General features: G+C 43.2%; 51 protein-coding genes, 2 tRNA genes and 1 other RNA gene. 15 read left to right on the top strand and 39 right to left on the bottom strand.

Going from position 1 to position 55570, the window contains the following annotated elements:
* Positions 1 to 202: 202 nt before the first annotated feature.
* Positions 203 to 475 (top strand): hypothetical protein, encoded by a 273-nt coding sequence (locus K1M91_RS17535; RefSeq protein WP_232803554.1) that lies wholly within the window; start codon positions 203 to 205, stop codon positions 473 to 475.
* A 390-nt stretch (positions 476 to 865) separates the two neighbouring features.
* Here the strand turns inward: K1M91_RS17535 and K1M91_RS17530 are convergent, their stop codons facing one another.
* Positions 866 to 1165, bottom strand: a complete 300-nt coding sequence (locus K1M91_RS17530; protein WP_232803553.1) for a hypothetical protein — start codon at positions 1163 to 1165, stop codon at positions 866 to 868.
* 42 nt (positions 1166 to 1207) lie between these two features.
* Between K1M91_RS17530 and K1M91_RS17525 the strand changes: the two genes are divergently transcribed.
* Together K1M91_RS17525 and K1M91_RS17520 are read left to right on the top strand one after the other, a co-directional pair.
* On the top strand, positions 1208 to 1453 hold the full coding sequence (locus tag K1M91_RS17525; RefSeq protein ID WP_232803552.1) for a YfhL family 4Fe-4S dicluster ferredoxin: 246 nt from the start codon (positions 1208 to 1210) through the stop codon (positions 1451 to 1453).
* Between the two features lie 106 nt (positions 1454 to 1559).
* Positions 1560 to 3053 (top strand): MATE family efflux transporter, encoded by a 1494-nt coding sequence (locus tag K1M91_RS17520; RefSeq protein ID WP_232803551.1) that lies wholly within the window; start codon positions 1560 to 1562, stop codon positions 3051 to 3053.
* A 281-nt stretch (positions 3054 to 3334) separates the two neighbouring features.
* Here K1M91_RS17520 and K1M91_RS17515 read toward each other — a convergent pair whose 3' ends face one another.
* The 5 genes from K1M91_RS17515 to K1M91_RS17495 all read right to left on the bottom strand — a co-directional run bounded on the left by K1M91_RS17515 (position 3335) and on the right by K1M91_RS17495 (position 7509).
* Positions 3335 to 3952 carry an NAD(P)H-dependent oxidoreductase gene (locus K1M91_RS17515; RefSeq protein WP_232803550.1) on the bottom strand — a complete coding sequence of 206 codons (618 nt, stop codon included), beginning with the start codon at positions 3950 to 3952 and terminating at the stop codon, positions 3335 to 3337.
* 688 nt (positions 3953 to 4640) lie between these two features.
* Entirely contained in the window at positions 4641 to 5819 is a 1179-nt protein-coding gene (locus K1M91_RS17510) for a PLP-dependent aminotransferase family protein (RefSeq protein WP_232803549.1), read from the bottom strand.
* 176 nt (positions 5820 to 5995) lie between these two features.
* Positions 5996 to 6430 (bottom strand): hypothetical protein, encoded by a 435-nt coding sequence (locus K1M91_RS17505; protein WP_232803548.1) that lies wholly within the window; start codon positions 6428 to 6430, stop codon positions 5996 to 5998.
* 300 nt (positions 6431 to 6730) lie between these two features.
* On the bottom strand, positions 6731 to 6928 hold the full coding sequence (locus tag K1M91_RS17500; protein ID WP_232803547.1) for a hypothetical protein: 198 nt from the start codon (positions 6926 to 6928) through the stop codon (positions 6731 to 6733).
* A gap of 17 nt (positions 6929 to 6945) precedes the next feature.
* Positions 6946 to 7509: an SCP2 sterol-binding domain-containing protein gene (locus K1M91_RS17495; RefSeq protein WP_232803546.1), complete on the bottom strand. Its 564-nt coding sequence runs from the start codon at positions 7507 to 7509 to the stop codon at positions 6946 to 6948.
* A gap of 121 nt (positions 7510 to 7630) precedes the next feature.
* Here K1M91_RS17495 and K1M91_RS17490 point away from each other — a divergent pair, with 121 nt between their 5' ends.
* Together K1M91_RS17490 and K1M91_RS17485 are read left to right on the top strand one after the other, a co-directional pair.
* Entirely contained in the window at positions 7631 to 8626 is a 996-nt protein-coding gene (locus K1M91_RS17490; RefSeq protein ID WP_232803545.1) for a peptidase U32 family protein, read from the top strand.
* Positions 8627 to 8637: 11 nt separating this feature from the next.
* On the top strand, positions 8638 to 9522 hold the full coding sequence (locus K1M91_RS17485; RefSeq protein WP_232803544.1) for a U32 family peptidase: 885 nt from the start codon (positions 8638 to 8640) through the stop codon (positions 9520 to 9522).
* 72 nt (positions 9523 to 9594) lie between these two features.
* Here K1M91_RS17485 and nlpI read toward each other — a convergent pair whose 3' ends face one another.
* The 15 genes from nlpI to rlmE all read right to left on the bottom strand — a co-directional run bounded on the left by nlpI (position 9595) and on the right by rlmE (position 25411).
* Entirely contained in the window at positions 9595 to 10473 is an 879-nt protein-coding gene (gene nlpI, locus K1M91_RS17480; RefSeq protein ID WP_232803543.1) for a lipoprotein NlpI, read from the bottom strand.
* A 171-nt stretch (positions 10474 to 10644) separates the two neighbouring features.
* Positions 10645 to 12762: a polyribonucleotide nucleotidyltransferase gene (pnp, locus tag K1M91_RS17475; protein ID WP_232803557.1), complete on the bottom strand. Its 2118-nt coding sequence runs from the start codon at positions 12760 to 12762 to the stop codon at positions 10645 to 10647.
* A gap of 209 nt (positions 12763 to 12971) precedes the next feature.
* A complete protein-coding gene (gene rpsO / locus K1M91_RS17470) occupies positions 12972 to 13241 on the bottom strand; it encodes a 30S ribosomal protein S15 (protein ID WP_232803542.1) in 270 nt (89 codons plus the stop codon).
* 136 nt (positions 13242 to 13377) lie between these two features.
* Positions 13378 to 14316 carry a tRNA pseudouridine(55) synthase TruB gene (gene truB / locus K1M91_RS17465; protein ID WP_232803541.1) on the bottom strand — a complete coding sequence of 313 codons (939 nt, stop codon included), beginning with the start codon at positions 14314 to 14316 and terminating at the stop codon, positions 13378 to 13380.
* A complete protein-coding gene (gene rbfA, locus K1M91_RS17460) occupies positions 14316 to 14711 on the bottom strand; it encodes a 30S ribosome-binding factor RbfA (protein ID WP_232803540.1) in 396 nt (131 codons plus the stop codon). The genes truB and rbfA overlap by 1 nt, the downstream gene beginning before the upstream one ends.
* A gap of 93 nt (positions 14712 to 14804) precedes the next feature.
* Positions 14805 to 17474: a translation initiation factor IF-2 gene (gene infB, locus K1M91_RS17455; protein WP_232803539.1), complete on the bottom strand. Its 2670-nt coding sequence runs from the start codon at positions 17472 to 17474 to the stop codon at positions 14805 to 14807.
* A 26-nt stretch (positions 17475 to 17500) separates the two neighbouring features.
* Positions 17501 to 18997, bottom strand: coding sequence for a transcription termination factor NusA (gene nusA / locus K1M91_RS17450; RefSeq protein ID WP_232803538.1), 1497 nt, complete (start codon positions 18995 to 18997; stop codon positions 17501 to 17503).
* Positions 18998 to 19011: 14 nt separating this feature from the next.
* The gene (gene rimP / locus K1M91_RS17445) at positions 19012 to 19470 is read right to left on the bottom strand and encodes a ribosome maturation factor RimP (protein ID WP_232803537.1); all 459 of its coding nucleotides are present in this window, start codon (positions 19468 to 19470) and stop codon (positions 19012 to 19014) included.
* A 189-nt stretch (positions 19471 to 19659) separates the two neighbouring features.
* A tRNA-Met gene (locus tag K1M91_RS17440) sits at positions 19660 to 19736 on the bottom strand.
* Positions 19737 to 19814: 78 nt separating this feature from the next.
* A tRNA-Leu gene (locus K1M91_RS17435) sits at positions 19815 to 19901 on the bottom strand.
* A gap of 7 nt (positions 19902 to 19908) precedes the next feature.
* Positions 19909 to 20256, bottom strand: coding sequence for a preprotein translocase subunit SecG (gene secG, locus K1M91_RS17430; protein WP_232803536.1), 348 nt, complete (start codon positions 20254 to 20256; stop codon positions 19909 to 19911).
* A 188-nt stretch (positions 20257 to 20444) separates the two neighbouring features.
* Positions 20445 to 21791 (bottom strand): phosphoglucosamine mutase, encoded by a 1347-nt coding sequence (gene glmM / locus K1M91_RS17425; RefSeq protein WP_232803556.1) that lies wholly within the window; start codon positions 21789 to 21791, stop codon positions 20445 to 20447.
* Positions 21792 to 21829: 38 nt separating this feature from the next.
* A complete protein-coding gene (folP, locus tag K1M91_RS17420; RefSeq protein ID WP_232803535.1) occupies positions 21830 to 22657 on the bottom strand; it encodes a dihydropteroate synthase in 828 nt (275 codons plus the stop codon).
* A gap of 93 nt (positions 22658 to 22750) precedes the next feature.
* On the bottom strand, positions 22751 to 24739 hold the full coding sequence (gene ftsH, locus K1M91_RS17415; RefSeq protein ID WP_282561180.1) for an ATP-dependent zinc metalloprotease FtsH: 1989 nt from the start codon (positions 24737 to 24739) through the stop codon (positions 22751 to 22753).
* Between the two features lie 42 nt (positions 24740 to 24781).
* A complete protein-coding gene (rlmE, locus tag K1M91_RS17410) occupies positions 24782 to 25411 on the bottom strand; it encodes a 23S rRNA (uridine(2552)-2'-O)-methyltransferase RlmE (RefSeq protein ID WP_232803533.1) in 630 nt (209 codons plus the stop codon).
* 89 nt (positions 25412 to 25500) lie between these two features.
* Here rlmE and yhbY point away from each other — a divergent pair, with 89 nt between their 5' ends.
* Positions 25501 to 25797 (top strand): ribosome assembly RNA-binding protein YhbY, encoded by a 297-nt coding sequence (gene yhbY / locus K1M91_RS17405; RefSeq protein ID WP_232803532.1) that lies wholly within the window; start codon positions 25501 to 25503, stop codon positions 25795 to 25797.
* 58 nt (positions 25798 to 25855) lie between these two features.
* Here yhbY and greA read toward each other — a convergent pair whose 3' ends face one another.
* From greA to carA, 3 genes are all read right to left on the bottom strand, one after another.
* Positions 25856 to 26332: a transcription elongation factor GreA gene (greA, locus tag K1M91_RS17400; RefSeq protein ID WP_232803531.1), complete on the bottom strand. Its 477-nt coding sequence runs from the start codon at positions 26330 to 26332 to the stop codon at positions 25856 to 25858.
* Between the two features lie 159 nt (positions 26333 to 26491).
* Positions 26492 to 29716 carry a carbamoyl-phosphate synthase large subunit gene (gene carB / locus K1M91_RS17395; RefSeq protein WP_232803530.1) on the bottom strand — a complete coding sequence of 1075 codons (3225 nt, stop codon included), beginning with the start codon at positions 29714 to 29716 and terminating at the stop codon, positions 26492 to 26494.
* A gap of 20 nt (positions 29717 to 29736) precedes the next feature.
* The gene (gene carA / locus K1M91_RS17390; protein ID WP_232803555.1) at positions 29737 to 30882 is read right to left on the bottom strand and encodes a glutamine-hydrolyzing carbamoyl-phosphate synthase small subunit; all 1146 of its coding nucleotides are present in this window, start codon (positions 30880 to 30882) and stop codon (positions 29737 to 29739) included.
* 907 nt (positions 30883 to 31789) lie between these two features.
* Here carA and K1M91_RS21450 point away from each other — a divergent pair.
* Positions 31790 to 33232, top strand: a complete 1443-nt coding sequence (locus tag K1M91_RS21450) for a lytic polysaccharide monooxygenase (RefSeq protein ID WP_282561179.1) — start codon at positions 31790 to 31792, stop codon at positions 33230 to 33232.
* 121 nt (positions 33233 to 33353) lie between these two features.
* Here the strand turns inward: K1M91_RS21450 and K1M91_RS17375 are convergent, their stop codons facing one another.
* From K1M91_RS17375 to grpE, 6 genes are all read right to left on the bottom strand, one after another.
* Positions 33354 to 33977: an FKBP-type peptidyl-prolyl cis-trans isomerase gene (locus K1M91_RS17375; RefSeq protein WP_232803529.1), complete on the bottom strand. Its 624-nt coding sequence runs from the start codon at positions 33975 to 33977 to the stop codon at positions 33354 to 33356.
* Between the two features lie 201 nt (positions 33978 to 34178).
* Positions 34179 to 34919, bottom strand: coding sequence for a copper homeostasis protein CutC (locus tag K1M91_RS17370; protein WP_232803528.1), 741 nt, complete (start codon positions 34917 to 34919; stop codon positions 34179 to 34181).
* 161 nt (positions 34920 to 35080) lie between these two features.
* The gene (locus K1M91_RS17365; protein ID WP_232803527.1) at positions 35081 to 35989 is read right to left on the bottom strand and encodes an ROK family protein; all 909 of its coding nucleotides are present in this window, start codon (positions 35987 to 35989) and stop codon (positions 35081 to 35083) included.
* 313 nt (positions 35990 to 36302) lie between these two features.
* Positions 36303 to 37433: a molecular chaperone DnaJ gene (gene dnaJ / locus K1M91_RS17360; RefSeq protein WP_232803526.1), complete on the bottom strand. Its 1131-nt coding sequence runs from the start codon at positions 37431 to 37433 to the stop codon at positions 36303 to 36305.
* A gap of 91 nt (positions 37434 to 37524) precedes the next feature.
* Positions 37525 to 39453, bottom strand: coding sequence for a molecular chaperone DnaK (gene dnaK / locus K1M91_RS17355; protein WP_232803525.1), 1929 nt, complete (start codon positions 39451 to 39453; stop codon positions 37525 to 37527).
* A gap of 326 nt (positions 39454 to 39779) precedes the next feature.
* On the bottom strand, positions 39780 to 40418 hold the full coding sequence (grpE, locus tag K1M91_RS17350) for a nucleotide exchange factor GrpE (protein ID WP_232803524.1): 639 nt from the start codon (positions 40416 to 40418) through the stop codon (positions 39780 to 39782).
* 168 nt (positions 40419 to 40586) lie between these two features.
* On the opposite strand from grpE, the gene nadK reads away from it, so the two are divergent.
* The 3 genes from nadK to bamE all read left to right on the top strand — a co-directional run bounded on the left by nadK (position 40587) and on the right by bamE (position 43793).
* A complete protein-coding gene (gene nadK, locus K1M91_RS17345) occupies positions 40587 to 41468 on the top strand; it encodes an NAD(+) kinase (protein ID WP_232803523.1) in 882 nt (293 codons plus the stop codon).
* A 151-nt stretch (positions 41469 to 41619) separates the two neighbouring features.
* Positions 41620 to 43284 carry a DNA repair protein RecN gene (gene recN / locus K1M91_RS17340; protein WP_232803522.1) on the top strand — a complete coding sequence of 555 codons (1665 nt, stop codon included), beginning with the start codon at positions 41620 to 41622 and terminating at the stop codon, positions 43282 to 43284.
* A gap of 146 nt (positions 43285 to 43430) precedes the next feature.
* On the top strand, positions 43431 to 43793 hold the full coding sequence (gene bamE, locus K1M91_RS17335; RefSeq protein ID WP_232803521.1) for an outer membrane protein assembly factor BamE: 363 nt from the start codon (positions 43431 to 43433) through the stop codon (positions 43791 to 43793).
* A gap of 87 nt (positions 43794 to 43880) precedes the next feature.
* On the opposite strand, the gene K1M91_RS17330 is transcribed toward bamE, so the two are convergent.
* A complete protein-coding gene (locus K1M91_RS17330) occupies positions 43881 to 44231 on the bottom strand; it encodes an RnfH family protein (RefSeq protein WP_232803520.1) in 351 nt (116 codons plus the stop codon).
* Positions 44224 to 44658, bottom strand: coding sequence for an SRPBCC family protein (locus K1M91_RS17325; protein ID WP_232803519.1), 435 nt, complete (start codon positions 44656 to 44658; stop codon positions 44224 to 44226). The genes K1M91_RS17330 and K1M91_RS17325 overlap by 8 nt, the downstream gene beginning before the upstream one ends.
* A gap of 229 nt (positions 44659 to 44887) precedes the next feature.
* Here K1M91_RS17325 and smpB point away from each other — a divergent pair, with 229 nt between their 5' ends.
* From smpB to K1M91_RS17305, 4 genes are all read left to right on the top strand, one after another.
* Positions 44888 to 45373 carry an SsrA-binding protein SmpB gene (gene smpB / locus K1M91_RS17320; RefSeq protein ID WP_232803518.1) on the top strand — a complete coding sequence of 162 codons (486 nt, stop codon included), beginning with the start codon at positions 44888 to 44890 and terminating at the stop codon, positions 45371 to 45373.
* Positions 45374 to 45419: 46 nt separating this feature from the next.
* Positions 45420 to 45773, top strand: a transfer-messenger RNA (tmRNA) gene (gene ssrA / locus K1M91_RS17315).
* Between the two features lie 768 nt (positions 45774 to 46541).
* Positions 46542 to 46916: a hypothetical protein gene (locus tag K1M91_RS17310; RefSeq protein WP_232803517.1), complete on the top strand. Its 375-nt coding sequence runs from the start codon at positions 46542 to 46544 to the stop codon at positions 46914 to 46916.
* The gene (locus K1M91_RS17305; RefSeq protein ID WP_232803516.1) at positions 46913 to 47383 is read left to right on the top strand and encodes a helix-turn-helix transcriptional regulator; all 471 of its coding nucleotides are present in this window, start codon (positions 46913 to 46915) and stop codon (positions 47381 to 47383) included. The genes K1M91_RS17310 and K1M91_RS17305 overlap by 4 nt, the downstream gene beginning before the upstream one ends.
* Before the next feature lie 54 nt (positions 47384 to 47437).
* Here the strand turns inward: K1M91_RS17305 and K1M91_RS17300 are convergent, their stop codons facing one another.
* The 5 genes from K1M91_RS17300 to K1M91_RS17280 form a co-directional block, all read right to left on the bottom strand.
* The gene (locus K1M91_RS17300) at positions 47438 to 48817 is read right to left on the bottom strand and encodes a Fic family protein (protein WP_232803515.1); all 1380 of its coding nucleotides are present in this window, start codon (positions 48815 to 48817) and stop codon (positions 47438 to 47440) included.
* A gap of 1024 nt (positions 48818 to 49841) precedes the next feature.
* Positions 49842 to 50195 carry a hypothetical protein gene (locus tag K1M91_RS17295; protein WP_232803514.1) on the bottom strand — a complete coding sequence of 118 codons (354 nt, stop codon included), beginning with the start codon at positions 50193 to 50195 and terminating at the stop codon, positions 49842 to 49844.
* A gap of 88 nt (positions 50196 to 50283) precedes the next feature.
* Positions 50284 to 50610: a hypothetical protein gene (locus K1M91_RS17290; protein ID WP_232803513.1), complete on the bottom strand. Its 327-nt coding sequence runs from the start codon at positions 50608 to 50610 to the stop codon at positions 50284 to 50286.
* Between the two features lie 1213 nt (positions 50611 to 51823).
* Positions 51824 to 52168, bottom strand: coding sequence for a hypothetical protein (locus K1M91_RS17285; protein ID WP_232803512.1), 345 nt, complete (start codon positions 52166 to 52168; stop codon positions 51824 to 51826).
* 220 nt (positions 52169 to 52388) lie between these two features.
* Positions 52389 to 52946: a hypothetical protein gene (locus K1M91_RS17280; protein WP_232803511.1), complete on the bottom strand. Its 558-nt coding sequence runs from the start codon at positions 52944 to 52946 to the stop codon at positions 52389 to 52391.
* A 259-nt stretch (positions 52947 to 53205) separates the two neighbouring features.
* On the opposite strand from K1M91_RS17280, the gene K1M91_RS17275 reads away from it, so the two are divergent.
* Positions 53206 to 53559, top strand: coding sequence for a tyrosine-type recombinase/integrase (locus K1M91_RS17275; RefSeq protein WP_232803510.1), 354 nt, complete (start codon positions 53206 to 53208; stop codon positions 53557 to 53559).
* 205 nt (positions 53560 to 53764) lie between these two features.
* On the opposite strand, the gene K1M91_RS17270 is transcribed toward K1M91_RS17275, so the two are convergent.
* Positions 53765 to 54622, bottom strand: a complete 858-nt coding sequence (locus K1M91_RS17270; RefSeq protein WP_232803509.1) for an SIR2 family protein — start codon at positions 54620 to 54622, stop codon at positions 53765 to 53767.
* Position 54623: 1 nt separating this feature from the next.
* Positions 54624 to 55436 carry an AAA family ATPase gene (locus tag K1M91_RS17265; RefSeq protein WP_232803508.1) on the bottom strand — a complete coding sequence of 271 codons (813 nt, stop codon included), beginning with the start codon at positions 55434 to 55436 and terminating at the stop codon, positions 54624 to 54626.
* Positions 55437 to 55570: the final 134 nt, after the last annotated feature.

Raw genomic sequence — 55570 nt, 5'->3', positions numbered from 1 at the left:
AAGCACTGCTACCGTGGAATATCCGCAAGAACAAGTGATCGCCTAACAATCAAGCCTGCGGAGTATTGAGCGCTTACAAAGATCTAACCTTTATCTTGCTTTCCCTATAAGGGAGTGCGAAATAAGTGGAGAAGAATCTCCAAATGAGTTCAATGAATTAATTAAAAATGGACTAGAACTTCTTGATTGGAAAAGAAACTTGGTGCCAAAAATATTAATGCGCTTTGATAATCCGAAAAATTCCTACGGCAGCAACAACTATCAGTTGGTTTCACTAAATTATCTTCTATATGAAGCCGTAGAGCTTGACGGTGTCTCAAATGGCTTTATAGAAGTAATAAACACAAAAAATGAGGTACTAGAAATTATTTCTGATAGAAGAGGGCAATACTTAGCTATATATGATAGAGAAGTAGAAAAACATGTTTCGACTAGTGAGATAACTACATTAATTTGTGATTTTTTTGATTATTAAGGTTCTTTACTAGTGCTACAACATACGCTGTTCCTTAAGCGAGCACCGCACTAAAAATATCAACTAAACCATTAATATTATTACGTTTTTATTGTGGCTCCTGCTGGCAATTCACAGAGCAAGAATACTGGACAGCCATCTAAATAACCAGCGATTTGATGGCGAAAAAACCAGCGAAAAAGGCTAGTTCTGCTGTAAATATTCCCTGCAGGTTCATTAATTTATGGAATTTTTGGCTAAATACTATTAGAAATCAGTCGCGCTGACTGGATGTGTATTTTTTAGGCGTGATCAATCTTGCCTCAATATCGGACAGCCACCTAAGACCATCAAAGCTGGGCCAGCCAATATTATGACTACGACCCCCTTGGTCGCGTTAAACGCTGGCAATTACCGGATGGCCAGCAGGTTGACTATGAATTTCAACAAGGCCAACTGGCTGGCATTAACCTTAACGGTGAAGTGCTCACCCAACACCTGTTTCATCATGGTCAAGAAATCAAACGTAGCCAAGGTGCCCTCACCAGTGAGTATCAATACGATGCCTTTGGGCGGCGCGTTAATACGAAAGCATGGACATCCATCTAAATATTCAGACCATGATAGTGCAGCACCACAACTGGCAAAGGTGTATACTTGCTTTTTATGCTGTATATACCACATGCGTAATAGTTCGAGCCCAATAGGCATACAAACGCGTGAATTGAATAAAAAATAGGATAAGTAACTGATATGGCGTTACTCATTACTGATCAGTGTATTAATTGTGATATGTGCGACCCAGAGTGCCCCAATACTGCAATTACCTTTGGCGCTGAAATATATGAGATAGATCCAAACCTGTGCACCGAGTGTGAGGGCTTTTATGATAAGCCTACTTGTGTGGCGGTTTGTCCGATTGATTGTATTATTCCCGATCCGGCTCATGTTGAGACTAAAAGCGAGCTATTGGATAAGTTTTTACGCTTACACCCTTAGCGCTCGTTTAGCTGTAAAGAATGTCATCGCCTATTTAGGCGGTGACATTCTTTCCCTCCCCTTTTACACTATTGTTTCAATTCGTAATCACTAATGATGGCGTAACATGCCACAAGCAAAATTCTTAACAGGCTCTATCTTTAAACATATTGTGGTAATGTCTTCGACTAATGCCATCGGTTTAACCGCGCTGTTTTTAGTTGACTTAATTGATCTGTTTTTTATCAGTTTACTCGGTGAAGTAGAGCTAGCAGCAGCCGTTGGCTATGCCGGTACACTATCATTTTTTACCACCTCTATCGCGATTGGTATATCCATCTCAATGACGGCCCTTGTTTCCAGAGCCATCGGTCAAAAAGATCGAGCCAAGGCAAAGCGCTTTGCTATTCATGTGGCCGCTCTGGGCTTTATTGTCACTAGCTTGGTGAGCGGGCTGCTTTGGTGGTTTGTACCTGAAATGCTCGCTATGATTGGCGCCAAAGGACAAACCTTGGCTTACGCCACCGATTATTTGCGTATTTTAGTGCCTTCCCTGCCATTTCTATGCCTTGCAATGAATATGGGCGCGGCGCTTCGTGCGGTCGGAGACGCAAAGCAAGCCATGTATTCAACCCTGACTGGTGGCGCGGTTAATGCTGTGTTAGATCCTATTTTTATTTTTGCTTTAGGAATGGGGATTCAAGGGGCGGCTATTGCATCTGTTTTAGCACGCTTTGCTGTATTAGCGGTGGGGTTTTATGGCGCAAACTACAAGCACCAGTTAATTGGCCGCTTCCATTGGCCGCACTTTAAACAAGATATAAAACCCATTGTCGCCATTGCTGGCCCAGGCATATTAACCAATGTTGCCACGCCGTTTGGTAATGCTTATGTGACAGCGGTGATAGCACAGTTTGGCGATGGCTACGTGGCGGGATGGGCGGTTGTAGGGCGAATTCTACCGGTCGCATTTGGCATGATCTTCGCATTATCTGGCGCTATCGGCCCGATTATTGGGCAGAACTTCGGCGCTCACTATTATCCTCGCGTGCGCGCAACATTGAATGAATCACTCAAGTTTGTCACCTTATACATATTAGTGGCGGCCATGTTTCTGTCTTTCAGCCAAGAGTTAATCATTCAAACCTTTGGCGTGGGTCCTGAAGGCGCCAGTATTGTACGCTTGTTTTGCCAAGTGATTGCCGTCAGCTTCATTTTCTCCGGCGGACAATTTGTCGCCAATGCTTCATTCAATAACTTAGGCTTTGCCAGCTATTCAACCATGCTAAACGTCGGTAAATCAACACTGGGAACCTTTCCCTTTGTTTATTTTGGTGCCGCTTGGTTTGGCCCTAGTGGGGTATTGTACGGACAAGCATTAGGCACCATGATTTTTGGTATTATTGCCGTTATTGTGGCTTATCGACTCGTCAATAGAATTGAACAAAAGTGGTTGCATCATCAAAAAATACCCGAGCCAGAGCCACAAGCCGAAGGGCAAATACCACTCACTCCATTCAGTTCAAGTCGAGTATATTTATGTGGCGAAATTTCTGAGGATGAGCTCCCTGCAGCAACTCATGAGCAAACAAAGAAAACAACGAAAGATAGCGTTAATTAACCCGAGTTCTAGATAAACAATACAGTATATTTTTCATGCAAAACACGATAAATAGACCCAAACAAGACCTAAAAAATAAAGCTGCACTTTGCTTCTTGATATAGTTTGGGTATATGTCCCTATACGCTTGGCGTTTTCATCCCTGAAAACGAAATTTTGCAGTAAAATAGGTGCCCGCTCGTAATTGGCTTAAGTAAAACTGAGGTTTATTAGCTATTAAAAAGCCAACACTATGGCTGGTGTTGGCTGCAAAAGGTAAATGTTCTTATCTGGGCATTTACTTAATGAGACATCGCTACCGTTTTCATTGGTATTTGTAGCATGTCGCTCGGACGCATAAAGTGAGAAATAGGGCTATTTCCTTCTACCAAACAGCTCATCAATTTAAAACCGTAATCAACTCGCTCAGCGCTCAAGCCATCAAGGAAGTAATCTTGATGCTTACACTTAACAACTTCATCTGTGGTGGCGACAACGATGTGGTCAAGCACGTAGCATAGGCGGTTAAATACAAAATTACTTAGCCTTAGCTCTTGCGCAGAAAAGGCACCACGACAAGTACTGGCAATTCTAACGACAACACCCGGTAAGGTGCTTAATTCAGAGCGCTCACATAACGCAAAAAAATTCTTTAACGTCACCTCCTCCCACTCTGGGCTAACAATAACCACTGCGTCAGCAGCAGCTAAAAGCTGGTGGGTGTCAAACCAATCATCCATCCAATGATCTAATTCTTTACATAAGTCTTCATCCCACAAGGGGATGCTTAATTTGGCCAAACTCAAAACCTGACAATCTACTACATCGTCCGAGAGTTTAGCCCTAGTGGCAACCGCTTGAGCGACGCCAAAGGCGGATGAATTTTTACGTTGACTACCACTAATAATTACAATATTCACCGAACAGTCCTTAACTCATTGAATGTGCGGCCCAATATCTAACAAAACAACATGAACTAATTAAGATTATTATTGTGGGCTTAGCTCTTACCCTCACTGACATCGAGGTCAGCGGGATTAATTTAGTATAGCTCCCCTTGAAATGCACTCAATTCGATTGAAATAAATCAAATAAAGATAAAAACACCAATGCAATTTTATTATTCAAAAGGAACCGCTGTGAGAAAGAAAAATAACTACACAATATTTTATTACAGAAATGTTACAAGAAAGCATGAAGCAATATAGTCAAAGGGTAACAACAGCTATCTAGCAGCTTTTAACCGACTAAATGGCGAGATAAAAGCCACTTAATGAGAGTGGCAGGATACCCAATCGACTTGAAGGTGCATGCTTTAGCCCCGCCATGTTTCAATACTAGGCACGCTAGTGCAGGCACCTATTAAATCAGTGCAAACACATGAATTTTTTTGAACGATAAGGGGATTTTCTTAATCGAATATCTGCCGCAAGGATGCGGCAGCTAAGCCATCAACAGCTTTTGAGGGATGATTTCACGGCGTTTCGTATAAGAAAAATTCCACTTTGTTCGTGACATTGCTTAGATTTCGTACACTCTTGCGCTCGCCCTGCCTTTTAAATTAGCATCACAACGATCTTGATTTTAAAGCGCACCCAAAAGGCAAGTTTACAGCTGAGATTTAATTACCCTTCCTAAACGCTTAATGCCTTCCTCTATCGTCGCTGGATCAACACTTGAGAAGTTAAGTCGAAGGGTATTGGTCTCAGTTTTACTGACATAAAAAGGTGCGCCGGGAACAAATGCCACTTTTTCTACAATCGCGACATCAAATAAGGCTCTGGCATCCATACCTTCTGGTAACGTTGCCCACAAGAACATCCCTCCTTCTGGTTCGGTGCATGTGACTTCTGCCGGAAAGTACTTCTTAATCGCCCGCTCCATCGCATTTTTTTGCTCACCGTATACCTTGATAATATTGGCAACATGAGCATCAAGATCGTTCTGTGATAAGAATTCAAATAATACACGCTGCGAAAAATAATTAGTGTGTAAATCAGAGGCCTGTTTAGCTATCACTAACTTTTCCATTAAAGCTTTAGGGGCAACAATCCAACCTAAACGAAATGCCGGTACCACCGTCTTAGAAAACGATCCTAATAATACCGTTTGCTCAGGTATCAGTGCTTTAAATGACGTAGCCTGCTTACCCGAGAAGCGCAAATCACCATATGGATTATCTTCGATGATTAAGGTTGAACTTTTTGCTAATGCCGCCGCAACGGCGTGACGATTTTGCTCAGGGTAAGACACGCCCGATGGATTTTGAAAGTTTGGTACAGCGTAAAACAGTTTTCCTTTTACCTTAGTTAACACCTCTTCAAGTGCTACCACATCTAAACCATCACTGCTGACAGGTACGGGATTAAATTTAGATTTATATACTGAAAAAGCTTGGATCGCACCAAGATAACCGGGCTCTTCGATAATAACGTCATCACCTTCGTTCAATAAGGTTTTGCCAAGTAAATCTAACCCTTGTTGAGAGCCACTTGTGATCAAGATATCCGCGGGATCGATGTCTAAGCCTTCATGTTTTTTATAACGTGCAGCAATGTATTCGCGCAGTGGTAAATAGCCTTCGGTATTACTGTATTGCAGAATATCTTTACCTGCACTATCAAACACGTCATTAGTCGCTTTTTTTAACGCTGCCACCGGAAAAAGGTCGCGATTAGGCAGCCCGCCCGCAAAAGAGATAATATTGGGGTCAATCGCTACTTTTAGAATCTCACGAATAAAGGATTGAGGAACGTCTGATATACGGTCAGAGAAAAGCTTATTCATAATACACAAACCCAGATGAGCATTTTAAACCACCACCAAAGTAACTTAAATTAGTTATTTACTCTAATAAAACAACAAAAACAGCCTTTGGTAATACATTTATTCTTATTTAATAACTGGTTTTTTATGCTATTTGTTAATAAATAACAAGGTTTTTTTACTTGTAAATCGCGGTATTAACTCCAGATTTTTCGCTCAGCAATAAAGTAATAACGGATGTTGGTAAAAAATACACAGCAGATAATAAAACCGCCAGTGATAGAAGTAAGGTGGGTATATATATTCGCAAGATAACTGACAATTAAGGGCTCTTTAGTTAGCCAATTAACTAAGATCAGCACACCATAACCAATGAGGAATAACCAACGTGAACAACCCCAAAAAAGTAAGAGACCAATAACGGCCAAAGTAACTAACACAAAGCTCAATATCAGTAAGCCATCAAGCACGAGGGCGCTTAACTCAGAGGAAACAGGCAGATAGGTTGAGATAAGATTTTGGCTAATCAACTCAAGTTTCTGCCAAGGCATCATATTCTCAGTCACAAATGTCATGACGACACAAAAGACAAAAAACAATACCAATAAGCGAAAAATACTGCGAGAAATCATTAGCTACCACCATTGCGCCACGTAGTGCCAGACTACGATTTTCGCAACAGGAATACCAACCTAAAGTCTTAAACTGTGTATTAGGACAAATAACACACAGTTAGTGATAAATTGAGGGAACTTTCTCAAACTTAAGCTTCTAATTTTATTAGCTAACTGTATGCCCTATTCACTTGAAAATGCATGCACCAAAGCCCTGCTGTGTTTTCAATACAAAGCTGGCAGGGCAAACGCATGAATATTTTTTGAGCGTTTAGCGATGTTTTCTTATGACGAATATCTGCCGCAAGGATGCGGCAGTTAAGCCATCAACAGCTTTTGAGGGATAATTTCACGGCGTTTCGTATAAGAAAATTCCACTTTGTTCGCTTGGTTGATTGTATTTTGTACACTCATGCGCTCGCCCTTACAAGGCAGTTTCATGCAGGCTCCTTTTAAATTAGCGTAACCACTTAGGGTGAAACCATTACCGGCAAGCAATGCCTTGCCTAAACGCATGTAAACCTTGGCTGAAATCAGGCATCTCTAGGTTGATTGGGTATAAACCTAGTGGCAGAGCCTTGAGCAATAAATTCAGCTAACTTAGCGATCCCATGTAAGGCTGGTTTGGGCAGTAAGGTCATATCAAAACCATCTAGTAAATTCTTCACCTCAAGGCCTAATTCAGTATCACCTTCAATTTGTAAACGGCGTTGAAAAAACAAGGTATCGGCATCTTCTTTGCGTCCAGCAATTAAAATCAAATCATTCAGCACGCCCATAAAACTAACATCAGCTACTTGCTGAGGTGCAGCAACTTGGATTTTTTGCCCCTTTAACGTCATACACCAGCTCAAGTCTAAATCGGTGACAGTTACTTTTAGCCATTTATCAGCTAAAAACGTCAGCTCTTCATCTTCAATACTCGTCGCCAGCAATCGGTTAAGGGCATTTTCCAAGCACACACGCTGTAACGGAAAAGGCATTGTTTGTGCAGGCACACGCAGTAACTGCGGCCCAAGTTTAACAAGCTGCTGTTGCAGTTGATCGAACATAAAATATCCCCACAGAGAAAATCCATTATTATTAATAAGTTTCACACACTTGATCCTGGCATAAATCAAACAAACACAAAAAACATCCGCAACCCTGCCCTACATCAAAAAGCCTATACCCAGCGATACTTACAATGCGTTCATCATTACACCTTAGGCTTTAATTATGGAACTGCTTTGCCCTGCGGGAAACTTACCCGCACTGAAAACGGCAGTCGATAACGGTGCAGACGCCGTTTACATCGGCTTTAAAGATGATACTAATGCCCGGCATTTTGCTGGTTTGAATTTTACCGATAAGAAACTGCAGCAAGGGGTCGACTATATCAAGGCAAATAACAAGTCCCTTCATGTCGCGATTAATACCTTTGCTCACCCGGGCCAGCAGCAACGCTGGTTTAAAGCGATAGATAAATGCGCTGAAATAGGCGCTGATGCGGTGATCGTCGCTGACATTGCAGCCCTTGATTATGCCAGTAAACGCTACCCAGAATTAGACTTACACCTCTCCGTTCAAGCCTCTGCAACCAATGCCCCTGCGATTACTTTTTATCAAGAAAACTTTAATGTCTCACGCGTGGTTTTACCGCGCGTATTATCAATTCATCAGGTAAAACAACTTGCTCGTGCAACCGATATTGAGCTTGAGGTTTTTGCTTTTGGTAGCTTATGTATCATGGCGGAAGGACGTTGCTACCTGTCCTCTTATGTTACCGGTGAATCACCCAATACCGTAGGCGCTTGTTCGCCAGCTAAGTTTGTGCGCTGGCAGCAAACGCCTTCTGGCCTCGAATCGCGTTTAAGTGATGTGTTAATCGATAAATATCAACAGTATGAAAAAACCGGCTACCCCACTTTATGCAAAGGCCGATTTCATGTCGAGGAGAGTCTTTACCATGCCCTGGAGGAGCCCACTAGCTTAAATACACTGTCATTATTACCCGAACTATTTAACGCCAACATTGCCGCCGTGAAGATTGAAGGGCGCCAGCGCAGCCCTGCCTACGTAGAACAAATCACCCGAGTATGGCGACAAGCTATTGACCAGTACCAGTTAAGCCCTGAGCACTACCAAGTTAAACCGGCTTGGGGTCAAGCTCTAGACAAGGTATCTGAAGGCAGCACAACCACCCTCGGTGCCTATCACAAAGCTTGGCAATAAGGACAAACATCATGAAAGTATCCCTCGGTCCCGTGTTGTATTTTTGGCCTAAACAAACGCTCACTGACTTTTACCAACAAGCTGTAAGTAGCGATGCCGATATTATTTATTTAGGCGAAACCGTATGCAGCAAACGCCGCGAGTTAAAGAGCAAAGATTGGCTAACCTTAGCCAAGCAACTGGCAGACAACAGTAACAAACAAATAATATTATCGACCATGGCATTATTGGAAGCACCATCAGAAGTTAGAGTGCTAAAAGATCTATGTCAGAATGACCAATTTATGGTTGAAGCTAATGACCTCGGCGCAGTGCAAATTTTAGCTGAGCACGGTGTGCCTTTTGTTTGTGGGCCAGCAATTAATTGCTATAACGCTAATGTTATCCAATTTTTACTTAGCAAAGGAATGACGCGCTGGGTAATGCCCGTAGAGCTCTCAGGTGACTGGCTACGCACTTTATTACAAGATTGCCAGCAGTTAGGCATTCGCGACCAGTTTGAAGTAGAAGTGTTTGCCTGGGGCCATATGCCACTGGCTTACTCAGCGCGCTGCTTTACCGCCCGTAGCGAAAACAAAGCCAAAGATGATTGTGAACTATGCTGTATTAACTACCCACAAGGACGCGTAATGCGCAGCCAAGAAAACCAAGCTCTCTTTGTGCTCAATGGTATTCAGACCCAATCGGGGCTGAGATATAACCTGTTAAATGAAGTGCCGCAACTGGCCACCTTGGCCGATATTGTCAGAGTTAGCCCTGAAAATATGGCAAGCGTATCGGTCCCAACTCAGTTTAAGCAGCAGCTTAACAATTACCAAGCTTATGTATTAGACAACAAAGAGTGTAATGGCTACTGGCACCAAATTGCCGGCTTGGCACAACACGCTTACTCATAAGTAGGCATATAAAAAAGGGAGCGTTAACGCTCCCTGATATTGATTTTGTAAATCGCGTTTAGTTGCACACCATTAACGATTCGGATTATGTTTTAGGGCTAATAAATCCAGCTCTAATAACGCATATTTATGCTCGATAAATTCATACACATTGTTAGACAACGACAACTTGTAAAAGCTCGCCGCTAGCACGTCATTTCCTTGCGCCTGATACCATTTACCTAAGTAAAAATACGCTTCACATAAACGCTCTGCCAATGCCTGATTATTTTCAATGCCTTGGGATAGGGAGCCGATATAAGTAGCCTCGTCTATTTTTCCGGTATAAAAATCAGCAATACGCCAACCCCAGTCTGCCGTTTGGTATTTAGCTTGATTCGCCTTTAACCGTGCCATTGCGGCTTCGGGTGAAACATGTTGCTCTGCCAAATATAGCCAAATATTACGATAGGGCTCTGCTGGATCAAACGAAACAAAAGTTGTTAAATCATCAACGGCCAGTTCGTGCGCACCAGCATAAGAAAGCGCAATACCTCGGTTCATATAGGCATACTGATGATCGGGTTGCAACTCAAGCACAGAGTCAAAAGCTTCAAACGACTCATCGAACTCTTGCATTTGCGTTAAATACACGCCGAGATAATTATAAGCTTCAGCAAAGTCTGGCTTCACTTTTATCGCTTGGTTAAAATCGAAACGCGCCAATGAAGTCATGCCCAACTGATCATAAGTTGCGCCGCGTTCATAAAACAGCACTGCTAACTTTTCTGAATCAACATCAGGCGAGTTGATCATTTGACCAAGACGGATCAATTTTAATTCGCTTTGATAAGTCACTTGTAGGGGAATGGCTAAAACCAGTGACTGGGAGCCTCGCTCAGACGCATTGTTACTAACACAACCGGTTAACATCGCGCTAGCTGCTAATAGAGCCAGTAAAACTTTCTTCATGAATTTCCTCCAATCGCACTTGTATCTCAATAAGTATCGCTGCGAGTTAAATGAATGATACAAGCATTTACGTATGCAGAGACTGGCTTATCCGCGGGGTAAAGTAAAGAAATTAAAGTAAAAAAAAGGGAGTCAACAGACTCCCTTCGTATCTCATATAGCGAGTGCTAACTACTCAGCAGCAGGTGCTTCTGCAGCCGGCGCAGCATCTGCTTGCGCTTCTTTAATACTTAGACGTACACGGCCTTGGCGGTCTACTTCTAGTACTTTAACTTTCACTTCATCGCCTTCTTTAAGGTGGTCAGATACGTTCTGAACACGCTCTTGGCAGATTTGTGAAATGTGCACTAAGCCATCTTTACCTGGAAGGATGTTTACGAATGCACCGAAGTCAGCTAGACGCACTACTTTACCTTCGTAGATACGACCCACTTCGATTTCAGCTGTTAGAGCTTCAATACGACGAATCGCGTCTTTTGCTTGCTCACCATCAGTCGCAGCAATTTTAACGGTACCGTTATCATCAATCTCGATAGTTGTGCCCGTTTCTTCAGTAAGCTGACGGATTGTTGCGCCACCTTTACCGATAACGTCACGGATTTTCTCTGGATTGATCTTGATAGTGTGGATACGCGGCGCGAATTCAGAAATTTCAGTGCGCGCACCGGAAATAGCTTGGTCCATCACTTGCAAGATGTGTAGACGTGCACCGCGCGCTTGCGTTAGTGCCACTTCCATAATTTCGCGAGTGATACCTTCGATCTTGATATCCATTTGCAGTGCAGTAATACCTTCACTACTACCCGCTACTTTAAAGTCCATGTCACCTAAGTGATCTTCATCACCTAGAATGTCAGAAAGAACCACGAATTTATCGCCTTCTTTCACTAGACCCATCGCGATACCCGCAACAGATGCTTTAAGTGGTACACCCGCATCCATTAGCGCAAGTGAACTACCACAAACAGACGCCATTGAAGACGAACCATTTGATTCAGTAATTTCAGATACGATACGTACTGTGTATGGGAATTCAGCCAGTGTTGGCATTACCGCTTGTACGCCACGCTTAGCTAAACGACCGTGACCAATTTCACGACGCTTAGGTGAGCCGATCATGCCTGTTTCACCTACACAGTATGGAGGGAAGTTGTAGTGCAGCATGAAGTAATCTTTCTTCTCACCCATTAGTGAGTCGATGTTTTGCGCATCACGCTCTGTACCAAGTGTACAAACAACTAACGCTTGGGTTTCACCACGAGTGAATAGCGAGCTACCGTGAGTACGTGGCAATACGCCTGTTTTCACATCTAATGCACGAACGGTATCTGGTTCGCGGCCATCAATACGTGGCGCGCCTTCGATGATGCGCGTACGCACAACAGTCTTTTCAACTTCATGTACAATTTCAGCGGCTTCTTTCGCATCCACTGTTTCGTCTTCAGCCACTAGCTGGGCCACAGTATCAGCAGTGATGTCAGAAATAACATCATAGCGCTTGGCTTTCTCACTGATTTGGTAAGCTTCGATCAACTTAGCTTCAGCTAATGCTTTAACTTTGTCTTTTAATGCTGTGTTTTCAACAGGCGCAACCCATTCCCAAGCAGGAGTCGCAACTTCTGCGGCAAACTCATTGATGGCAGAGATTACTTTTTGTTGCTCGTCGTGGCCATATACAACCGCGCCTAACATTACATCTTCAGGTAGTAGCTCAGCTTCAGATTCAACCATTAATACTGCGTCTTTAGTACCCGCAACAACTAGGTCTAGTTGACTTGTTTCAAGCTCAGTTTTAGTTGGGTTTAATAGGTATTCACCGTCTTTGTAACCCACGCGTGCAACACCAATCGGGCCACCGAAAGGCATACCAGAAATAGCAAGTGCAGCGGATGCACCGATCATAGCAACAAGATCAGGGTGAACTTCAGGGTTAACTGAAACAACAGTACATACAATTTGTACTTCGTTTTTAAACCCTTCAGGGAACAATGGACGGATTGGACGATCAATTAAACGTGCCGTTAGAGTTTCGCCTTCACTTGGACGGCCTTCACGTTTGAAGAAACCACCAGGGATTTTACCCGCTGCGTACGTTTTTTCTTGGTAGTTTACTGTTAGAGGGAAGAAGTCACGGCTTGGATCGGCCGCTTTTTTGCCAACAACAGATACAAAAACAGCAGTATCGTCCATGCTAACCATTACAGCAGCAGTAGCCTGACGAGCGATAGCGCCCGTTTCAAGAGTGACAGTATGTTCGCCATACTGGAAGGTTTTAACAATCGGATTCAGCATGAATCATCCTTTAATTTTGGGTCGTTAATTTCGCGACTAAGTATACTGTATAAGTTTTTGAAATCATATTATTCAAAGTAGGCTTACGACAATTGCAACGCTTTTTTTTGTTGCAGAGCAAAAAACGCGAAATTCGGGGAAGAGATAACAAAAATAAGATCAAAAAAAGGAGCCATATGGCTCCTTTTTCCAGATATGAGTCGAAATTAACGACGCAGACCTAATTTAGCGATAAGTGCAGTGTAACGCTCTGCATTTTTACGCTTTAGGTAATCTAGAAGCTTACGACGTTGGCTAACCATACGTAGTAGACCACGACGGCTGTGGTGATCGTGGATATGCGTCTTGAAGTGACCTTGTAAGTGGTTGATCTGTGTGGTTAACAGTGCAACTTGTACTTCTGGTGAACCAGTGTCGCCTTCTTTAGTCGCGTATTCTGCAACGATTGCTGCTTTAGCTTCTGCACTTAGTGACATAACTACTCCAATAATATTGAGATTTAAGTTAATTGCAGCCAATCACTAATTCAGCTGCAAAATGAGTCGCGGATTTTACCTGCCACCCTAAGTAAAAACAAGGATAAAGATAAAATAAATCCCCGATGATTAACCCTTAATAATTAACCATACGTTTCGGCCCAACGAGACCATCATCGTTAATTTCACCTACGCCGATAAACAAACGCTCAGAGCCAACAGTCATGCGCACTAACCCAGACGTGGGAGCGCCTGACACCTGCACTGGCTGGCCATGTTTGACGTATTCAGCAACCACTTCCGGCATGTTCACTTCTGGTAAATCTTCAACCGCGGTATCTAATGGCAATAATAATGGATCAAGTACATCACTTGGCAACGTGTCGCTGTCACGAGCTTGTTCCAAAATACATTCCAATTGCTCTAGAGTAAGCATACGCTCGTAAGGGTACTTACTCACTTGGGTACGGCGTAACTGGATCACGTGCGCTCCACAACCCAGTAGCTCACCTAGGTCATCAACAATAGTACGGATGTAAGTACCTTTACTACTATGCACTTCCAGCTCTAGCTCATCACCTTCAAAACGTAATAACTTAAGATCATAAACAGTGATAGGACGTGCTTCGCGAGGTACTTCAATGCCTTCACGGGCATACTTATACAAAGGCTGACCTTGGTACTTCAACGCAGAGTACATGGAAGGAATTTGCATAATGTCGCCCCGGAAGGTATCAAGGGCATCAATCAATTGTGCATGGGTAAACGTAATCGGTTTTTCACTGACCACTTCACCATCTGAATCGCTGGTGGTGGTACGTACACCTAATTTAGCCGTAACAACATAACGCTTATCGGAATCAAGTAGGTATTGTGAAAACTTGGTTGCTTCACCTAAACAAATAGGCAGCATGCCCGTTGCAAGGGGATCCAAAGCACCGGTGTGCCCTGCTTTCGCTGCATAATAAATACGTTTTACTTTTTGCAGCGCATCATTAGATGAAATACCGGTAGGCTTATCTAGTAATAAAACGCCATTTACATTGCGGCCCTTTGCCTTGCCTCGTCTGCCCATTACTCTTCCTCGTCGCGACCTGAATCTTTCTGTTTTTGTTTATCTTTATTAACCGCTTCACTCACTAAACCTGATAAGCGCAGACCTTCTACCAGTGAGTTGTCATAAACAAACTTAATTTCAGGCACAATACGTAAACGTAGTGCTTTGCCAAGCAGCATTCGAACGTAGCCAGAGGCCTCGCTCAAACCTTTCATCGACTCTTCAATACTGTCATTTTCTAGATTGAAAAGAGTAACGTACACAGAGGCGTAAGCAAGATCTCGACTCACTTCAACACTGGATACGGTTACCATACCGATACGCGGATCTTTTACATCGCGTTGTAAAATACCTGCAATTTCTTTTTGAATTTGCTGCGCCACTCGCTGTGAGCGACTGAATTCTTTTGCCATTATATTTCTCTCTCTAGGCCGATAAAACTAAACGCCCTATGATAAGAAGGGGGCTTATAGCCCCCTTAGTGTTACCTGTCAATTCAGGCTATGTTATAGGCTACGTTTAACTTCAACAGTTTCAAATACTTCGATTTGGTCGCCTACGCGAACATCGTTGTAGTTCTTAACGCCGATACCACATTCCATGCCGTTACGTACTTCTTGTACGTCATCTTTAAAGCGACGTAGTGATTCTAGCTCACCTTCGTAGATAACCACGTTTTCACGTAGAACACGAATTGGCGCGCTGCGTTTCACGATACCTTCAGTCACCATACAACCAGCAATTGCGCCAATCTTAGGTGATTTAAATACATCACGTACCTGAGCAAGACCAATAATCTCTTGCTTGAATTCTGGCGATAGTAAGCCAGACATCGCAGCTTTTACTTCATCGATCAAGTCATAGATAACGCTGTAGTAATGCAAGTCAACACTTTCAGCCTGGATTAAGCGACGCGCTGTTGCATCCGCACGTACGTTAAAGCCAAGAATGATACCGTTTGATGCCGCAGCAAGTGATGCATCAGTCTCAGTAATACCACCCACACCACGGCCGATAATATTCACTTTAACTTCTTCAGTTGAAAGTTTACTCAATGAATCTGAAATAGCTTCCAAAGAGCCTTGTACGTCCGCTTTCAATACTACGTTAAGCTCAGAAATCTCACCTGCTTCCATGTTCGTAAACATGTTTTCAAGTTTCGCTTTCTGTTGACGAGCCAATTTCACGTCACGGAATTTACCTTGACGGTAAAGCGCTACTTCACGTGCTTTCTTCTCATCTTTAACTACAGTCGCTTCGTCGCCGGCACTTGGTACACCAGAAAGACCTAAAATTTCCACTGGAATAGAAGGGCCTGCAACTTCAATTTCAACACCGTTTTCATCACGCATTGCACGAACACGGCCGTATTCTAGACCACAAAGTACGATATCACCGCGTTTTAGTTCGCCTTGCTGTACCAGTACAGAAGCCACTGGACCACGACCTTTATCTAGACGTGATTCAATAACCACACCTGACGCAGGACCAACTGGAGAAGCTTGTAAGTCAAGTACTTCAGCTTGTAGCAAAATAGTTTCTAGTAACTGATCGATACCAGTACCGGCTTTCGCTGATACGTGTACAAACATGTTTTCGCCACCCCATTCTTCTGAGATAACTTCATGTTGTGAAAGTTCAGTTTTAACGCGATCTGGGTCTGCCGCTTCTTTATCCATTTTGTTCACAGCAACAATTAAAGGTACGCCAGCTGCTTTAGCATGCTGAATAGCTTCAATCGTTTGTGGCATTACGCCATCGTCTGCTGCAACAACCAAGATAACAATATCCGTTGCTTTCGCACCACGAGAACGCATCGCAGTAAACGCGGCGTGACCAGGTGTGTCTAAGAAAGTGATCATGCCACCTTCGGTATCCACATGGTATGCACCAATATGCTGAGTAATACCGCCCGCCTCGCCTTCGGCAACTGTGGCACGACGAATGTAATCAAGTAGCGATGTTTTACCGTGGTCAACGTGACCCATGATAGTGACAACCGGCGCACGAGGAGCTAACTCAAGGTTGCCTTGTGCTTCTGCCATTACTTGTTCTTCAAGCTCGTTTTCTTTAGTCAGAATAACTTTATGACCCATTTCTTCAGCCACTAGTGCCGCTGTTTCTTGGTCAATCACTTGGTTGATAGTCGCCATGGCGCCCATCTTCATCATCGCTTTGATAACTTCCACGCCTTTTACGGCCATTTTGTTAGCAAGCTCTGCCACGCTAATGGTTTCACCAATTTTTACATCGCGCTCAACTGGCGCGGCTGGTTTTTGGAAACCATGTTGCATTGATGATGGTGCTTGCGGTTGGCGTTTACCACGCTTACCTTTAGCATTACGATGAGGTACTGGCTCATCTTTACGTGGTTTCTTCTTACGACGACGGCCTTGGCCTTCGGCTTGAGAATCCACTTTATCTTCTGCTGCTCGTGCTGCTAGAGAGGTCGTCACATGGTGATCCGCTTGCTCTTCATCACGTTTGCGTTTTGCTTCTTCTTCTTCCCAACGCTTCGCATTTTCTTCAGCGAGTTTCTTCGCTTCTTGGGCTAACGCTTCAGCTTCTTTTTCTGCTTTCAATAAAGCCGCTTGTTCTGCTTTTTTCAACAGCTCCGCTTCTTCTTTCGCTTTTGCTTGTTGCTCTGGGGTCATAGATTCCGCTTTTGATTTTACTTTTGGCGCTTCGGCTTTCTTCACCGGTGCTTTTTCTGCCGGTTTAGCTTTTGCTTCAGCCTCTGCTTTCGCTTTTGCCTTGGCTTTTGCTTCAGCTTCTGCCTTGGCTTTAGCCTCTGCTTCGGCTTTAGCCGCAGCTTCCGCTTGTGCTTTAGCTTCTTCGGCTAAGCGAGCTTCTTCAGCTAAACGCGCCTCTTCATCTGCAGTACTACGCTTAACGTAGGTACGTTTTTTACGTACCTCTACTTGTACCGCTTTTTGCTTACCACCCGTGCTAGGCACGTTTAAAGTCGTTTTAGTTTTACGTTGCAGCGTCATGCGGCTTGGCTCAGCTTTGCCACCATGCTGCTTTGATAAATGATTAAGTAACGTTTGTTTTTCATCTTCTGTTACTTTATCACTGGTTGTTTTTTTGATGCCCGCATCAGCAAACTGTTGAACTAAACGATCAACCGGCGTACTAATTTCTTTGGCAAGGGTTTCAATACTTACTTCTGCCATTGGTATTATTTCCTCCGCTGACCTAATTATGCTTCATCGCTAAACCAACAAATATTGCGGGCTGCCATAATTAGCTCACCTGCTTTTTGCTCATCTAACCCATCTATTTCACTGATATCATCAACGCCTTGTTCAGCTAAGTCTTCAAGTGTCACGACACCCTTACTCGCTAATACATACGCTAAATGTTCATCTAAACCGTCAAGGGCAAGCAGATCAGCTGCTGGCTCGGCACCTTCTAGGTTTTCTTCATCAGCAAGTGCTTTGGTCGTTAATACGCCTTTGGCGCGCTCACGAAGTTGTTCCACGATTTCTTCAGTTAAACCGTCAATCTCCATCAGCTCATTAACGGGTACGTAAGCAATTTCTTCTAACGTACTAAAGCCTTCTTCGGCAAGTAAAGTTGCAAAGTCATCATCAATGTCCAAGCTATTTACAAATAAAGTGATTACTTTATCTGCTTCAGCCTGATGCTTCTCTTGCAAATCTGCTACCGTCATTACGTTTAGTTCCCAACCAGTAAGTTGTGAGGCTAATCGTACATTTTGACCATTACGGCCAATGGCTTGCGCTAAGTTGTCTGCTTCTACAGCAATATCCATGCTGTGAGAGTCTTCATCAACCACGATAGAGGCGACTTCAGCAGGCGCCATCGCGTTAATCACAAACTGGGCAGGGTTATCATCCCAAAGCACGATATCAATTCGCTCGCCGCCTAGCTCACTTGTAACAGCTTGCACGCGTGCGCCACGCATACCAACACAAGCACCGATAGGGTCGATACGTTTGTCATTGGTTTTCACGGCAATTTTAGCGCGTGAACCAGGATCACGAGCAGCACCTTTAATTTCGATCATCTCTTCGCCAATTTCTGGCACTTCCAAACGGAAAAGTTCGATCAACATTTCAGGACGACTACGGCTGACAAATAATTGTGCTCCGCGCGCTTCAGGGCGAACTGAGAACAATAAACCACGCACACGATCGCCAGGGCGGAAGTTTTCACGCGGTAACATTTCGTCACGTAAAATAACCGCTTCGGCATTGTTACCTAAGTCCATCACTAAGGTTTCGCGGCTGATTTTCTTCACCACACCTGTGATTAACTCACCTTCTTGCTCTTGATACTGCTCCACTACCATCGAACGCTCAGCTTCACGTACTTTTTGTACGATCACTTGTTTCGCAGTTTGAGTGGTAATACGGTCAAATTTTACCGATTCAATTTGGTCTTCAACATAATCACCCACTTGTATGTCTGGGTTTTCATATTCTGCCGCTTCAAAGGTTATTTCGCTATATGGATGCTCAACACCTACGTCAGGCGCAACCACTAACCAACGACGGAAAGTTTCAAACTCACCCGTTTTACGGTCAATTTCTACACGAACTTCAATTTCGCCTTCGTACTTCTTCTTGGTTGCAGTTGCCAGCGCACTTTCTAACGCCTGAAAAATCTTCTCACGAGGAACAGCTTTTTCATTGGATACGGCATCTACGACTAGTAAGATTTCTTTATTCATTCCTGATCGCCCCGTTAGTCAAATTTAGGAACTATATTAGCTTTTTGAATGTTACTTATCGCAAAGCTCTCTTCACGCCCTTCTACTTCAAGAGTAATGAGGTCGTTTTCAGCTGCTTTGATAACACCTTTCCATTTTCTACGATTCGTAATCGGCATGCGCAGTTGCAGTTTTACTTCTTCACCAATAAATTGCTGATAGTGTTCCACTTTAAATAGTGGCCTTTCCATACCAGCAGAGGAAACCTCTAAGGTATATTCAGATGAGATAGGATCTTCCACATCTAAAATCGCACTTACTTGGTGACTAACTTGTGCGCAGTTTTCCACGTAAATGCCATCTTCATGGTCAATATAAACTCGTAATACCGAGTTTTTACCTGCATTGTGGAACTCAATGCCGAGCAACTCGAAACCTAGGTCAGTCACGCTTGGCTCTAACATTTCAGTCAATTTTTGTTCAAGACCAGCCAATTACGCCTCCTTCAGAAACAAAAAAAGGGCTTTATAGCCCATGTATTTAGTCGTTTTAAACGACCAGATAATAAAAAACCCCGTAAACGGGGCTTTAAAACTTTCCACTGATTTAAGCTTGGCTTAAAACTATTGCTTTAAGTAACAAACTGCTACTTAAAACAACCTCTCGAAGAGAGATTTGAAAGTTGGTTGCGGGGGCCGGATTTGAACCGACGACCTTCGGGTTATGAGCCCGACGAGCTACCAGACTGCTCCACCCCGCGCCCGAAAACTGGCGAGATTATAGCGCTGTAAATCACACTATGCAATCAATTGTCTGAAAATTGATTGTTTAAAAAACTTGGTGCCGAGGGAGGGACTTGAACCCTCACGTCCTAACGGACACCAGCCCCTCAAGCTGGCGTGTCTACCAATTCCACCACCACGGCATATTTGTTACTGAGGTACGTCGCTGTTAGATTCACTGTTTGCAGCGGGTACATCTGAAGCAGGGTTAACTACTTCTTCTGTGACTGGAGCAGATAAATCACTCCATTCATCAGCTTTATTTGTATGGCTTGTCGACAAGTTGCCTAATGCAAGACTTAACACGAAAAATGCCGTTGCTAAGATTGCAGTAGTGCGCGTTAAAAAGTTGCCTGAGCCAGAGGCACCGAAAACTGTTTGAGACGAACCTGAGCCGAAAGACGCGCCCATATCTGCACCTTTGCCATGTTGAATTAGCACTAATCCAACCAAAGCCAAAGACACTAAAAGATATATAACCAGTAATATCTCAAACATTTTCCATACCTATTAATTTGCTTTTCATATAGTCATGAGGGACAACCCTCATCAGAAGCGGCGCTGATAGTAACTAACCTAGTAAAAAATGACAAGGACTAAATGCGAGATTTCGAGACAAAAATGGCGACTGCTCGAATAAGCAGCGCCATAATAGAACATTTATACTTTAATGGCTAAATAACCAACTAAGTCTCTGTGCAAGCTAACTTAACTTGCTCTACGATAGATTGAGCAAAATTTGTTACCGTCTCAAGATGCTCGCCCTCCACCATCACTCGAATCAATGGCTCAGTGCCTGATTTACGTAACAGCACACGACCACGCTCGCCTAACTCAGCTTCTATTCGAGCGACTTCAGCTTGCACACCTTGCGCTAACAATGGATTATTTTCACCTGAGAAGCGCACATTTAAAAGCACTTGTGGGAACATTTGTAAGCCACGTCGCGTATCATGCAAACTTAAATCATGGCTGCGCATTGCCGCTAATACCTGCAAAGAAGCAACAATGCCATCACCCGTTGAAACATGATCAGAAAAAATAATGTGTCCCGAGTTCTCACCGCCTAAGCGCCAGCCTTTTTGTTTCATTTTTTCCATCACGTAACGATCGCCAACATCAGCGCGAACAAATGGAATACCTAAAGTTTGAAAAGCTATCTCAAGACCAACATTAGACATTTTAGTGCCAACTACACCGCCCTTGAGGCGTCCACGGCGAAGCTCATCACGGGCAACAATATATAGAATCTCATCACCATCAACGACGTAACCAGTGTGGTCAACCATCATTACACGATCACCATCCCCATCATAAGCAATGCCAACGTCGGCGGCTTCATTTAATACACGTTGTGCTAATGCACGGGTATCTGTCGCACCAACTTGCTCATTGATGTTAAGGCCATCGGGTTGGCAACCCATTTCAATCACCTCTGCCCCCAACTCTCGCAATACATTTGGCGCAATGTGATAGGTCGCGCCATGGGCACAATCAACAACAATCTTTAAGCCACGTAGGTTGTATTTAGTTGGAAAAGTGCTTTTACAAAATTCAATATAACGCCCCGCAGCATCCGCTATACGCTTAGCTTTGCCTAACATAGCTGAGTCTACACAGCTGATTGGCTTTTCGAGCTCTTCTTCAATAGCCAACTCAATCTCATCAGCTAATTTAGTACCATCAGCCGAAAAAAACTTAATACCATTATCGTAATAAGGGTTGTGAGATGCGCTGATCACTATCCCAGCTTCAGCGCGAAATGTACGCGTTAAATAAGCCACCGCAGGCGTTGGCATCGGGCCTAATAATGAAGCACTTAACCCTGCTGCCGATAGCCCTGCTTCCAGTGCTGATTCCAACATATATCCCGAAATACGGGTATCTTTGCCAATAAGTACCGTCCTGGTACCTTGTTTAGCCAGCACCTTTCCTGCTGCCCAACCAAGTTTCAATGCAAAATCAGGTGTAATTGGATATTCACCTACTTTGCCTCGAATTCCGTCAGTGCCAAAATATTTTCTTGTCATTATTGTCTGACCTTAGCTTAGATTTAAACCTGTTAAATAAATTAACTTTCAATGGTTTTTTTTAATACCTTCAGAACATCTGAAGTTTCTTGAACGTCATGTACCCGAACAATATTTGCACCTTGCTGGGCACACAACAACACGCCGGCTAAACTGGCGGCTAAACGTTGATCAACCGTTCTACCAAGCCAATCACCAAACATAGATTTACGCGATAAACCGGTTAGCAGCGGATAACCTAACTCAGAAAACTGCTTTAATCGCTGTAATAATTGATAATTATGGTCCAAAGTCTTACCAAAACCAAAACCTGGATCCAATATAATTTGGGACTTGTCGATCCCTGCTTCGCGACAAGCTGAAATACGCTGCATAAAAAAGTGAGTGATGTCTTTGGCCACATTCTCATAACTTGGTGCAACCTGCATTGAACGTGGCGCGCCTTGCATGTGCATCAAACAAACCGGCACATTACACAGCGCCGCAACCTCAAGTGCACCTTCTTCCTGCAAGGCGCAGACATCATTAATTAAATGGGCGCCAGCTGCAACAGCCTCTTTCATTACCTGAGCTTTGCTGGTGTCGATAGAAATCCACACATCTAGATCGTTGGCAATCTTTTCAATCACAGGAATAGTGCGAGACAGCTCTTCATCAAGTGAGACCGACTCTGCGCCAGGGCGTGTCGACTCGCCGCCAATGTCGATAATGGCTGCGCCCTGCTGTACCATCTGGCTAGCTTGATTAATAGCCTGCTCGAAGAATTGGAACTGTCCACCATCAGAAAAAGAGTCAGGGGTAACATTGAGTATCCCCATAACTTGCGGCGTCGATAAGTCTAACGTTCTATTACCACTGATGAGCTGCATATACCTTACCTTTTACCTAACATAGCGTCGTTAAACGCCAGAAAACAAAAAACCCGAGCTAACTCGGGTTTTTATCTTTAATTAACGAGGCTCTTACAACAATGATGATTTATCGTTGTCGTCTTTTTTGCCCAGCTGAACACTATCAGACTTAGCTGAATCAGAGTCAACCTCTTCCGATTTTTCCTCATCAGCACTTTCTTTAGGCTCTTCGCCTTTCGCACTTGGCTCAGCAGCGGGCTTTGCATGACCTTCTTCGGTCCACTCGGCTGGGGCGCGAACTTCACGACGCTCCATTAAGTCATCAATCTGTTTTGCGTCTATGGTTTCATATTTCATTAGCGCATCTTTCATCGCATGTAATATGTCCATATTGTCTTCCAAGATTTGACGAGCGCGATCGTAGTTACGATCAATTAACATCCGAATTTCTTGGTCAATCAAACGCGCGGTATCATCTGACATATGCTTCACTTTCGCAGCACTGCGGCCTAAGAACACCTCGCCTTCTTCTTCAGCGTATAACAATGGCCCCATCTTTTCAGACAGACCCCATTGAGTGACCATTTTACGGGCCAAATCGGTAGCGCGCTCAATGTCGTTTGACGCACCTGTCGATACCTTATCAACACCATAGATAATCTCTTCCGCTAAGCGGCCGCCGTATAGGCTCGAGATCATACTTTCAAGATGTTGTTTGTTGTAACTAACGCGGTCTTGCTCGGGTAAGTACATGGTCACACCTAAGGCTCGGCCTCGTGGAATGATACTCACTTTGTAAACAGGATCGTGCTCAGGTACCAAGCGACCAACAATAGCATGACCAGCTTCATGGTATGCTGTTGATTCTTTATCTTGCTCAGTCATTACCATTGACTTGCGCTCTGCGCCCATCATGATTTTATCTTTAGCTTTTTCAAACTCTTCCATGGTGACGGTGCGACGGTTACCACGAGCAGCAAACAATGCCGCTTCATTAACTAAGTTAGCCAGATCGGCACCAGAAAAGCCAGGTGTACCACGTGCAATTACCGCGGCATTAACATCCCCTTCAAGCGGCACTTTACGCATGTGCACTTTAAGAATTTGTTCACGACCACGTACATCAGGTAAACCGACGACCACTTGGCGGTCAAAACGACCAGGACGTAACAAAGCAGGGTCTAACACATCAGGACGGTTAGTCGCAGCGATAACAATTATGCCTTCATTACCTTCAAAACCATCCATTTCAACTAGCATTTGGTTCAAGGTTTGCTCACGCTCGTCGTGACCACCACCTAAACCAGCACCACGTTGACGACCGACAGCATCAATCTCATCGATAAAGATGATACACGGCGCAGACTTCTTAGCTTGGTCAAACATGTCACGCACACGAGATGCACCAACACCAACAAACATTTCAACAAAGTCAGAGCCTGAAATAGTAAAGAAAGGCACTTTAGCTTCACCAGCGATGGCTTTAGCCAATAGCGTTTTACCCGTACCTGGAGGACCCACTAGCAAAATACCCGTTGGAATTTTACCACCCAGTTTTTGGAAGCGACTGGGATCTTTAAGGTAGTCGACTAATTCAGCAACATCTTCCTTAGCTTCATCACAACCTGCTACATCAGCAAATGTGGTTTTAATTTGGTCTTCGCCCATTAAGCGCGCTTTGCTCTTACCAAACGACATGGCACCTTTACCGCCACCACCTTGCATTTGGCGCATAAAGAACACCCATACGCCAATTAACAGCAGCATTGGGAACCATGAAATAAAAATAGAGGTTAACAAGCTTGGCTCTTCTGGCGGCTCACCCAATACTTTTACATTGTTATTGATTAGATCATTTAATAAATCAGGATCACGCGTCGGCATGTACGTGACAAAACGCTCTCTGTTTGACTTTGTACCATTAATTTCTTGACCATTGATCCGGACTTCTTGAATCTGTCCCTGACTCACTTCTTTTACGAAGGTGGTGTAGTCCATCTGTTTACCACCGGCTTCGCCGGGGCTAAAACTTTGGAACACCGACATCAATACAACGGCGATCACTAACCACAAGATTAGGTTTTTAGCCATATCGCTCAAGGTGCTACCTCTTCTTTAACAATTAAATACATACCAAGATTACTACAGTTTGAAACCAGTAGCCACAATATAGACTTCTCTTGAGCGCGCTCGCGAAGAGTCTGGTTTTCTCGTTTTAACAACATTAAATGCTGTTCGGACAGATTTGATAAAGTCATCATATCCTTCGCCCATAAATACCTTTACGACGAAACTGCCGTTTTTGGCCAAAACTTGATGACACATATCCAGTGCTAATTCCACCAAATACATGGCTCTAGGCTGATCAACTTGACTGGTACCACTCATGTTGGGTGCCATATCAGACAACACAACATTCACTTTTTTATCACCAATTCGTTCAAGCAACGCATTGAGCACCACTTCTTCACGAAAGTCGCCTTGTAAAAAATCAACTCCCGCAATGGCGTCCATCGGTAGAATGTCACAAGCAATCACTTGCCCGGCATCTCCGACAATTTCAGCACAACGATGCGACCAACTGCCAGGGGCTGCCCCTAAGTCGACCACACTCATGCCAGTTTTAATAATTTTATCTTTATTGTTTATTTCATCTAGCTTGAATACCGCTCGAGAGCGTAAGCCTAAGCGATTGGCTTCTTGCACATAATGATCATTAACGTGCTCATCTAACCACCTTTTTGAACTGGCAGACTTAGTACTTTTTGCCATTGTTCATCCCTCTTTGAGCAGTTATTAGTATTAGCACAAAGATGGAGGTACAATAAGCGCAATTCAACCCTTATTTAAAAGAAATCTCCATGAATTTAACAAAAAAGCAAAAACAATTCTTAAAAGGCCTAGCCCATTCGTTAAAACCTGTTGTATTACTCGGCCAAAACGGTTTGACTGAGGGTGTGATTGCTGAAATTGACAACAGCCTTAATATTCATGAACTAATCAAAGTTAAAGTGGCCACCGATGACCGCGATACAAAACGCCTAATCATTGATGCTATCGTCAGAGAAACAAACGCGGCAGAAGTGACAACTATCGGCCATACATTAGTTCTTTATCGTCCGACCGAAGACAAAAAAATCACCTTACCAAAGAAATAAATCAGCTATAAAAAAAGGAGCACTCGCTCCTTTTTACTCTTTTTACAACCCGGCTTTTTTATACGTACTGCACTTCAAGAATTTCAAATTCAACTTCACCGCCAGGTGTTTTAATTACGGCAACATCATCGACAGACTTAGCAATTAGGCCGCGCGCAATCGGTGAGTTAACAGAAATCTGGTTTTTCTTAATATCAGCTTCATCATCCCCGACAATGCGATACGTCACTTCAGCATCGGTTTCAGTATTAAGAATGGTCACCGTTGAGCCAAAAATCACTTTGCCATGGTTTGGGATTTTAGTCACATCGATGATCTGAGCATTAGACAACTTGCCTTCAATTTCTTGAATTCGCCCCTCACAAAAACCTTGCTCTTCACGAGCGGCATGATATTCAGCATTCTCTTTTAAATCACCGTGTTCACGCGCTTCAGCAATCGCCTCAATAATAGCAGGACGTTTCACCGTTTTTAACTGCTCCAATTCTTCACGAAGTAGTGCTGCACCGTGAGCAGTCATAGGGAATTGGTTCATACTTAACAACCTATTTAGTAATTAGAAATGACACTGCAAGCCGAACAAGTCAAGCTGAGTATTAATCGGCGCATTGTAATATGAATTAAACAAACTTGCACCTGCAGCTAATAAAAAAGGCCGCCTAAGCGACCTTTTTAACAATAAGTTTCAATAAACTTATCGAGTTAACACACGCTGATGTAGCTCTTGCAGCGACATCACTTTATCTCTGTTATCAGCAGAATGGCCGTGACAAGTTGCAAACGCACCATTAATAGTCGTGGTGTAGTTCACTTTCTCACGCAGTGCCGCGCGGCGTAGCTGCTTCGAGTCTTCAATCGCTTGACGACCTTCAGTGGTGTTGACAATATAAGTGTATTCACCATTTTTAATGCGGTCCAAAATATGCGGACGGCCTTCTGATACCTTGTTAACTAAACGAGGGTTAATACCCGCTTCGCCTAATACCACAGCAGTACCATGAGTCGCATCAATTTCATAACCCAGCTCAATCAGCTCAGCAGCTAGCTTAGCCACTTTCTTCTTGTCAGAGTCACGTACCGACAGTAGAGCGCGGCCAGACTTAGGCACATCTTTAATCGCACCTAATTCAGCTTTTGCATACGCTTCGGCAAATGTATCACCCACGCCCATAACTTCACCCGTTGAGCGCATTTCTGGGCCTAAGATAGGATCCACACCTGGGAACTTGTTGAACGGTAATACGACTTCTTTAACTGAGAAGTAAGGTGGAATCACCTCTTCAGTGAAACCTTGCTCAACTAGGCTTTGACCCGCCATAACGCGAGCAGCAACTTTTGCTAACGGCACACCCGTTGCTTTAGACACAAACGGTACCGTACGAGCGGCACGTGGGTTGACTTCGATTAAGTAAACTTCGTTATCTTTCACGGCAAACTGAATATTCATTAAGCCAACTACGCCTAACTCAAATGCAAGCTTACGCGCTTGATCGCGCATCACATCTTGAATTTCAGCGCTTAAAGAATATGGCGGTAATGAACATGCCGAGTCACCAGAGTGAACGCCCGCTTGCTCAATGTGCTCCATGATGCCGCCGATAACAAAGTTTTCGCCATCACAAATCGCATCCACATCCACTTCAATCGCATCGTCTAAGAAGCGATCAAGTAATACAGGTGATTCGTTGGAAACAGACACGGCTTCATTAAAGTAGCGACGTAAGTCTTGCTCATCGTAAACGATTTCCATCGCTCGACCACCAAGCACATAAGATGGACGCACCACTAATGGGTAAGTAATTTTCTCTGCACAAGCCACTGCCGATTCAACTGTCGTCACGGTCGCGTTTTCTGGTTGTTTCAAACCTAAACGCTCAACAGCTTGTTGGAAGCGCTCACGGTCTTCTGCGCGGTCAATCGCATCAGGAGAAGTACCAATAATAGGTACGCCAGCTGCTTCAAGGGCACGTGCTAGTTTAAGTGGCGTTTGACCGCCGTATTGCACGATAACACCTTTTGGCTTCTCTAAACGGACAATTTCTAATACGTCTTCAAGGGTAATAGATTCAAAGTATAAGCGATCTGATGTGTCGTAATCCGTTGAAACTGTCTCAGGGTTACAGTTAACCATAATGGTTTCATAACCATCTTCACGAGCGGCAAGCGCAGCATGAACACAACAGTAATCAAATTCAATACCTTGGCCAATACGGTTAGGACCGCCGCCAATCACCATGATCTTGTCATTGTCTGTTGGCTGGGCTTCACACTCTTCATCGTAAGTTGAGTACATATAAGCCGTGCTAGTCGAAAATTCAGCAGCACAGGTATCAACACGCTTGTAAACAGGGTGAATATCAAACTTGTCACGAAGCTTACGCACTTCGGCTTCAGACACGCCTAAAATTTTAGCTAAGCGTGCATCTGCAAAACCTTTACGCTTAAGCGCGTATAAACGCTCAGCATCAAGGGCCGCAAAGCCATCTTCCGCTAAACGTTGCTCTTCTTTAATTAGGTCTTCAATTTGTACCAAGAACCAAAGGTCAATTTTGGTTAAATCGAATACATCTTGAGAGGTTAAGCCTAAGCGGAAGGCATCACCGATATACCAAATACGCTCAGCACCAGCATCTTGTAGCTCATGTTTCACTTTAGCCAGCGCGTTAGGGTCTTGTAGGTCAACGACCGAATCAAAGCCGGTTGCCCCTACTTCAAGGCCGCGTAGTGCTTTTTGCATGGACTCTTGTTGGTTGCGGCCAATGGCCATTACTTCACCAACCGATTTCATTTGCGTGGTCAGACGATCGTTTGAGCCAGCGAATTTTTCAAAGTTAAAGCGAGGGATCTTAGTAACAACATAATCGATAGCAGGCTCAAATGACGCAGGCGTTGCGCCACCCGTAATATCATTTTGTAGTTCATCAAGGGTAAAGCCAACCGCTAGCTTAGCCGCGATTTTCGCAATTGGGAAACCCGTTGCTTTTGATGCTAATGCTGAAGAACGTGATACCCGTGGGTTCATCTCGATGATAACCATGCGGCCATCTTCAGGGTTGATACCAAACTGTACGTTTGAACCACCTGTTTCAACACCAATTTCGCGCAGTACCGCCACTGACGCATTACGCATCAATTGGTATTCTTTGTCGGTTAACGTTTGCGCCGGAGCAACGGTGATAGAGTCACCGGTGTGGATCCCCATAGGATCGAAGTTTTCGATAGAACAAACAATGATACAGTTGTCGTTCTTGTCGCGAACCACTTCCATTTCATATTCTTTCCAACCAATCAAAGATTCGTCGATAAGCAGTTCGTTAGTTGGTGATAAATCTAAGCCGCCGCTACAGATATCATCAAATTCTTCTTTGTTGTAAGCAATACCGCCACCTGAGCCACCCATGGTGAAAGATGGACGAATAATACAAGGAAAGCCAACCTCAGCTAGTACGCCGTAAGCTTCTTCCATTGAGTGAGCAATACCAGCACGTGGACATTCTAGGCCAATGCTTTTCATTGCTTTGTCGAAACGACTACGGTCTTCTGCTTTATCAATCGCGTCAGCTGTTGCGCCAATCATCTCAACATTGAACTTTTTAAGTACGCCTTTACTTTCAAGTTCAAGGGCACAGTTCAACGCCGTTTGACCACCCATAGTCGGTAAGATGGCATCAGGGCGTTCTTTCTCGATGATGTTCGCAACCACTTCCCAGTGGATAGGCTCGATATAAGTTGCATCAGCCATTTCTGGGTCGGTCATAATTGTTGCAGGGTTAGAGTTAACTAAGATTACACGGTAACCTTCTTCTCTTAACGCCTTACACGCTTGCGCACCTGAATAGTCGAATTCACAAGCCTGGCCGATCACAATTGGACCAGCACCTATTATAAGTATACTTTTTATATCAGTACGTTTTGGCATCTGACTCTTTACCCTTTCAGTTACGCTTTATATTTTTCGATAAGTTCAATGAAATGATCAAACAATGGTGCCGCATCATGTGGGCCTGGGCTTGCTTCAGGGTGACCTTGGAAGCTAAACGCAGGCTTATCTGTACGGTGAATACCTTGTAAAGAACCATCAAACAATGAGTTGTGAGTTGCACGCAAGTTATCTGGTAATGCGGCCTCTTCCACAGCAAAACCGTGGTTTTGACTGGTGATCATCACAACATTACGATCTTGGTCTTTAACTGGGTGGTTAGCACCGTGATGGCCAAATTTCATTTTTATTGTTTTTGCGCCACTGGCTAGAGCCAATAATTGGTGACCTAAACAGATACCAAATACCGGAATCTCAGTGGTTAAAATTTCTTTAATTGCTTCAATGGCGTAAGTACATGGCTCAGGGTCACCAGGGCCATTTGATAAGAACACGCCATCAGGGTTCATTGCTAATACATCTTTGGCTGGCGTTTGCGCAGGCACAACAGTAAGACGACAACCGCGGTCAACAAGCATACGCAAAATGTTGCGTTTGGCGCCAAAGTCATATGCAACCACATGGAAACGGCTATCAGTCGCATCAGCTGGTAAACCACCGGTTAGCGTCCAGCTACCTTGTTTCCACTCATGTACCGAGTCACAAGTTACTTCTTTTGCTAAATCCATGCCTTTCAGACCAGGGAAAGCTTTCGCTTCAGCCAGTGCTTTCGCCTCATCAAGGCTTTCGCCTGCCATGATACAACCCGCTTGCGCGCCTTTCTCTCGTAAAATACGTGTTAGCTTACGAGTGTCGATATCAGCAATACCAACCACACCACGCTTGCTTAAGTATTCACTTAAAGAAGCTTGGTTGCGAAAGTTGCTTGCTAATAAAGGTAAGTCGCGAATGACTAGGCCACATGCGTGTATTTGTGAGGATTCTTCATCTTCATCATTAGTACCAGTGTTACCAATGTGAGGGTAAGTCAAAGTGACGATTTGACGGGCATAAGAAGGATCGGTAAGGATCTCTTGATAACCTGTCATCGAAGTATTAAAAACAACTTCACCCACTGAGCTACCTTCGGCGCCGATAGACACGCCCTTAAATACTGTCCCATCTTCTAGGACCAGTATGGCGGAATTACTCAAGATGACCTCCATAAAAGCAAAAATAACAATAAAAAACAAAAACTTACTCAAAGACAACCATGTAAAAACACGGATTTACTTGTCAGTGATAAAATTTGGCAAATTGCGCGCATTTTACAGATTAATGGCCTTCATGGCTAATGAAATTTAAGCTTATTTATAGAAATTCAAATAGCCATCAAAGAATAGATGATTGCTCTAAAAAACCAGCATATATCAACACAATAATAGGAACTCACCCCTTTAGTCACGTGCTAGAACTATAAAAAGGATATAATAAAACCCAGTAAGAGATGCATTTTTATGCATAAAAGCAAGGCATAAAAACAGACAAAAGTTTAAATTATTAAGCTTAGAAGCGTTTTTCTATACAAAAGCGTTATTTTTAACAATAAAGCTAGAGAAATTAAGCCCTTTTAACGCTAATTAATGTAAATTTCGGACATAAAAAAAGGCGCCTAAGCGCCTTAAAATTCGATCCTCGCTAACTGTCACAACGGGATATTAAGAAAACATATTAATTAGAGTTAAAGACATAGGAAGAGTTGGGATTCCTAATGCTAAGATAAAACCTAAAAAATGCTTAATATTGTATACTTCTTTAAAATTTCCGTTGCTCACAGTGTGCTCTCCGTTTTTGATCTAAATCAAGTTTTGCGCAGTTTACCTAAAAATTGCGCACAGCAAAATAGATCGACTATAAAAACACCGCTATTTTTTTGTTTGCATTGCGATAGATTTCGACCTATCGCGCAAAAAACACACATAATTGAAACAAAATGTTTACAGACATACCATAAAAACCGAAAATATCTATTCGGTTTATTTAGCCAATAAGCCGAGGCTAAGGTTAGCCACCCTGGCCTGATGGTATTTATAAATAACCTTTCTCAATTTACCGTAACTAAAGGATATAGTTATGAAATTTAACAAAGGGATGCTAAGTGCATCTATTATTGCTGCCCTTGGCGCAATACTTACCCCTTCAACTGTGCTTGCCCACGGCAGCATGGAAAAGCCCTTAAGCCGCGTTTACAACTGTGCTCAAGGTGACATTGAAAATCTACAAGACGAAGCCTGTTTAGCCGCATCTAAAGTCAGTGGTAAATCGACTTTTTACGATTGGAGCGGTGTCGCTCAAGGCGGTGCTAACAGCGACCATCTAGCAGTAGTTCCAGATGGCAAACTATGTAGTGGCGGTAACAGCTATTATGATGGCCTAGATCTCGTTCGTAATGACTGGTCAGCAACGCCTATACATGCTGATGAAAATGGCAATTACGAATTTATTTTTAACGGAGAGCCAGCCCCTCATCGCACCAAAGACTGGATTTTTTACGTCACTAAGCCAGGTTACAATCCATTAGAGCCTTTAAAATGGAGCGATCTTGAAGAGTTTTGTCGCCTAGGCGGTGAAGTTCCACTTGAGCCAAACAAACGCTACAAGATGACTTGTCCTCTACCTGATCGCGAAGGCAAACACGTTATCTATAATGTTTGGCAACGTGCCGACAGCCCTGAAGCATTCTACACCTGTATTGATGTTGACTTTGTTCAGCCTATTTTAGGTTGGCAAAATGCAGGACACCTTATTGCAAATACTGAACTAGTTGCTGGTGATTATGTTGTTTTCCGTCTATTTGATGAAAACTTTAGCGATGCAGAAACGATTCGTCTCGACATTACTGCAGCCAATACTGCACCAGAACAATGGGCTTATGATTTAGCCGTTGCAATTAATGCGCAATCTCAACTCGCTAAAGTTGGCGTAGCTGACGCTAACGGTAACATTGCTCCAGTGAAAGACGCGACAACAAACAGCGTTTACACTATTGAAGGCCGTACCCTATCTTTCAAAATTGATAAGAAAAAAGGTGGCGAGCCAACAGCTAAAGCATGGGAGTCAGGCTTAAGCTATGAAAAAGGTGCAATTGTTGGCCATAATGGCAAAAACTGGAGATCTAAGTGGTGGAACCAAGGCCAAGAGCCAGGTACAGCACAGTGGGGACCTTGGGAAGAAGTAGTAACAACTGAGCCAACGCCAGTACCAACTGCTGAGCCAACGCCAGTGCCAACTGCTGAGCCAACGCCAGTGCCAACTGCTGAGCCAACGCCAGTGCCAACTGCTGAGCCAACGCCTGTACCAACTGCTGAGCCAACGCCAGTGCCAACTGCTGAGCCAACGCCTGTACCAACTGCTGAGCCAACGCCAGTGCCTGGTATTCCAGCTTGGGATGCAAGTAAAGTGTACACAGGAAAAATGCAAGTAAGCCACAATGGCGCAACATATGAAGCTAAGTGGTGGACTCAAGGTGATGAGCCTGGTAAAGGTGGAGAATGGGGTGTTTGGAAAAAGCTATAATTAGCCCAAACTAACCAAACCTTATCAAGCCCTGCATTGCAGGGCTTTTTATTGATAAACGCTAAGCATAAAAAAACCTAGCCGAAGCTAGGTTTTGTTTAGTAACTACTTACCGTAACAATTAAGCAACGATTTCTAGTAGCTCTACTTCAAATACAAGTGCAGAGAAAGGTGCAATAGCATTACCCGCACCGCGCTCGCCGTAAGCTAAGCCGTGTGGAATGTATAGCTTGTATTTTGCACCAACAGGCATAAGTTGTAATGCCTCAGTCCAGCCAGCAATAACACCGCCTACTGGGAATTCAGCTGGTTCACCACGTTGTACTGAGCTATCAAATACCGTGCCGTCAACAAGTTGACCGTGGTAATGAGTACGAACAGTAGAATCTGCTGTTGGTTTTTCGCCTTCACCAGCATTGATGATTTCGTACTGTAAGCCAGATGCCGTTACAACTACACCTTCACGTTTAGCATTTTCAGCTAAAAATGCTTCGCCAGCCGCTGCTAGCTCTTTACCTTGCTCAGCTTGCTTAGCTTGAATTTCAGCAGCAATGATCTGGAATGCTTCGTGTAATGCAGACTCTTCAACTTGGCTTTCAAGACCAGAGAATGCATCTGCTAAGCCTTCTTGTACAGCTGTCACAACTAAACCATCGAATGGGTTTGCAGCAAGTTGCTCACCTAGTTGACGACCAATACCGTAGCTTACTTTTGCTTCTGTTGAAGCGAATTTGTTTTCAGACATTATCTATTCCAGATTGTTTAAAAAGGAGCAGTCTAACAAATCTCATCTCACTTTTCGACCTTAGCTCACCTATCTTAAGGCTGCAGATGCTAACTAATTTCAAGGTGCCTATTTCGCAAGAATTTATTTCGCCTTTCTCCTGAAACTGAAGGTAATTAAAGGTTCAAAATTCGGCATGCTGAAGTTGTTAGGTATAGATGATTATTGCGCCGCAGGTACATTCAATATTTGGCAGACGGACTTGATATTGTCCTCACCAGTAATGCCTAGGTTGAAGTCATCCATTGCGCCCATTTTTGCCACTGAACTTGGCAAATTCATATAACTAGGTCGCGATGTTTTACCCGAAAGATGCACTTCACTAACCCCTGTTAAGGCCACAATTTCAGCCACATTATCAGCATTGATACCTGCACCCGGCATCACAGATAAGCGAGTGCCGACTTGCCGTACCATTTTTTGAATAACACTCACCCCATTAAGTGCATTATTCGCTTGGCCTGAAGTAAGAATGCGCTCACATCCGGCCTCAATAATCGTGTCTAAAGCGGCTTCATAATTACCCGCTAAGTCTATGGCACGGTGAAAGGTAACCCCCATTTGCCCCGCTTGCTCCATTAACGCTTTTAGCACTTGGCGATCAACATTAGCTTGTTTGTCTAACACACCAAACACCACACCTTGAGCGCCGGCAATTCTCGCGTTGTAAATATCCTTGAGCATGATTTCTAACTCATCCTCACTGTAATAAAAATCGCCCGCACGTGGGCGGATCATCACATAAATAGGGATCTGTGCAAACTTAACTGCTTGCTGAATAAAGCCCATATTCGGCGTAATCCCGCCTAAAGCTAACGCACTACACAACTCTATACGACTGGCGCCAGCTCGCTGCGCTATTTGCAACGACTCAAAATTATCAATACAGACTTCTACCTTCATTATTCAACCTTAACGCTTCAAAATTAAGTTTAAAAAAAAGGGCCGCAACGGCCCTTTGTTTGATTTCGACTATCCATATCGCCGTTAACAGCATACTAAAGTTATGCAAAAAAACGTGTGCGCAACGCCATAAAATGTCATTTATGAAAGATGTTTAACCTTTATTTGCGATAATTAAGTAACGCAGCACCGCGCACGCCCCCAGCACCGCCAAATTTAGCTTGGCAAAGCTTTGGCAGGCGTACATTTGGGATCAGCTTAGCGGGTAAACGCTTTTCTAATTCGGGGTATATTTCTTCAAAAGCAGCTAAGCCACCGCCAAATACGATAGCTTCAGGATCAAGTACCATGATTGATGTTGATAAACCCGCGGCAAGTACCTCAAGGTAAATATCCACCGCTTTCACCGCAACCGCATCACCGCTGCGGTACAGTTCCAGAATCTCAGGGCCCTTAGCAGGCTGGTCAGCAAAATGGTTATAGATGTTACCTAAGCCAGTACCTGATGCATAAGTTTCAAACGAACCGGCATGACCTAATCCACTAATAAATAGCGGTAGGTCGGGGTACTTCTCTGTCATCGTTGCAGGAATACAGTAATGACCAATTTCACCAGCAAAGAAGTTTAACCCATTCACCACGTCGCCATTTACAAACAGTGCGCCGCCAACACCAGTTCCCAGTGTGACACCTAATACATTTTGACAGCCATCAGCAGAGCCACCGTAACACTCTGAAATCAAAAAACAGTTAGCATCGTTTTGCAGCGCAACGCGGCGATCAATGAGTTTTTCTAAATCATGACGCAGCGGCTTACCATTCATACCCGGTAAGTTGGCACAAATTAGCGTGTCATTAGCGGTATTAATAGCACCAGGAAAACCAATTCCAACCATACCTCGACAACCAAATTCTTTATCAGCTTGCTTTACCATACCAGCAAAAATGTTCAAAAAAGCTTCGTAATCATTCGCAGGCGTAGCGACACGCTGATTAGAAAGTAAATTCAATTGCTGATCGTAGACCGAGAACTCTATCTTGGTTCCACCTAGGTCAAATCCATATAACATATATCACTCCTGATTCAATTCGATCGTCTTGTGGCCATCGGGGAAAAACGATGCGATGCTACTGCAATATTGGCCAGACTAAAATATTGCCATTGTATTAATCTGTAAAAAAAAAAAAGTGACTTGCGCCAATTTAAGGGCTAAAAAATCACATTTGTTGTCTTATTACACAAATAAACACCCGTTAAAGCCCAATATTGGTTTTTTATGTAAATAATTAACAACTTTTTACCTAGTTAACTGCCTAGATAAATCGAAATTCAGACAAAAAAAATGCCACAGCTAAGTGGCATTTTCTCGATAAAATGAAAGACTACTTGGTCAAATCATCAAAAAACTTTTTCACGCCCGCAAAAAAGCCTTCTTCTTTCGGCTTGTGTTTGTTGCCCTTTGAGCCTTTCAGTGTCTCGTTAAACTGCATTAACAAGTCTTTTTGCTCATCAGATAATTTGATTGGCGTTTCGACATAAGCCTTACACAATAAATCACCCACTACACCACCGCGTACCGATTTAACCCCTTTACCACGCATACGGAACATTTTGCCAGTTTGCGTTTCAGCAGGTATCTTCAACTTCACTCGACCATCAAGGGTAGGTACTTCAATTTCACCACCCAATGCAGCCTCAACAAAGCCGATTGGCACCTCACAATATAAGTTGCTGCCATCACGGACAAATATTTCATGTTCTTTAACATGCACTTGTACGTATAAGTCACCAGCTGGTGCGCCACTTTCACCCGCTTCACCTTCGCCAGATAGGCGAATACGATCGCCAGTATCAACACCCGCAGGAATTTTAACGGATAAGGTTTTGGTGCGCTCGTAACGACCTTCACCATGACATTTGCTACATGGATCTTTAATGATTTTGCCTTTGCCGCGACAAGTAGGACAAGCCTGTTGCACTGCAAAAAAGCCTTGGCGCATTTGCACTTGGCCTTGACCATGACAAGTACCACAAGTACTTGCTTGGGTGCCTGCTTTGGCACCAGAGCCATTACATTGCTCACAATGCACTAAACTTGGAATTTTGATTTCTTTGGAAATACCTCTTACCGCTTCTTCTAGGGTAAGTTCCATATTGTAGCGCAAGTCAGAACCACGTTGTGGGCGTTGCTGACCACCACGACGGCCACCACCACCGAAGATATCACCAAAAACATCACCGAAAATATCGCCGAAATCTTGATGACCACCGCCACCACCGCGATTTGGATCCACACCTGCGTGGCCAAATTGGTCGTAGGCCGCTTTTTTCTGAGGATCGCTTAGCACTTCGTAGGCTTCTTTAACCTCTTTAAACTTATCTTCCGAATCTTTGTCACCCTTAGTTCTATCAGGGTGAAACTTCATCGCCAGACGTTTGTAGGCTTTTTTTACGTCCTTCTCGTTGGCATCTCTGCCAAGGCCGAGTACTTCATAATAATCGCGTTTAGACATGATTCACTATTACTTCTTTGATACGTCGCTGGAAACACACACGGGTGTTGGTTACCCAACACCCGCAATAACTAACTCATTATAAAGTTAATTACTTCTTGTCGTCTTTTACTTCTTCAAATTCAGCATCAACAACATCGTCATCTTGCTTAGCCTGACCACCTTGTTCAGCTTGCTCGCCACCTTGGCCTTGCTCTGCTTGCGCTTTTTGCTGAGCAATTTCCATTAGCTTTTGTGAAGCTTCCATTAACGCTTGAGTTTTTGCTTCAATGGCTTCTTTGTCTTCACCACGTGCAGCTTCTTCAAGTTCAGTCACAGCGGCTTCGATTTTCTCTTTATCTTCCGCACCGAGTGCATCGCCCGCTTCTTCAACTTGCTTGCGTGTTGCGTGAACCATGCCATCAGCTTGGTTACGCGTTTGTACTAACTCTTCAAATTTCTTATCAGATTCTGCGTTCGCTTCTGCTTCAGCAACCATCTTGTTGATTTCATCATCAGACAAACCTGAGCTTGCTTGGATAGTAATCTTCTGCTCTTTACCTGTATCTTTGTCTTTCGCCGATACGTGTAAGATACCATCAGCATCTAGGTCGAAGGTTACTTCGATTTGTGGCACACCACGTTGCGCAGGACGAATACCTTCTAGGTTAAATTGACCTAGAGATTTGTTGTCACCGGCACGCTTACGCTCACCTTGAAGTACGTGAACAGTTACCGCACTTTGGTTGTCATCAGCGGTTGAGAACACTTGTGAACCCTTAGTTGGGATCGTGGTGTTTTTATCAACAACCTTAGTCATTACGCCACCCATTGTCTCAATACCTAGAGAAAGTGGTGTAACGTCTAGTAGTAATACGTCAGTTTTGTCACCTGATAGTACGCCGCCTTGAATCGCTGCGCCCATCGCTACTGCTTCATCAGGGTTAACGTCTTTACGCGCTTCTTTACCGAAGAACTCAGACACTTTCTTCTGTACCAGTGGCATACGTGTTTGACCACCCACTAGAATCACGTCGTTGATGTCGCTTACTGATAAGTCAGCATCTTGTAGCGCAATGCGAAGTGGTTCAAGAGTTGCTTCAACCATGTCTTCAACTAGCGACTCTAATTTAGAGCGAGTTAGCTTGATGTTAAGGTGTTTAGGACCTGATGCATCAGCTGTGATGTATGGCAAGTTAACATCTGTTTGTTGCGCAGAAGAAAGCTCGATTTTTGCTTTTTCAGCACCCTCTTTTAGACGTTGCATTGCAAGTGGATCAGTTGTTAAGTCAAAGCCTTGATCTTTCTTAAACTCAGATACTAAGTAGTTAATTACGCGGTTATCGAAATCTTCACCACCTAAGTGCGTGTCACCGTTAGTTGCAAGTACTTCGAATGTTTTCTCACCATCTACTTCATCAATTTCGATGATAGAGATATCGAATGTACCACCACCTAAATCGTATACCGCAACAACGCTATCACCTTTAGTTGAGTTAACACCGTAAGCAAATGCTGCCGCTGTTGGCTCGTTGATAATACGTTTAACGTCTAGGCCTGCGATACGACCCGCATCTTTAGTTGCTTGGCGTTGTGAGTCATTGAAGTAAGCTGGTACGGTAATTACCGCTTCAGTTACCTTCTCACCTAAGTAGTCTTCTGCCGTTTTCTTCATCTTTTTCAAGATTTCAGCAGACACTTGTGGTGGCGCCATGTTTTTACCACGAGCAGATACCCATGCATCACCGTTGTCAGCTTTGATGATTTTGTAAGGCATGATTTTAATGTCACGCTGAACTTCTTCATCTTCAAAACGACGACCAATTAGACGCTTGATTGCGAATAAGGTGTTCTCTGGGTTGGTTACAGATTGACGTTTTGCAGGCTGACCTACTAATGTTTCGCCGTCTTCTGCGTAAGCAATGATTGACGGAGTAGTACGATGACCTTCAGCGTTCTCAATAATTTTAGCCGTGTCACCGTCTAGGATCGCAACACAAGAGTTTGTTGTACCTAAGTCAATACCAATAATTTTACCCATTAGGCAATCTCCAATAATAATTTATGTTCACTGTGGAAGGTAGCAAGAGCAATTTTGCTTCGTGCTGTTCCGTCTATGCACTCTATATGGGGTTGTGAAAAAGCGCTTCAAGGGGGAAATGAAAAAAAATTGAAAATATTTCCGATATAGAGTGAGAAAAAACCGTTTTGACACCTTTTTTTAGCTAACTTGCCCGCAAACTAGCCGCAATGACCTTGCAAATGATAACGGCTTGCATTAGGGATAGCGTAAACAAAAAAATGCCAGTAACCCAAAGGAATTACTGGCATCGATTTATAGAAACGGTTTCAGCTTAGATTTAACAATTAAGCTTGGGTATCAACAGAGCTTGGCGCGGCAGCGCCTTTTGATACCATTACCATTGCCGGACGAATCACACGGCCGTTTAACTCATACCCTTTTTGCATCACTGCAATCACAGTATTAGCAGGCACGCCCGGGATTTCTTGCATACTCATGGCTTGATGCTTTTCTGGATCAAACGGGGCGTCTTTAGGGTCTATCGCAACAACACCGAATTTCTCAACAGAACTCAGCATCGCCTTAAGGGTTAATTCAACCCCTTCAATCATTGGCTTAAGATCGTCGTTTTCATGGTCAGCATGACTCAATGCCAGTTCCATGTTATCGATAACAGGTAATAGTTCAGCAGCAAATTTATCCAACGCAAACTTATGTGCTTTTTCTACATCTTTAGCGGTACGGCTACGGATGTTTTGCACTTCAGCGGCAGCACGGACCACTGAATCTTTTTGTTCGGCAATTTTTTCTTCAGCTGCGGCTAGCTTTTTCTCTAACTCAGCGATACGCGCATCTTCACCTGTTTCAAACTCACCTTCCACAGCGTCTGCAGCATCGGCTGCCAGAACTTCACCTTCTTGGGCGACTTGTTCAACGTCCACTGCTTGCTCTTCTGGTGATAGGTTTTTATCTTCGCTGCTCATGTTTACTCCATTGAGATATTAACTAAAACACATTGCCCCTTATTATGGGGATCACTCTAGCAGTTTCAACCTTGCTGAAAAGAAAACCCTTGCTAGATTAAGCAAGCCCTTTCATTATTGTTTAATTAGCACCACTTAACGTGCCCAACCCAATAGAAAGTTGACTAGATGACGGTAAAATTTAACTCCATCGGCTTAATTGGTAAACCTAATCATTTAGGTGCAAATCAAACCTTAAAAGCCCTGCACCATTATTTGAAGCAAAGAGGCTATCGGGTCATTATTGAAACCTTGGTAGCGGCTGAACTTGATATTGTAGATAGCGAAGCGATGGATGTTGACACCTTGGGGCTTCATGTCGATTTGGCGATAGTGGTTGGTGGCGACGGCAACATGCTTGGTGCGGCGCGAATTTTGTCACAACACGACGTGGCGGTGATCGGCGTTAACCGTGGCAACCTCGGTTTTTTAACGGATTTAGACCCTGATGAATTTGAAGAGCCACTCAATCAAGTATTACAGGGCAACTACCAAACCGAATACCGCTTTTTATTAGAAGCAGAAGTATTTCGCAAAGGAGTACCACAAAGCCGGCAAACAGCGGTGAATGAAGCCGTGTTGCACCCAGACAAAATCGCCCACATGATTGAATTTGAAGTGTACGTCAATGGCAGCTTTATGCTGCACCAACGTGCCGATGGCATGATAGTGTCAACGCCAACAGGCTCAACGGCCTATTCACTCTCAGGTGGCGGCCCAATTTTAACGCCAAATCTTGACGCCATCACCCTAGTGCCGATGTTTCCACACACCTTAAGCAGTCGCCCTATTGTGCTTGATGCAAACTCACATGTACGTTTAGTCGTCTCACCTCATAACCAAGCAGCCATGCAAGTTAGCTGCGATGGCCATGTTACGCTGCCTGTCGAGCCAGGTGATGAAGTGGTGATCAAAAAACATTCCCATAAATTAAAGCTGGTTCACCCCAGTAACTACAGCTACTTCAGTGTATTGCAACAAAAACTGGGCTGGGAAAAGAAACCCTTTTAATCAACAAGCGCAATGCGCCATGTGACCAATATTACAAATATGGTCACCCTGTTTATTTTTAGAGAATAAAATTCACTCAGACACTTTACTGTATAAAAAAACAGTCTATACTGCTTTTTTATACAGTGTTTGTATTGAATGGATTTTGTATATGTTAACTCAGCTAACCGTAACCAACTTTGCGATTGTAAAGTTTTTAGAATTAGAGCTTTCTGGTGGCATGACCAGCATTACTGGCGAAACAGGTGCCGGTAAATCCATCGCCATTGATGCCTTAGGCCTTTGCTTAGGCGACCGCGCCGATGCCCACATGGTGCGCCCCGGCGCAAAAAAAGCTGAGATCATTGCACGATTTTCCTTACAGCACATCCCAGCCGCACAACGTTGGCTGCAAGACAACGAGCTAGAAAACGAAAACGACTGTATTTTACGCCGCACAGTGACCCATGAGGGCCGATCGCGTGGCTATATCAATGGCATTCCCGTTCCGCTTTCCCAGCTTAAAAACCTAGGCCAATTGTTAGTACACATTCACGGCCAACATGCACATCAAACCTTGCTTCGTCCAGATGTGCAAATGCAATTACTGGACGGTTATGCCGGCCATAAGGCTCTATTACGCAAAGTTAAAGACAACTATCAAGGTTGGCAGTTTCTGAATAAAGAGCTGCGCCATCTACAGCAACAACAAGCTGAAAACGAAGCCCGTAAACAACTATTAGAGTATCAAGTACAAGAGCTTGACGAGTTTGCACTGCAACCTAATGAATTTGAAGAAATTGAGCAAGAACACAAAAAGTTAGCAAATAGCGGAACCCTAATGGAACAATGCCAAGCAGGGCTAGACATCCTTTATGAAAACGATGAAGTGAACGCACTCAGCTTACTGCAAATGTCGGCAAACCGCGTAGAAAGCCAAGCAGATAATGATCCTGCTTTATCTGAAATCACCAGCATACTACAAGAAGCCATCATTCAAGTTGAAGAAGCCAGCTCGCAACTCAGAAATTATTGTGAAAGCTTAGAAATGGATCCTGAGCAATTTAACTACCTAGACAACCGCTTAAGCCAGGCTATGCAGCTTGCCCGCAAGCATCAAGTACCACCAGAAGAGCTATGTAAAAAGCATCAAGAGTTAGCAAAAGAACTCGACGGTATCTCAAACTCAGAAGAGCGAGCGGCCCAGCTAGAAAAAGAACTGGCGAATGTACGTGCCAGCTACCTAGAAGAGGCCAAAAAGCTGAGCCAAAGTCGCCAACGCTATGCCGAAGAACTTAGCCAAAAAATCAGTGAAAGCATGCACCAATTAAGCATGCCGTCAGGGCAATTTTTAATTGATGTGCTCGCCGATGAAAATGCAGAAATAACATCAATGGGCATAGATACCGTAAACTACAGCGTCACCACAAACCCCGGCCAACCCTTGCAGAGCATAGGTAAAGTTGCCTCGGGAGGCGAATTATCACGCATCAGCTTAGCGCTACAAGTGATCACTTCGCAAAAAGCCTCAACTCCAACCATGATTTTTGATGAAGTTGACGTCGGCATCAGTGGCGCAACCGCCTCAGTGGTTGGCAAGCTATTGCGAAAACTAGGTGAAACCACTCAGGTATTTTGTGTCACTCATCTACCGCAAGTCGCAGGCCACGGCCATCAACAAATGTTTGTCAGCAAAGAAACCGATGGCACCAGCACACAAACATCAATGCATGCACTCAAACCTGAGCAAAGACTAGAAGAGCTAGCAAGGCTATTAGGTGGCGACGCCATTACCGAAAAAACCCTAGCCAACGCACAAGAGTTATTAATTCAGTAGCCCACATATAAGCCTAAACCAAGAAATAAGCGCGATAAATTCAATAAATTTGCGCTAGATAATGAAAATAATCACGGCAAGTTTTTACTTCCAGCACCAGACTGGGTATGATTTGCCGCTGATATTCACCTTAATGAAACGGATCTATGCGACTAAAAAGCCTTATCGCTGCTGCAGCATTCTCACTTTCTCTTAGCGGCTGCTCTGCTATCTATGACAAGATCGTATTCCAAATTGACGTTGCTCAAGGCAATTTCGTTGAGGCGGAGCAAATCGATAAACTCAGTCTAGGCATGACTAAAGAGCAAGTTAGCTATGTTATGGGCTCTCCGATGCTGATCGACACATTTGATAGTAATAAATGGTACTACCTATATTACTTCAAGCCCGGCGGTGAAAAATTAGAACAATCGCAAATGGAGCTAGTGTTTGGCAACGAAAAGCTTATTCGTGTTTCAGGCGACCCAGCAATCACTGAAAAATTTAGCGACCAAAGCTTAACAAATTAAAAAACCTAGTTAAGTACACAGCTGAGTAACATTCAGTATTAAAAAAGCGAGCCTAGCTCGCTTTTTTAATAAGTAAAATGACTTAACTTATTTTTCTGTATTACCACGCGGAGTCACTCGTCCACCAGTGGTTTTATCAGCCCGGCCTTCTTCCTTCGCGCGCTGCGCGCGTAACTTACGCATTTCTTTAGGATCAGCAATTAAAGGACGGTATATCTCAATTCGGTCAAGGTTTTGAACTTCATCCGTGAGCTTAGCCGGACGACTAAAAATCCCTACCTTGGCCTTATCAACATCGATCTCAGGGAAGACATGGTGGATATGAGAGCGCAAAATACACTCTTTAATGGTCAGCCCTTTTTCAACATTCAAAGCAATAATTTTTTGTTTTTCGGGCGTTGCATAAGCGACTTCAACCTTAATTGTCAGTTCAGACACGATATACCTCTTTGGCTCGCTCAGTGAAGGCTTTAATCATAGCGTGGCATAAATCGTGGAATACTCGGCCAAATGCCACTTCAACCAATTTACTACTGAATTCAAATTCTAAATCCAGCGCCACTTTACAAGCCTTATCGTCAAGGGGAGTAAAGGTCCAGCCACCGCGAAGATGCTTAAATGGGCCATCAACCAACTGCATAATAATGCGCTCGCTAGGCACCAAAATATTCTCGGTAGTGAATGTTTTTTTAATGCCAGCCTTAGCAACATTAACTGATGCGCGCATCAAATTATCGGAGTGTGCCAACACTGCACTGCCTGAACAGCCCGGAAGAAACTCGGGATACGCATTAACATCATTAACTAAATCAAACATTTCAGTGGCACTAAACATCACCAGTGCCGATTTTGAAATCTGTGCCATTTCCACTGCTCTCAACACAAAAAAACTATTTTACCCGACAATAAAACAAAATCGGCGATTTTTTCCATCAAATACAAAATAGCATTCAACAAAAACGCAAAATAATGCTCTTTACTATCTTAACATCAAATAAATACCCCAATATGACACCATAACACTCCTTTATTTCACCTTTTTCATTTATGCTACTGCTTTCTCATACCAGCCGAATAGAATATAATACGCAGCTATGGCTAAAAAGAACTCAAAAACAAAATCCGGCTCAAATACCATCGCCCTTAACAAAAAGGCGCGTCATGAATTTCATTTAGAAAGTAAAATGGAAGCCGGTCTTGAACTGCAAGGTTGGGAAGTAAAATCTCTACGCGCAGGTAAAGCAAACATCGCTGATAGCTACGTCTTCTTAAAAAATGGCGAAGCTTTTTTGTTAGCAGCGACCATCGTTCCTCTTGATAAAGCTTCTACTCATGTGGTTTGTGAACCCATGCGCAGCCGTCGTTTATTACTTAAGCGCAAAGAGCTAGAAACCCTCATTGGTAAAGTTGAAAGACAAGGTTACACCCTTGTTGCAACCGCAATGTACTGGAAGCAAAACTGGGTCAAGCTTGAAATATCCTTGGCTAAAGGTAAAAAAGACCACGACAAGCGTGCCGACATTAAAGATCGCGAGTGGCAAGTACAAAAAGAACGCACAATGAAACATAAAGTAAGATAGTGCTTTCTAGATGTGACAGTTTCTTGTAAACTGCCTGTAACAACTTGGGGCTGATTTAGGATTCGACGAGATTCACGAAACCCAAGGTGCATGCCGAGGTGCGGCTGGCCTCGTAAAAAAGCCGCAAAAGTTATAGTTGCAAACGACGATAACTACGCTCTAGCAGCTTAGGCTAGCTAGCCTTCCTCCCAGGTCTCTTCTATGGGCAGGGTTCAGGAAGGTCATCTACATAGAATAGCGAGGGAAGCTTGTCTGAGGCTGAACCGCGAAATAGTATCAGGCTCGCCATTTCAAATCCTGTTAGTCGGAGTTGCGGTGGTTAACTAAAAGACTAACTAAGCATGTAGTACCGAGGATGTAGGTTTTTCGGACGCGGGTTCAACTCCCGCCAGCTCCACCAATCTATAGAAAAGGCGATAACTCATTGAGTTAACGCCTTTTTTTTATCTGTAATTTTGTGTGTAAGCTGTTGGTACTAAAAGTAGGTACTAAACATGCGTGACTTAACCCTCGCAAAATCAGGTAGTTGGCAGTTCAGATATCAAGTGCCTACAGGCCGATCTCTTTGAATATCTCACCCAAATTTTTTACTAATGCATTAGCGGCTGATTGCACTTTTCGCTCAGGGATACCCGTGGCAGCGACAATGGCTTGAGTGTTTGCAGATTCTAATCGCGTTATTGCGGCTAGAACTAATCATTCATATTGCTTGGTTTCCTCGCACATTTATGCGGATTTAGGTTTGTTTTACTACTCGAGGGGAAATATGACCACCTTGCAAGACAGGAAACATGAAGACTGTTCACACCGCCAATGTCAATCACCCAGCGCTTATTTCGCTTCAACCACACAAGCAGAAAGCAACTCTTTCATTGGCATACAGTTACAATGATAATCCTGAATATTTGCGGTCCCATAGACGAGGCGCTATCACCAAAGGCGCGGGTGAAAATATAGAGGAGCAGCTCGCTGCGCGAATATCACGATTGATGACTTATCCTAAGCCCATTCCCTGAGCAAGCTCTGGTCTACAGGCTTCCTTATCTATTAATGCGTAATATTTTATACATTAATTGATCAAATTAAGCCTAATGAGTACCATACTACTCATTAATAGACTGGAGTTCTCGGTGGAAGAATTAACCATACAAGCTTTTATCAAAGGTGAATGGCTAGATATTGCTGTCATTTCATTTCCTATGGTAGAAACACCTCATTCTTAAAAGGTGATGGTTATATTAAGTTAGCCCCTATCTACGATTTTGCCCCAATGAAAGCCGATCCCGAAGGCATCCCAAGAACGACAAAATGGAAAGCACCACTAGAAATTGGTGGCACTTACAATTTTATCGGTATTGCAGAATCACTGTCTGATCTTGTGCCGAGTGAGTTTTTACTTAGCGAGCTTAAAAATACCACACAAAAATGCCTTGAGCTTAAACAAAGACTGATAGCTCGTGGGGTTCCAGAGCAGATCATAGAAATGCCCGCGATTGGATTTAATCACATCCCTGAAAAATTGAAAAAGTGGGGGCTGTTATGAGCAATCATACCAATTCATCCAAAGAGTCTGTAAATGACGTCGTCAATCACCTTCGACAAAATCGCAAACAAAACACAAGCGTCCAACAGATAAAAAGTGATGACAAGGTCAAAGCTGATGCTGTTAACACTGGATCACGAACGTCTCAAAGAGCATCAAAAAAGACCCTACCGACAAAAGCAGCCGAACGCAGCAAGATAGTCAATCAAATAGTTAAACAACTGTTATTCGGCGAACTAACTCAAGGCCAGGCACTAAAAGAGCTTCGAATCAATGTGCTAGGTTTAAAGCAAGATGTTTACGCCAAGCTCGTCGATGTGTCCCGAAAAACACTCTCGGATATAGAGAATGATCGTGGTAATTACAAAACAGACATATTGAATAAAGTCTTCAAACCTTTTGGTCTAAAAGTGGGTCTAATACCGTCCTCATCGAATATGCTTAACTCATTGCTCGACAACAACTAATCACCTTGAGCTTATTAACCACGATACTGTAGCCATATACAGATATTGCCACTCTTACTGCAAAAAATATTCGGTGGATTTACCTATCTTCTCAGCAGAGAGAATGCCTGATGTGACCATACCATCCAATTTTTGCTTGGCGTTATTGTAGCTAATGCCCAGCAAACTCTCGACTTCCCGTGCCGTTACCGTTGGTTTTTTACGGTAACGAGGCTCACCTGAAACAAACCCAACGATCTTTCTCTCAATATCTTCTAGACCAGAATACAGCTCTTCTAACTCCTGCATCCGGTTTGCCTCGCGTTGATAAACCGAAACAAATTCATCAATGGCACGGCTGATCACCTTTAGCTGAAATTTAATAAAATACGTGAGATCTAAATTATCGTGTTCCGTATCTAAATAGCTTACACCATATTGAATTGGTGCTTTTTTGAGTAGTGCTGATATCGCAATATAACGAAAGCCACTATAGCCTGATTTAAACATATACCAGTAAAACAAAGCTCTAGCGACTCTTCCATTACCATCTCGAAACGGATGCACATAACCGATAACAAAATGAAGTGTGATAGCTTGAATAACCGGATGAACACCGCTGTCATTGGAATTAAGCCACTTCACAACGCGAGTAAGCAACCTCTCAATACTGTCGTGTTTGGGTGGTTGATGAACAATCTCACCTTCTGCATCGACAACCGCAACATCATCCATTGTCCTAAATGCGCCAGATGTGTATTTTTCTTGCTCTAATGTTTTCGTTCCGGTGCTATGTAAATTTCTGATGAGCTCAATGCTAAACGGCTCATCCTTAAGCTCCCAGGCTTTTTTCATTAGGTCAAAGTTTCCAACAATCATCCGTTCATCGTCAGTACGAGGCTTTCTTTTTTTTCGGATCATCTCTTTAGCGAGTATGGTTGTCGTAGCAGCTCCTTCTAATTGACTACTCGAAATCGCCTCATCATCCACTAGATTATTCGCTAAGTGCTCAAAATGCGCCCGCTCACCAATTTGCTCTAAAATACCCAGCATGGCACCGTGCGTGGTGTAGCGATCTATCTGAGACAAGACACGACTAAACTCATGCAAGTTATTGAATCGGCAACATAGTGTATATTCGGGGGTGTTCAACAAAGCTTGGGTCACTTGCTCAGGCAAGTCTGGAGGCAATGGTTTATCTTCTAAGGGCGTGAGGTCGATTAAAGTGTTATCTCGAGCCAGACGAGTTAGCCACCAACAATATTTGACTTCTAAATCTGGCTTAACTCTACGCCTAAACTCGTTGAAGGAGTGGTACTGGTCAGTAAATCGGACGGCATAATTAGCATAGTTATAAGGATCAAGCCCCTGATTGCTAATCTCAAACAAAACATCACCAATTGTGCCAAATGGGCACGCTGGTGGAGATAAATACTTACCCGACATCACTTTCATCTCAAAACAAACGAATTATGAGATAAGATTAATCAATATTGTGTATTTTGGCTAGCCTTTTAGCCGTATCGATTCAACAACTGCAAGATGCCCCTACTAAAACTAACAATAGGCAAGCTTTCTTTCAGATGCCTCTTATGAACGAGGATTAAACTCGCGCTAAAACGTAACCAGATCAACTCCCTAAGCTATCGCACTATTGCCTTTATATCGCTCAGGTCCCACAAGCGCGGGTGAAAATGTAAGAGCGCAGCTCGCTGCGCGAATATCACGATCAGTGATTTATCCTAAGTCCCTTCTCTGGGCAAGCTTAGGCCCCACAGGCACGGCACAAGAACAAAAGGCCCCCAAAACATCATCCGGTATTCGCAACATTGAGTTATTGCCAGAGGCCATTGCAGCACTAACAAGTCAACAGGCCTGGCCGATGATTTCAGATACTTTGGAGCCAATATTGTCAGTGCCATTTTGCAAGCGCACCAATCGGTTATCCAAGACACTCAAAGTTTTACTCATCAGTAGTTCCTACTCTATAACGCCTCAAACATCAGATGCCAAAACTTTTGCTGCTCTAAACTCATTGCAATCAGCCAAACAAAAACTCTTTTTTGTCTTAGGCATCATTTTGAGTCTGAAGCTAATACAATAGATATCCAGCAACAAGCACAGCAATAACGATGATAAACAGCGCTATTTTTTTGAATGGGATTGATAAAGCAGTATCATATTTTTTGCATTCCCTCGGGGGGAAACACCTTGCTATCTACTTATCGACAGCTTCATCAGGGGAGTAATATAATCATCAAAAATCGCTTTCTGTTTTGCGAAAGCTTACGTTTTCAGTTCATCTGAAACCCCATTCGGCAAGTTTTCAAATATCTCGTCAGCTTTTTTTATAGTAGGATTTTGCTAATTCTATTTCTTCAGATGTCAGGTTTTTATAGCATCTTTTTTCAGTGTCCATCCCCTGAAACATTCCTGTGTTTAATTTAATTAAGGCAGAATGCAGGCCTGCGCTTCCATTTTATTTAATACCAACACATTCCGTGTATCTTTTTGCTATTTTGGTTACAGCATCCTTAGATACTACACGCTGCTCTAAGTCTACAAAAATTTTATCTTCGCACATCGATTTAAATGTATTGTAAGTATTCAAACACTTTTCAACAGAGCTCCCCCCAGTTTTCTGGAAGTTTTCATCATTACAGAAAAATGTGGCAAGCATATTCGAACCCAATTTCACTTCTGACATTGTTACTGGTTCTACTTCTGCTTTTTTCAATAAGTCTTGATAGTTATTTATTTTAAATTCTTCTTTGTTACCCATGTAAAAATATGCGCCTCCAGCGAGCAAGGCTATTAATACTAAAAATTTCATTCTAAGTTCTTCCTGCAATTAACAGTGCCATAAGAGTTTATTTACAACTTATATCACGACTGACACTAAACCATTTTTAATTAAACATTTAGGCTACAGATGACATCATGAGTAAACCAAAATCAGTCAAAGCTTGAGCGACCCCAATTTGAATGACAAAAACGCCTAATGTAAAAGCTAGCCCACCACCAAACGAGAATAGGAATATTTTACTATACACAAGTGACACCAATATATAGGCAATAACAAGGCCTAAAAAACCACCTATCAAACTAACACTAGCAAAGGATAAAATCGTTCCAACAATTACAGCTAATATACAAAACTTAAAACCTTTGTTCTCTGCACCAAATAACTCCGCACCAATCTTTACCGGCACAACAGTTACAAGCATTAAAATTAACCATCCAATCATATTTCACCATCCTATTTTAAATTCGAGTTAAAGCGAGGCGTAAACCCCCCTTAGTTTGCCCCTCTAACACTTGATTGCTAATGACAGCCAAGCGTTTTGCTTAAAGGCTGACTTTCGCCCGTAAGCACCAAACACCGAACCAAGCGCAGGGGGTTAATTTACTGGGAAAATTTTACGCAGTAGGATAATCAGTGTTGATTTTTTTCATTATATATCAAAGTGTTATGAATTAAATAGATTGAAGCGATAATTATTTAAATCACCAACCGTGAAATACTGGCAAAAATGGAAGAATGCACCGTTGTAATTGTGTAAAAAAGGTCTCGAAACGCCTCTTTTCGTAACGCTTGAGTACAGCATCACAGACTCACTTTCGTGCGTATAGCACCACTCAACCAGCTTCTTATAGATAGGTACCCAAGTGCGATAGACGGTGGTTTGTGACTGCTTATTCGATCAGCCTGAGAGATCAAAAGCTCTGTAATATATTGAGTAGGCGATTTTCCTTGGCGCAACAAAGACTACTCGTATGAGGCTAGGTACCAGAGCCACAATTACTGCAAGTCGATTTGGGAAGCCGCCATTGTGCAGGGTTTATAGCTTTGTAAATTATGGGCGAATGGCATGCCTTGCACCTTAAAGTCACGACATACAGGCCAAAATAAGCTCCATATACGATGGCTATCCAATAGCTTGGAGAGATTTCTTGAAGCCCATCACTAAAGTTTGCGCCACTATCGGCAGCAATATGAACTATCACTACTACAAGCAATATTGCTAATCGAACATAAAACCCTAGCTCTGTTTTAGTCATCATTTCCCCCTAAAGCTAATAAAGTAAAAAGCCGCTGACGAGTACGGCAATTAACTAGCGACCATTACTACCTTTGTACCCGCGATAATAGTCATGCAAACAGCGTGAAGGCTTGCCGAATATCCAGCACAAATTAATAAGATTAAGCAGCCCCCGACCTAGAAAACCTTGAGGCTTGCTCTGCCATAGCGACTTTCATTACCTTTTCCATGCTTTCTGCTTGTTCGGGCTAGGCCCGTTGAATACGGATGCACTTAATATTAATGATGCTCACTAATTTAAGGCCAAATTTTATTTTCTTCTTTCAGTTAACGCCTTTAACAGCAATCGTTTAACAAAACATGCTGATAAAGGCGAACTTGAATCAGCCAGCACACTCAATGACCTGCGCAAGTACGGCTAATACTTCCAGTTGTTTGCATTGGTCTCGGGAGCCCGGCACATGGAGGCTCCCATCTCAGATCTCACACCCGAAAAACACTCAAAAATATCCTGATTCATCGCCCACTTCTCTTTACATTGCGCGACAAAATTATCTTCTAGGGTGCCGTCCTTGTAATCCTTATACATGGCAATAACCGAAGGATTCTTTTCAGGGGTTGAATAGTCCAATACCGAAGTATTCCAATCATCAATCACCTTATTCAATCTAGCGCCAGCTTCCGCACATGTTTCATCAACATTGGCATTCGCTAGGCTTGAAACCAACAGCCCCAAAGATAAAACTAACGTTTTTTTAAACATTTTATTTCCTATTTTGAATGTAACATTTGGTTATGACGCATTACGCGTCTTACTAACGAGTGACTAAAAGCAACTCAAAAACATTGCTAATGTGCTACTTTGGTCCATCACACTCGCATAGACTATTTAGCCCCGCAAACAAAGCCATCATCGCGTTTATATTACGCAACCACCGTAGGAACCATGGTTTTAGGCGGTGTAGCTGCCAATTTGCTTACCATTATTGGTTTGCTTTTGCATGACGATACAGACGAATAATCACAGGATCTTGTGCATCCATGAACATCAAAGCTCTGCCGTATAAAGCTTGCATGCCAAAGTCATCGAAAATGTTATTCCCCAATGGCGTGATTAAAACTTCATCCGTCACGAGCCCATTCAGGTGTAACTGTCGAATTTCATCCATGTGCTTTGCTGTGAAACCTGTCAACACAACATTGACCGCGGGATGATTATATTGCACCACAATATTCCCATCTTTCATCGCAATCGGCTTCATATCAGGATGATAATTGTAAATATCCGACAACACCTTTAATGCATAATCATAAGCAGCTGTATCAGATAACCTATCAGGCAGCAGCACCAGCGTACCATTGCTAAATTGCACCATATCCTTTTGATCATTGGTATAAAACACCAGTTGCTCTAATATCACTGCAGCCTCAGCAGTAAAATTTGGTCTCCAGTCTGGTACAGGCGGGAAAACTTTATTTGAAGCATGCAATGGAAACACACCTATAAAAAGGGCAAAAAATACAATGAAGCGATCAAACATATATTCGTAACCTAATGTTTACGTCGCCGAAGCAACTGACGAAGTGCGATATGCAATCCGGCCACAAGCCAGAGCCAATCGCCACACAAAACCAAACTAGCAGTGTGAAGCTCTCCTTCAAATAACCATCAGAAACGAGCCTCACAATGGTCAAACATGAAGAAGTATTTACCGCACTATACATCAAACTTTTATAAAAAAGAGTAAGCGAAGTTACACTTTTAAAAATTGAGCTACGGCTAAGAATGGAAGGATTATCTTGCCAGAGGCCATTGCAGCACTAACCAGCCAACAGGCCATCACCGAAGCCAAAAGCGAGTTCGTGTTTGAAGAGCCCAAGCAAGGCAAACCACTAACGAGTGCAGAACAAATCAGAAAGAACATTTGGGTGCAGGTACTCGAGCGTTCAAACGTGCGCTATCGCCCCCCTTACCAAGCAAGGCACACCTTCGCCACTATGTTGATCAGCCGAGGCGCTAACCTATGGTGGGTTGCTGACCAAATGGGCCACAACGGACCTGAAATGCTGTTTCGCCATTATGGCAACTACATTAAAGAGCATGACAAAAAGAGCGGGCGCGGGTTCAGCTCCCAAATAGACATCGGGACTTGAGCTAATTTATTCTCACTTAATTTTTTAATATAAGACATTGATACGGATACAGAAATGACTTCAGCAATTAATAACATAATATGCCAAACACCTTTCCACTTTAATTCAAGTGAACTTGATTATAGTTTACATGTAACGCCACGCTCTGAGCTGAGCCAAACCAAACCGAAGCGAAGGTTTGTCCCTAGCATCGCTTCGTTAGCCATTACGCTGGGTTCGTCTCTCTTCTCGTATTTACTAACTGAACAAGCTCTTCAAGTATTTCATTTGCCCTAGCAAAATCACCAGATGGAAACTCGATAAAATAGATGTTGTAAGCTTCCTTATATGCTTTTTTTATCGATTCTTCCATTCCTTCCTCCACTAACGCATAGTGAGGATGAGAAGCTTTGTAAGTAATATTCGAATTTTCTAACATCAACTGTATATCAGGGTCTGATAAGCTATAACCTAGGAACAATAACGTGTTTGTCAAAAATAAAGCATCAAGAACCTTGTAAAAATTAGGGTAGTTTTGCCGTTCTTGAAAATACTGCGATCGAGTAAGAACTATTTTTGAAGGGTCGGTAATACATCCATGCGCTTTAATGATTTGCCTAACAGGGGATCTCAAATCTGAGACCAAGTGGGACTCATAGTATTTACAGACATTATATAAACCCTGCTCCTTACCACTCTTACAATAATTGTCATATATGTCATCATAATTAGTTGTGACTACAATTTTAGGATCTAGGTTTAAGACATATTCGTGAATATCTGAAGCTTGGTATCTAGGCTCAGCCATAACCTCTCTGATGTATGACGCAAAGTCTGCAGAATTTATACTCCCGAATAAGACTTCAGCAGCGTCCAAGTATTTCTCTTTTGCAATTAAACTATCTGCAATAGGTTTTGAAGCCTCATTGCTAGCAATAGATTTTATTCCATCAAGAAGCTCCTTCCACGTTGGTGGGCTTTTAGGTGGTGTATCCTGATTACTACTACCGGCAGAAGCTCCCGCGCCCAAAAAAACGATACATCGGCGTGAAGCCAGTTCTTCAATTAAAGCTTTTGGCCACATATCATTCACCTTGCTCTAAATTGCTTAATAGTCGGTCACAAATCAAGCCTAGAATCTCTTCATACTGATCTCTCTGCTTTCCTTGCGACCCAACTAGCCCATCCTTCGATTGAAGATCAAACAGAGGACAAGAAACCGATTGAGCTAGAGGTATCAGGCTATAAAGGTGTGGTACGTCACCAAGGGGTAAATTATTAGTATCCATATTCTGTGACAGATAGTTTTTTAGAGACCTCTCAATCTCTATAGGAACATTATCAATTATTTTTTCGTAAGCCTTCGTTGGCCTTCTAACCCCACCTTTAGACTTAGTGATATATTGCTGCATGGTATAGCCAACATACCCACTAGTAATTGAAAGCTCGGAAGAAATGCCAAAAGTCCCAAGCCTTTTAGGTGTGTTTTTCTCACACAGCTGCAAACCATTTTCATATCTTTCTACCCATGATGCTAACCAAGCAGAAATATTTCTTATTCCTAGAATACTGAATATGTCAGTACCCATAGGAGTCATAAACTTGTCACATCCTATTAATACACTCCGATTTATTGAACCTAGACTTGGGCCAAGATCATAAAGCACAAAATCGTATCTATCCTTTATTTTATCTCGTAAAAACGTGTTCCAATTGGTTTTCCTAATACCACCCAAATCCCCACCTTGAAGGTCGTGCCATGCGGCTCCTAGGCGATCCTCAATTATTGAGAATGATGGGTGACCAGGAATCAGGTCGACGCCAAATCTATTTTTAGAGCTTTTTATGGGGATAATTTCTTGCGAAATTGTTGAGTCCCCATCTTCAATGGGCTGCAATATTCCACTTATGGTTGATACTTTTTGATCATGGTCATCTGAGAAATAAAGGCCAGTTGTTCTGGTCTAATCCCATCGGACACTTAATTTTGAGACAATAACGTCAATAGATTAAGGAAATGATATGAGCCTGA

The organism is Motilimonas sp. E26, from assembly GCF_021278025.1.
Taxonomy (GTDB): Bacteria; Pseudomonadota; Gammaproteobacteria; order Enterobacterales; family CBDFNC01; genus Motilimonas.
The sequence above is the reverse complement of the archived record's forward strand: the minus strand, read 5'-3'. Positions and strand labels throughout refer to the sequence as shown.

What these genes read in the sequence shown, in the direction of transcription:
- K1M91_RS17530 (WP_232803553.1), bottom strand. Translation starts at nt 1,165, where the DNA reads ATGCCTATTGGGCTCGAACTATTACGCATGTGGTATATACAGCATAAA.
- K1M91_RS17525 (WP_232803552.1), top strand. Translation starts at nt 1,208, where the DNA reads ATGGCGTTACTCATTACTGATCAGTGTATTAATTGTGATATGTGCGAC.
- K1M91_RS17520 (WP_232803551.1), top strand. Translation starts at nt 1,560, where the DNA reads ATGCCACAAGCAAAATTCTTAACAGGCTCTATCTTTAAACATATTGTG.
- K1M91_RS17510 (WP_232803549.1), bottom strand. Translation starts at nt 5,819, where the DNA reads ATGAATAAGCTTTTCTCTGACCGTATATCAGACGTTCCTCAATCCTTT.
- K1M91_RS17505 (WP_232803548.1), bottom strand. Translation starts at nt 6,430, where the DNA reads ATGATTTCTCGCAGTATTTTTCGCTTATTGGTATTGTTTTTTGTCTTT.
- K1M91_RS17500 (WP_232803547.1), bottom strand. Translation starts at nt 6,928, where the DNA reads ATGCGTTTAGGCAAGGCATTGCTTGCCGGTAATGGTTTCACCCTAAGT.
- K1M91_RS17490 (WP_232803545.1), top strand. Translation starts at nt 7,631, where the DNA reads ATGGAACTGCTTTGCCCTGCGGGAAACTTACCCGCACTGAAAACGGCA.
- K1M91_RS17485 (WP_232803544.1), top strand. Translation starts at nt 8,638, where the DNA reads ATGAAAGTATCCCTCGGTCCCGTGTTGTATTTTTGGCCTAAACAAACG.
- nlpI (WP_232803543.1), bottom strand. Translation starts at nt 10,473, where the DNA reads ATGAAGAAAGTTTTACTGGCTCTATTAGCAGCTAGCGCGATGTTAACC.
- rpsO (WP_232803542.1), bottom strand. Translation starts at nt 13,241, where the DNA reads ATGTCACTAAGTGCAGAAGCTAAAGCAGCAATCGTTGCAGAATACGCG.
- truB (WP_232803541.1), bottom strand. Translation starts at nt 14,316, where the DNA reads ATGGGCAGACGAGGCAAGGCAAAGGGCCGCAATGTAAATGGCGTTTTA.
- rbfA (WP_232803540.1), bottom strand. Translation starts at nt 14,711, where the DNA reads ATGGCAAAAGAATTCAGTCGCTCACAGCGAGTGGCGCAGCAAATTCAA.
- infB (WP_232803539.1), bottom strand. Translation starts at nt 17,474, where the DNA reads ATGGCAGAAGTAAGTATTGAAACCCTTGCCAAAGAAATTAGTACGCCG.
- nusA (WP_232803538.1), bottom strand. Translation starts at nt 18,997, where the DNA reads ATGAATAAAGAAATCTTACTAGTCGTAGATGCCGTATCCAATGAAAAA.
- secG (WP_232803536.1), bottom strand. Translation starts at nt 20,256, where the DNA reads ATGTTTGAGATATTACTGGTTATATATCTTTTAGTGTCTTTGGCTTTG.
- folP (WP_232803535.1), bottom strand. Translation starts at nt 22,657, where the DNA reads ATGCAGCTCATCAGTGGTAATAGAACGTTAGACTTATCGACGCCGCAA.
- rlmE (WP_232803533.1), bottom strand. Translation starts at nt 25,411, where the DNA reads ATGGCAAAAAGTACTAAGTCTGCCAGTTCAAAAAGGTGGTTAGATGAG.
- yhbY (WP_232803532.1), top strand. Translation starts at nt 25,501, where the DNA reads ATGAATTTAACAAAAAAGCAAAAACAATTCTTAAAAGGCCTAGCCCAT.
- greA (WP_232803531.1), bottom strand. Translation starts at nt 26,332, where the DNA reads ATGAACCAATTCCCTATGACTGCTCACGGTGCAGCACTACTTCGTGAA.
- carB (WP_232803530.1), bottom strand. Translation starts at nt 29,716, where the DNA reads ATGCCAAAACGTACTGATATAAAAAGTATACTTATAATAGGTGCTGGT.
- carA (WP_232803555.1), bottom strand. Translation starts at nt 30,882, where the DNA reads ATGGAGGTCATCTTGAGTAATTCCGCCATACTGGTCCTAGAAGATGGG.
- K1M91_RS21450 (WP_282561179.1), top strand. Translation starts at nt 31,790, where the DNA reads ATGAAATTTAACAAAGGGATGCTAAGTGCATCTATTATTGCTGCCCTT.
- K1M91_RS17375 (WP_232803529.1), bottom strand. Translation starts at nt 33,977, where the DNA reads ATGTCTGAAAACAAATTCGCTTCAACAGAAGCAAAAGTAAGCTACGGT.
- K1M91_RS17370 (WP_232803528.1), bottom strand. Translation starts at nt 34,919, where the DNA reads ATGAAGGTAGAAGTCTGTATTGATAATTTTGAGTCGTTGCAAATAGCG.
- K1M91_RS17365 (WP_232803527.1), bottom strand. Translation starts at nt 35,989, where the DNA reads ATGTTATATGGATTTGACCTAGGTGGAACCAAGATAGAGTTCTCGGTC.
- dnaJ (WP_232803526.1), bottom strand. Translation starts at nt 37,433, where the DNA reads ATGTCTAAACGCGATTATTATGAAGTACTCGGCCTTGGCAGAGATGCC.
- dnaK (WP_232803525.1), bottom strand. Translation starts at nt 39,453, where the DNA reads ATGGGTAAAATTATTGGTATTGACTTAGGTACAACAAACTCTTGTGTT.
- grpE (WP_232803524.1), bottom strand. Translation starts at nt 40,418, where the DNA reads ATGAGCAGCGAAGATAAAAACCTATCACCAGAAGAGCAAGCAGTGGAC.
- nadK (WP_232803523.1), top strand. Translation starts at nt 40,587, where the DNA reads ATGACGGTAAAATTTAACTCCATCGGCTTAATTGGTAAACCTAATCAT.
- recN (WP_232803522.1), top strand. Translation starts at nt 41,620, where the DNA reads ATGTTAACTCAGCTAACCGTAACCAACTTTGCGATTGTAAAGTTTTTA.
- bamE (WP_232803521.1), top strand. Translation starts at nt 43,431, where the DNA reads ATGCGACTAAAAAGCCTTATCGCTGCTGCAGCATTCTCACTTTCTCTT.
- K1M91_RS17325 (WP_232803519.1), bottom strand. Translation starts at nt 44,658, where the DNA reads ATGGCACAGATTTCAAAATCGGCACTGGTGATGTTTAGTGCCACTGAA.
- smpB (WP_232803518.1), top strand. Translation starts at nt 44,888, where the DNA reads ATGGCTAAAAAGAACTCAAAAACAAAATCCGGCTCAAATACCATCGCC.
- K1M91_RS17310 (WP_232803517.1), top strand. Translation starts at nt 46,542, where the DNA reads ATGGCTAGATATTGCTGTCATTTCATTTCCTATGGTAGAAACACCTCA.
- K1M91_RS17305 (WP_232803516.1), top strand. Translation starts at nt 46,913, where the DNA reads ATGAGCAATCATACCAATTCATCCAAAGAGTCTGTAAATGACGTCGTC.
- K1M91_RS17300 (WP_232803515.1), bottom strand. Translation starts at nt 48,817, where the DNA reads ATGAAAGTGATGTCGGGTAAGTATTTATCTCCACCAGCGTGCCCATTT.
- K1M91_RS17295 (WP_232803514.1), bottom strand. Translation starts at nt 50,195, where the DNA reads ATGAAATTTTTAGTATTAATAGCCTTGCTCGCTGGAGGCGCATATTTT.
- K1M91_RS17290 (WP_232803513.1), bottom strand. Translation starts at nt 50,610, where the DNA reads ATGATTGGATGGTTAATTTTAATGCTTGTAACTGTTGTGCCGGTAAAG.
- K1M91_RS17285 (WP_232803512.1), bottom strand. Translation starts at nt 52,168, where the DNA reads ATGTTTAAAAAAACGTTAGTTTTATCTTTGGGGCTGTTGGTTTCAAGC.
- K1M91_RS17280 (WP_232803511.1), bottom strand. Translation starts at nt 52,946, where the DNA reads ATGTTTGATCGCTTCATTGTATTTTTTGCCCTTTTTATAGGTGTGTTT.
- K1M91_RS17270 (WP_232803509.1), bottom strand. Translation starts at nt 54,622, where the DNA reads ATGTGGCCAAAAGCTTTAATTGAAGAACTGGCTTCACGCCGATGTATC.